Annotated in this window: 51 protein-coding genes and 1 pseudogene; 27 read left to right on the top strand and 25 right to left on the bottom strand. The window is 65.9% G+C overall.

Features of this window, described 5'->3' with window-relative positions:
* The 5 genes from BMI01S_RS04090 to BMI01S_RS04110 all read left to right on the top strand — a co-directional run.
* Window positions 1–943 (top strand): amidase family protein (locus BMI01S_RS04090; protein ID WP_042288415.1); only part of this gene is annotated, 943 nt, incomplete at its 5' end.
* 241 nt (window positions 944–1,184) lie between these two features.
* A complete protein-coding gene (locus BMI01S_RS04095) occupies window positions 1,185–1,445 on the top strand; it encodes a FeoA family protein (RefSeq protein WP_238327592.1) in 261 nt (86 codons plus the stop codon).
* A complete protein-coding gene (gene feoB, locus BMI01S_RS04100) occupies window positions 1,442–3,292 on the top strand; it encodes a ferrous iron transporter B (protein WP_028230675.1) in 1,851 nt (616 codons plus the stop codon). The genes BMI01S_RS04095 and feoB overlap by 4 nt, the downstream gene beginning before the upstream one ends.
* Window positions 3,289–3,591: a DUF6587 family protein gene (locus BMI01S_RS04105; protein WP_028230676.1), complete on the top strand. Its 303-nt coding sequence runs from the start codon at window positions 3,289–3,291 to the stop codon at window positions 3,589–3,591. The genes feoB and BMI01S_RS04105 overlap by 4 nt, the downstream gene beginning before the upstream one ends.
* 163 nt (window positions 3,592–3,754) lie before the next feature.
* Entirely contained in the window at window positions 3,755–4,516 is a 762-nt protein-coding gene (locus BMI01S_RS04110) for a CDP-diacylglycerol diphosphatase (protein WP_244884645.1), read from the top strand.
* A 48-nt stretch (window positions 4,517–4,564) separates the two neighbouring features.
* Here BMI01S_RS04110 and BMI01S_RS44005 read toward each other — a convergent pair whose 3' ends face one another.
* Complete coding sequence (locus tag BMI01S_RS44005) at window positions 4,565–4,687, bottom strand: hypothetical protein (protein ID WP_407668978.1); 123 nt, start codon at window positions 4,685–4,687, stop codon at window positions 4,565–4,567.
* Between the two features lie 13 nt (window positions 4,688–4,700).
* On the opposite strand from BMI01S_RS44005, the gene BMI01S_RS44010 reads away from it, so the two are divergent.
* The 3 genes from BMI01S_RS44010 to BMI01S_RS04125 all read left to right on the top strand — a co-directional run bounded on the left by BMI01S_RS44010 (window position 4,701) and on the right by BMI01S_RS04125 (window position 6,587).
* On the top strand, window positions 4,701–4,883 hold the full coding sequence (locus BMI01S_RS44010; protein WP_028230678.1) for a hypothetical protein: 183 nt from the start codon (window positions 4,701–4,703) through the stop codon (window positions 4,881–4,883).
* A gap of 263 nt (window positions 4,884–5,146) precedes the next feature.
* Window positions 5,147–5,704, top strand: a complete 558-nt coding sequence (locus BMI01S_RS04120; RefSeq protein WP_028209677.1) for a carboxymuconolactone decarboxylase family protein — start codon at window positions 5,147–5,149, stop codon at window positions 5,702–5,704.
* A 37-nt stretch (window positions 5,705–5,741) separates the two neighbouring features.
* On the top strand, window positions 5,742–6,587 hold the full coding sequence (locus tag BMI01S_RS04125; RefSeq protein ID WP_028230679.1) for a helix-turn-helix domain-containing protein: 846 nt from the start codon (window positions 5,742–5,744) through the stop codon (window positions 6,585–6,587).
* A gap of 147 nt (window positions 6,588–6,734) precedes the next feature.
* On the opposite strand, the gene BMI01S_RS04130 is transcribed toward BMI01S_RS04125, so the two are convergent.
* From BMI01S_RS04130 to BMI01S_RS04145, 4 genes are read right to left on the bottom strand one after another with little or no spacing between them, the layout of a single operon-like run.
* On the bottom strand, window positions 6,735–8,744 hold the full coding sequence (locus tag BMI01S_RS04130; RefSeq protein WP_028230680.1) for an acetyl/propionyl/methylcrotonyl-CoA carboxylase subunit alpha: 2,010 nt from the start codon (window positions 8,742–8,744) through the stop codon (window positions 6,735–6,737).
* A gap of 30 nt (window positions 8,745–8,774) precedes the next feature.
* On the bottom strand, window positions 8,775–9,563 hold the full coding sequence (locus BMI01S_RS04135) for an enoyl-CoA hydratase/isomerase family protein (RefSeq protein WP_028230681.1): 789 nt from the start codon (window positions 9,561–9,563) through the stop codon (window positions 8,775–8,777).
* 25 nt (window positions 9,564–9,588) lie between these two features.
* Window positions 9,589–11,196, bottom strand: a complete 1,608-nt coding sequence (locus BMI01S_RS04140; RefSeq protein ID WP_028230682.1) for a carboxyl transferase domain-containing protein — start codon at window positions 11,194–11,196, stop codon at window positions 9,589–9,591.
* A 35-nt stretch (window positions 11,197–11,231) separates the two neighbouring features.
* Window positions 11,232–12,413: an isovaleryl-CoA dehydrogenase gene (locus BMI01S_RS04145; RefSeq protein WP_028209682.1), complete on the bottom strand. Its 1,182-nt coding sequence runs from the start codon at window positions 12,411–12,413 to the stop codon at window positions 11,232–11,234.
* 195 nt (window positions 12,414–12,608) lie between these two features.
* On the opposite strand from BMI01S_RS04145, the gene BMI01S_RS04150 reads away from it, so the two are divergent.
* The 3 genes from BMI01S_RS04150 to BMI01S_RS04160 all read left to right on the top strand — a co-directional run bounded on the left by BMI01S_RS04150 (window position 12,609) and on the right by BMI01S_RS04160 (window position 14,789).
* On the top strand, window positions 12,609–13,334 hold the full coding sequence (locus BMI01S_RS04150) for a TetR/AcrR family transcriptional regulator (RefSeq protein ID WP_028230683.1): 726 nt from the start codon (window positions 12,609–12,611) through the stop codon (window positions 13,332–13,334).
* A gap of 498 nt (window positions 13,335–13,832) precedes the next feature.
* A complete protein-coding gene (locus BMI01S_RS04155; protein WP_028230684.1) occupies window positions 13,833–14,219 on the top strand; it encodes a hypothetical protein in 387 nt (128 codons plus the stop codon).
* Window positions 14,220–14,243: 24 nt separating this feature from the next.
* The gene (locus BMI01S_RS04160) at window positions 14,244–14,789 is read left to right on the top strand and encodes a glycine zipper family protein (protein ID WP_028209685.1); all 546 of its coding nucleotides are present in this window, start codon (window positions 14,244–14,246) and stop codon (window positions 14,787–14,789) included.
* A gap of 74 nt (window positions 14,790–14,863) precedes the next feature.
* Here the strand turns inward: BMI01S_RS04160 and BMI01S_RS04165 are convergent, their stop codons facing one another.
* The gene (locus BMI01S_RS04165; RefSeq protein WP_081723383.1) at window positions 14,864–18,037 is read right to left on the bottom strand and encodes a transglycosylase domain-containing protein; all 3,174 of its coding nucleotides are present in this window, start codon (window positions 18,035–18,037) and stop codon (window positions 14,864–14,866) included.
* A gap of 225 nt (window positions 18,038–18,262) precedes the next feature.
* On the opposite strand from BMI01S_RS04165, the gene BMI01S_RS04170 reads away from it, so the two are divergent.
* Window positions 18,263–18,595: a hypothetical protein gene (locus BMI01S_RS04170; RefSeq protein ID WP_028209686.1), complete on the top strand. Its 333-nt coding sequence runs from the start codon at window positions 18,263–18,265 to the stop codon at window positions 18,593–18,595.
* 342 nt (window positions 18,596–18,937) lie between these two features.
* Window positions 18,938–19,144: a hypothetical protein gene (locus BMI01S_RS04175; RefSeq protein WP_042288491.1), complete on the top strand. Its 207-nt coding sequence runs from the start codon at window positions 18,938–18,940 to the stop codon at window positions 19,142–19,144.
* A 115-nt stretch (window positions 19,145–19,259) separates the two neighbouring features.
* Here BMI01S_RS04175 and BMI01S_RS04180 read toward each other — a convergent pair whose 3' ends face one another.
* A complete protein-coding gene (locus tag BMI01S_RS04180; protein WP_028209688.1) occupies window positions 19,260–19,994 on the bottom strand; it encodes a response regulator transcription factor in 735 nt (244 codons plus the stop codon).
* 411 nt (window positions 19,995–20,405) lie between these two features.
* Between BMI01S_RS04180 and BMI01S_RS04185 the strand changes: the two genes are divergently transcribed.
* Together BMI01S_RS04185 and BMI01S_RS04190 are read left to right on the top strand one after the other, a co-directional pair.
* Window positions 20,406–21,707: an MFS transporter gene (locus BMI01S_RS04185; protein ID WP_028209689.1), complete on the top strand. Its 1,302-nt coding sequence runs from the start codon at window positions 20,406–20,408 to the stop codon at window positions 21,705–21,707.
* 137 nt (window positions 21,708–21,844) lie between these two features.
* Window positions 21,845–23,317, top strand: a complete 1,473-nt coding sequence (locus BMI01S_RS04190; RefSeq protein WP_028230685.1) for an MFS transporter — start codon at window positions 21,845–21,847, stop codon at window positions 23,315–23,317.
* Between the two features lie 66 nt (window positions 23,318–23,383).
* Here BMI01S_RS04190 and BMI01S_RS04195 read toward each other — a convergent pair whose 3' ends face one another.
* The 3 genes from BMI01S_RS04195 to BMI01S_RS41850 form a co-directional block, all read right to left on the bottom strand.
* Window positions 23,384–23,653: a hypothetical protein gene (locus BMI01S_RS04195; protein WP_028209691.1), complete on the bottom strand. Its 270-nt coding sequence runs from the start codon at window positions 23,651–23,653 to the stop codon at window positions 23,384–23,386.
* 87 nt (window positions 23,654–23,740) lie between these two features.
* A complete protein-coding gene (locus tag BMI01S_RS04200) occupies window positions 23,741–24,175 on the bottom strand; it encodes a DoxX family protein (protein ID WP_028209692.1) in 435 nt (144 codons plus the stop codon).
* 266 nt (window positions 24,176–24,441) lie between these two features.
* A complete protein-coding gene (locus BMI01S_RS41850) occupies window positions 24,442–24,603 on the bottom strand; it encodes a hypothetical protein (protein WP_167334414.1) in 162 nt (53 codons plus the stop codon).
* Window positions 24,604–24,801: 198 nt separating this feature from the next.
* On the opposite strand from BMI01S_RS41850, the gene BMI01S_RS04205 reads away from it, so the two are divergent.
* Window positions 24,802–25,632: a helix-turn-helix domain-containing protein gene (locus BMI01S_RS04205; RefSeq protein WP_042288420.1), complete on the top strand. Its 831-nt coding sequence runs from the start codon at window positions 24,802–24,804 to the stop codon at window positions 25,630–25,632.
* A 240-nt stretch (window positions 25,633–25,872) separates the two neighbouring features.
* On the opposite strand, the gene BMI01S_RS04210 is transcribed toward BMI01S_RS04205, so the two are convergent.
* A complete protein-coding gene (locus tag BMI01S_RS04210; protein ID WP_028230686.1) occupies window positions 25,873–26,337 on the bottom strand; it encodes a universal stress protein in 465 nt (154 codons plus the stop codon).
* An 848-nt stretch (window positions 26,338–27,185) separates the two neighbouring features.
* On the opposite strand from BMI01S_RS04210, the gene flhD reads away from it, so the two are divergent.
* Together flhD and flhC are read left to right on the top strand one after the other, a co-directional pair.
* Window positions 27,186–27,506, top strand: coding sequence for a flagellar transcriptional regulator FlhD (flhD, locus tag BMI01S_RS04215; RefSeq protein ID WP_028209695.1), 321 nt, complete (start codon window positions 27,186–27,188; stop codon window positions 27,504–27,506).
* 11 nt (window positions 27,507–27,517) lie between these two features.
* Window positions 27,518–28,120, top strand: coding sequence for a flagellar transcriptional regulator FlhC (gene flhC, locus BMI01S_RS04220; RefSeq protein ID WP_036017677.1), 603 nt, complete (start codon window positions 27,518–27,520; stop codon window positions 28,118–28,120).
* Window positions 28,121–28,239: 119 nt separating this feature from the next.
* Here flhC and BMI01S_RS04225 read toward each other — a convergent pair whose 3' ends face one another.
* The 9 genes from BMI01S_RS04225 to BMI01S_RS04265 all read right to left on the bottom strand — a co-directional run bounded on the left by BMI01S_RS04225 (window position 28,240) and on the right by BMI01S_RS04265 (window position 40,840).
* Window positions 28,240–29,565, bottom strand: a complete 1,326-nt coding sequence (locus BMI01S_RS04225; RefSeq protein ID WP_028230687.1) for an Nramp family divalent metal transporter — start codon at window positions 29,563–29,565, stop codon at window positions 28,240–28,242.
* Window positions 29,566–29,617: 52 nt separating this feature from the next.
* The gene (locus tag BMI01S_RS04230; protein WP_028230688.1) at window positions 29,618–30,811 is read right to left on the bottom strand and encodes an acyl-CoA dehydrogenase family protein; all 1,194 of its coding nucleotides are present in this window, start codon (window positions 30,809–30,811) and stop codon (window positions 29,618–29,620) included.
* Window positions 30,812–30,896: 85 nt separating this feature from the next.
* On the bottom strand, window positions 30,897–31,553 hold the full coding sequence (locus BMI01S_RS04235; protein ID WP_028209699.1) for a methionine ABC transporter permease: 657 nt from the start codon (window positions 31,551–31,553) through the stop codon (window positions 30,897–30,899).
* A complete protein-coding gene (locus BMI01S_RS04240) occupies window positions 31,546–32,658 on the bottom strand; it encodes a methionine ABC transporter ATP-binding protein (protein ID WP_028230689.1) in 1,113 nt (370 codons plus the stop codon). Before BMI01S_RS04240 ends, BMI01S_RS04235 begins: the two co-directional genes overlap by 8 nt.
* Before the next feature lie 32 nt (window positions 32,659–32,690).
* Window positions 32,691–33,539, bottom strand: coding sequence for a MetQ/NlpA family ABC transporter substrate-binding protein (locus BMI01S_RS04245; protein WP_028209701.1), 849 nt, complete (start codon window positions 33,537–33,539; stop codon window positions 32,691–32,693).
* 236 nt (window positions 33,540–33,775) lie between these two features.
* Entirely contained in the window at window positions 33,776–35,332 is a 1,557-nt protein-coding gene (locus BMI01S_RS04250) for an efflux transporter outer membrane subunit (protein WP_042288425.1), read from the bottom strand.
* 23 nt (window positions 35,333–35,355) lie between these two features.
* Window positions 35,356–38,541, bottom strand: coding sequence for an efflux RND transporter permease subunit (locus BMI01S_RS04255; protein ID WP_028209703.1), 3,186 nt, complete (start codon window positions 38,539–38,541; stop codon window positions 35,356–35,358).
* Window positions 38,542–38,662: 121 nt separating this feature from the next.
* Window positions 38,663–39,877, bottom strand: coding sequence for an efflux RND transporter periplasmic adaptor subunit (locus tag BMI01S_RS04260; RefSeq protein ID WP_028230691.1), 1,215 nt, complete (start codon window positions 39,875–39,877; stop codon window positions 38,663–38,665).
* Between the two features lie 69 nt (window positions 39,878–39,946).
* Window positions 39,947–40,840 carry an alpha/beta hydrolase gene (locus BMI01S_RS04265; protein ID WP_028209705.1) on the bottom strand — a complete coding sequence of 298 codons (894 nt, stop codon included), beginning with the start codon at window positions 40,838–40,840 and terminating at the stop codon, window positions 39,947–39,949.
* A 187-nt stretch (window positions 40,841–41,027) separates the two neighbouring features.
* Between BMI01S_RS04265 and BMI01S_RS04270 the strand changes: the two genes are divergently transcribed.
* Window positions 41,028–42,032: a LysR family transcriptional regulator gene (locus BMI01S_RS04270; RefSeq protein ID WP_028209706.1), complete on the top strand. Its 1,005-nt coding sequence runs from the start codon at window positions 41,028–41,030 to the stop codon at window positions 42,030–42,032.
* A 202-nt stretch (window positions 42,033–42,234) separates the two neighbouring features.
* Window positions 42,235–42,507, top strand: a complete 273-nt coding sequence (locus tag BMI01S_RS04275; protein WP_028209707.1) for a DUF4148 domain-containing protein — start codon at window positions 42,235–42,237, stop codon at window positions 42,505–42,507.
* 186 nt (window positions 42,508–42,693) lie between these two features.
* On the opposite strand, the gene BMI01S_RS04280 is transcribed toward BMI01S_RS04275, so the two are convergent.
* The 4 genes from BMI01S_RS04280 to BMI01S_RS04295 form a co-directional block, all read right to left on the bottom strand.
* Complete coding sequence (locus BMI01S_RS04280) at window positions 42,694–43,599, bottom strand: cation diffusion facilitator family transporter (protein ID WP_028209708.1); 906 nt, start codon at window positions 43,597–43,599, stop codon at window positions 42,694–42,696.
* A gap of 7 nt (window positions 43,600–43,606) precedes the next feature.
* Complete coding sequence (selD, locus tag BMI01S_RS04285; protein ID WP_028209709.1) at window positions 43,607–44,674, bottom strand: selenide, water dikinase SelD; 1,068 nt, start codon at window positions 44,672–44,674, stop codon at window positions 43,607–43,609.
* 112 nt (window positions 44,675–44,786) lie between these two features.
* On the bottom strand, window positions 44,787–45,560 hold the full coding sequence (locus BMI01S_RS04290; RefSeq protein ID WP_036044731.1) for an alpha/beta fold hydrolase: 774 nt from the start codon (window positions 45,558–45,560) through the stop codon (window positions 44,787–44,789).
* Entirely contained in the window at window positions 45,557–46,591 is a 1,035-nt protein-coding gene (locus BMI01S_RS04295) for a M14 family zinc carboxypeptidase (RefSeq protein WP_028209710.1), read from the bottom strand. The genes BMI01S_RS04290 and BMI01S_RS04295 overlap by 4 nt, the downstream gene beginning before the upstream one ends.
* Window positions 46,592–46,932: 341 nt before the next feature.
* On the opposite strand from BMI01S_RS04295, the gene phnC reads away from it, so the two are divergent.
* From phnC to BMI01S_RS04315, 4 genes and pseudogenes are all read left to right on the top strand, one after another.
* On the top strand, window positions 46,933–47,760 hold the full coding sequence (gene phnC, locus BMI01S_RS04300; protein ID WP_042288429.1) for a phosphonate ABC transporter ATP-binding protein: 828 nt from the start codon (window positions 46,933–46,935) through the stop codon (window positions 47,758–47,760).
* Between the two features lie 69 nt (window positions 47,761–47,829).
* Window positions 47,830–48,780, top strand: a pseudogene (gene phnD, locus BMI01S_RS04305) (phosphonate ABC transporter substrate-binding protein); the annotation flags it as partial.
* An 8-nt stretch (window positions 48,781–48,788) separates the two neighbouring features.
* The gene (gene phnE / locus BMI01S_RS04310; RefSeq protein WP_081715817.1) at window positions 48,789–49,676 is read left to right on the top strand and encodes a phosphonate ABC transporter, permease protein PhnE; all 888 of its coding nucleotides are present in this window, start codon (window positions 48,789–48,791) and stop codon (window positions 49,674–49,676) included.
* A gap of 166 nt (window positions 49,677–49,842) precedes the next feature.
* On the top strand, window positions 49,843–50,679 hold the full coding sequence (locus BMI01S_RS04315) for an EamA family transporter (RefSeq protein WP_028209713.1): 837 nt from the start codon (window positions 49,843–49,845) through the stop codon (window positions 50,677–50,679).
* A gap of 4 nt (window positions 50,680–50,683) precedes the next feature.
* On the opposite strand, the gene pdxR is transcribed toward BMI01S_RS04315, so the two are convergent.
* Window positions 50,684–52,321, bottom strand: coding sequence for a MocR-like pyridoxine biosynthesis transcription factor PdxR (gene pdxR / locus BMI01S_RS04320; protein WP_028209714.1), 1,638 nt, complete (start codon window positions 52,319–52,321; stop codon window positions 50,684–50,686).
* Window positions 52,322–52,448: 127 nt separating this feature from the next.
* Here pdxR and gabT point away from each other — a divergent pair, with 127 nt between their 5' ends.
* The 3 genes from gabT (at window position 52,449) to BMI01S_RS40645 (ending at window position 56,012) form a co-directional block, all read left to right on the top strand.
* Window positions 52,449–53,741: a 4-aminobutyrate--2-oxoglutarate transaminase gene (gene gabT, locus BMI01S_RS04325; RefSeq protein WP_028209715.1), complete on the top strand. Its 1,293-nt coding sequence runs from the start codon at window positions 52,449–52,451 to the stop codon at window positions 53,739–53,741.
* A 139-nt stretch (window positions 53,742–53,880) separates the two neighbouring features.
* Complete coding sequence (gene gabD / locus BMI01S_RS04330) at window positions 53,881–55,332, top strand: NADP-dependent succinate-semialdehyde dehydrogenase (RefSeq protein WP_036044734.1); 1,452 nt, start codon at window positions 53,881–53,883, stop codon at window positions 55,330–55,332.
* Window positions 55,333–55,538: 206 nt separating this feature from the next.
* Window positions 55,539–56,012, top strand: coding sequence for a hypothetical protein (locus BMI01S_RS40645; protein WP_154671207.1), 474 nt, complete (start codon window positions 55,539–55,541; stop codon window positions 56,010–56,012).
* Window positions 56,013–56,054: the final 42 nt, after the last annotated feature.

A 56,054-nucleotide genomic window follows, 5' to 3' on the forward strand; every position in this document is an offset into this window, starting at 1 on the left:
CATCGTCCCCGCCGGGCTCGGCACCGACACCGGGGGCTCCACGCGCATTCCCGCCGCGCTGTGCGGCATTGTCGGCTTGCGCCCGAGCGTCGGCGACGGCGGCACGCAGCGCCGCTATCACGACCCGCAGGCCGTCGTGCCGATCAGCCACACGCGCGACACGGTCGGGCCGATGGCGCGAACCGTAGCCGATGTGGCGCTGCTCGACGCGGTGATCACGGGGCACGGGCCGCTCGCGCAAGCCCCCGTGGCGAATCTGCGCATTGGATTGCCCGCGCCCTTGTGGGAAGGTCTCGAAGCCGCGCTCGAAGAGGTGGCGCGCGCCGCGCTCGCGAAACTCGCAGCCGCGGGCGTCACGCTCGTGCCGGTCGAGATGAGCGAACTGCTCGCGCTCAATGAGCGCGTAAGCTACGCGCTCGCGCTGCATGAGCCGATAGACGATCTCGAAGCGTGGCTCGTTGCCAACAACGCGCCGGTGCGAACCGTGGCCGACGTTGCTGCGCGCATTGCCAGCCCTGACGTGCGCGCCGCCTACGACGCCGTGCTCGCGGATGCGCGCGGCGGCGACTATCACGCCGCGATGACGGTATGGCGGCCGCGACTCCAGCAGTGCTATGCGCAGACGTTCGCGGCCAGCGGTCTCGACGCCCTGCTCTTTCCCACCACGCGGCTCGCCGCCGTGCCGATCGACGAGCTGAACGGCTCGTCGCGCGTATCGATCGACGGCGCGGCTCCCATCGACGAGATGCAAGCGTATCTGCGCAACACCGACCCCGCGAGCAACGCCGGCATTCCGGGCCTCGCGCTGCCGGCGGGTCTCGTCCATGGGCGGCTGCCGGTCGGGCTCGAACTCGACGGGCCGTCCGGCGGCGATCGCAGGCTGCTCGCGATCGGCCTCGCGTTCGAAGCGATACTGGGGTCGCTGCCTGCGCCGGAGATTTGAGCGAAATCGCGGCGCCATCGTCTCCTCGTCGGGTCGATACCCGATGCATAGCGCTCCTCACTAACGCCCATCGCAGGGGTCTCATCCTGCGACATATGCGCGCACTGCGCCACGCATTCCCGCGCCGGCTGCCTGTTCTTGTCCCGCATCAGTGGGCCGTTGGCGCATTTGCCGCCACCGGCGTCGTCCTGTCGGTACAATGAGAACGGTTCTCATTCGTTCGTAGCCACTCCAAATCAAGATGATGCGCCTGACCGATCTGTCCAAAGGAGCGACCGCCCTCGTGGAGCGAGTCGAGGATATCCATGCGCCCGACCCGATCGCGCAGCGGCTGCGCGATCTGGGCTTCGTTCCCGGTGAGCCTCTGCGCGTGGTTGCGCTCGCACCGTGGGGCGCGGATCCGTTGCTCGTGCAAATCGGCTCGACCCGCTTTGCGTTGCGCCGCGCGGAAGCGCAACGCGTGAGCGTGTCGATCCAGCCAGGCGCGGAGTCCGCGCAATGAGCCATTCCGTCGCTCCGCTTCGCGTGGCCCTCGTCGGCAATCCCAACTGCGGCAAGACCGCGCTCTTCAACCTGCTGACCGGCGCGCGCCAGAAGGTCGCGAACTATGCGGGTGTGACCGTCGAGCGCAAGGAAGGCCGCTTCGCCACGCCCTCGGGCCGCCGCGTGCGATTGCTCGATCTGCCCGGCGCCTACAGCCTCGAATCGACCAGTCCGGACGAGCGCGTCACGCGCGACGTGCTGCTCGGCCGCTATCCGGGCGAAGCCGCGCCGGACCTGATCGTCTGCGTGGCCGACGCGACGAATCTGCGCCTGCACCTGCGCTTTGTCCTGGAAGTGCGGCGCATGGGCCGCCCCATCGTCCTCGCGCTGAACATGATGGACGCCGCGAAACGCCGCGGCATCGAAGTGGATGTGGCCGAGCTTGCGCGCCAACTCGGCATGCCCGTTGTAGAAACGGTGGCCGTGCGGCGCGGCGGCGCACAGGCGCTCATCGAACTGATCGATCGCACGACCATGGATGTGCCGCGAACGCCTCCGCTGCGCGCGGTGCCGGGCGACGATCTGCATGGCACGGTGCGCGAAATTCTCGCGGGCGCGGTGACGATGCCGCGCGCCACCGACGCCCGCGACGACGCCATCGACCGCTTCGCGCTGCACCCCGTGCTCGGCCCGCTGATTCTCGCGTTCGTGATGTTTCTGGTGTTTCAGGCCGTGTACCTGGTCGGCAAGCCGCTCACCGACGCCATCGGCAACGGTTTCGCCTGGCTCGGCGCGTTGGCCGGCGCGGCGCTGCCCGATGGCCCGCTGCGCAGCCTCGTCACCGACGCGCTGTTCGGCGGCGTAGGCACCGTGCTCGGCTTTCTGCCCGAGATTCTCGTGCTGTTCTTCTTCATTCTCGTGCTGGAGGAATCGGGCTATCTGCCGCGCGCGGCCTTCCTGCTGGACCGCATGATGGTGGCCGTCGGCCTCACGGGGCGCTCGTTCATTCCACTGCTCTCCAGCTTCGCGTGCGCGATTCCGGGCGTGATGGGCACGCGCAGCATCTCCGACCCGCGCGACCGGCTTGCCACGATCCTCGTCGCGCCGCTCATGACCTGTTCGGCGCGGCTGCCGGTTTATGCACTGCTGATCGGCGCGTTCATTCCGCACCGCGTGATCTTCGGCGTGTTCAACCTGCAAGGGCTCGTGCTTTTCGCGCTCTACGCCGCCGGCATTGCGGGCGCGATGGCCGTCGGCTGGGTCATGAAGAAACTGCGCCGCGACAGGCGCGAGCACGCGCTGCTCATGGAGCTGCCTTCGTACCGGCTGCCGCGCGCACGCGACGTCGCCATCGGCCTGTGGGAGCGCGGCGCGATCTTTCTCAAGCGCCTCACCGGCATCATCCTCGCGCTCACGGTGCTGATGTGGTTCATCTCCACGTTTCCATCGCCGCCCGAAGGCGCGACGCTGCCCGCCATCGATTACTCCATCGCCGGCTATCTGGGCCGCGCGCTGCAATGGCCGTTCGCGCCGCTCGGCTTCAACTGGCAGATGAGCCTTTCGCTGATCCCCGCTTTCGCCGCGCGCGAAACGGCCGTGGCCGCCCTCGCCACCGTCTACTCGGTGGCGGGCGGCGACGCCGACATCACCGCGCTCGGTCACACGCTCGCGCAGAACTTCTCGCTCGCGAGCGCGCTCTCGCTGATGGTGTGGTTCGCGTTCGCGCCGCAATGCATGTCCACTCTCGCTGTCATTCGCCGCGAAACGCGCTCGTGGCGCGCGGTCACCCTTTCTTTCGGCTACATGTTCGTCGTGGCTTACGCTGCGTCCTTCGTCACGTATCAGATCGCAAGGCACTTCGTATGAACGCCGGACTCGTTGCGCAATATGCGGTGATTGGGCTCCTCGTAGCCGCGAGCTTGGTCCATACGCTGCGCAAGATCGCCCCAGCAACGGCAACGCGCGCCCAGGCCGCGCTGTCCGCCGCGCTGCTGCGCCCGCAGCGCGGCGCGTTCGCGCAGCGGCTCGGCCGCTTCGTGCAGCCGAGGAGCGCGACCGGCGATTGCGGCGACGGCTGCGGCACGTGCACGACATGCAGCCCGGCGCCAGCTGCCGCCGACGCATCGAACGCGCAGCCGGTCACGTTTCATCCGCGCCGAAAGTAAATCAGCAGCCGCATCGCTCGGGAAACCGTCACGGCCGGTGCGCTACACTGCGCTACTCCACCCAGCCGCGACGCGTGCAGGCTTCGCACGTAGGCGCGTTCGAAGGAACGAACCCCGACACCTTGCACCGATGCGATCGTTGCCCTTTGCCCCTTTCACGCGGATGTCCAGGCTCGCCGTAGCCACGGCGGCGATCGTTGCGCTCGCCACGACCGGTGCCTGCGTGCGCCTCTCTGCGGTCGATTCCAACGGCCTCTGGAAAGTCGTGGGCGGGCAGTGCGTGCCGAACATGCGAGACAAGGGAAAGCCCGGGCCCTGCACGACCGTCGATTTCCAGAAACGCTACGCAGTGCTCAAGGATATCGCCGGACGCGCGCAGTACCTCGTGATTCCGACCGACCGCGTGGCCGGTATCGAGAGCCCCGACATTCTCTACGGCGGCGCGCCCGAGTACTGGGTCGGCGCGTGGGCGGCAGGACGCCACGTGGAAGCGAAGCTCGGCAGGCCGCTCGCAGGCAACCAGTTGGGCCTCGAGATCAATTCCTCGCTGCGGCGCACGCAAAATCAGTTGCACATCCACGTCGACTGCATGCGCCCCGACATCACCAAAGCGCTCGCGTCGTACAGCGACATCGCGCCGGGAACGTGGCGATGGACGACGCTCGACGGCTCGCGCTACCGCGTGACGCGCGTGACGAGCCTTGCGGACCGCGACAATCCGTTTCGCGTGGTCGCACGCGACCTCGGCGCGCAGCAGACCATGGGCCAGCAAACGATACTCGTGACAGGCGCTGGCCCCGATGCGCAGCGCGACGGCTGGCTCGTCGTCAATAGCGGGCTCGACGTGGACGATGGCACCGGCACCGCTGAAGGATTGCTCGACCATTCATGCAGCCTCGCGCAAACGCGGGGCGAATCGCAGTAGCCGTCAAGACGCCGGCCTGGCCCCCACTGTCCTCTTCGTTCGCGACGCTCACGAGCCAGCGGAGCGGATCACCTGCTCCTCTGCGGGCGTGAAGCCTGCGGCCATGCGCGCCTCCAGTTTCTTCACGCGTGCACGGCACTGCTTGAGCAGCGCCCGACCCTCTTCCGTCACGTCGATCTGCTGAATGCGCCCGTGCACCGCGTGCGCGACGCCGCCCGATCGCGCCGCTGCGCTCGAGATTCGCGACGATCACGCTCACGGTCTGCGGCGTGAGCACCGCGAGCCGCGCGAGATCCGCGCCCGAAATGCCGAGATCGGCGAGCACGCGCTCCATGCGCAAACGATGCGCCGCGCCCGCCTGGCGTAGCAGGTAGCCGAAATGTCCCCCTTCGCCGCGCTTGCCCTCGCCTACGTCCGGAACCATGGGGAGCGCGGAGGCCGCAAACTTGCACCATTTCTTGCCGTTCCTTTCCCGCACCGGCTTTGTAAGGGCGCAATCGTGGCATCAATGCGTGAACCCCAGTGAATGCGTCGCCGCGATTACATGTCATGTAATTGGCGGCGAGCGCCGCTGCTTCTACTCTTCGGCTGTCGCGCTGCCAAACCGGTAGCGTTAACCCAGGAGCCAGCATGTCCGTCTATCCCCTGCACACCATCGAATCCGCACCCGTGCAATCGCAGCCCGTGCTTCAGGAACTGCAGCGATCGTTCGGCATGGTCCCGAACATCGCGGCGAAAATGTCGAACTCACCCGTGCTGATCAACGCCTTCATCGGCGTGTTCCAGCGGGTACACGCAAGCAGCCTCACCGAGCCGCAGATCCAGACAGTGCTTTTGACCAACGCGGTCACGAACGCATCGGAGTGGCCCGTCGCGTTTCATACAGCGCTCGCGTTGAAGGAAGGCGTGAGCCACGGCGATGTCGATGCGATCCGCCACGCTCGCCTGCCCGAAGACACCGCGCTGGCCGCCTTGTCCGCACTGGCGCGCACCTTGATCGAAAAGCGCGGCCGCCTTTCCGGCCCGGACCAGCAGCGTTTTCTCGAAGCGGGGTTCAGCGCCGAGCAGCTTCTCGAGGTCATCGCGGTGGTTGCCGCGTCGACCATCACGAACTACGCGGCAAGCGTGACACACCCTGCGCTCGAAGCGCAGTTCGAGAAATTCGTCTGGCGTGCGCACGCAGCCTGAATCGGCTACCGTTGTTCATTTCAAGCGGGGAAAACCGATGAACGTCACGCATCGCGAAGCCAAAGCGCCGCAGCATGAGCTTGGCACCTTGCTGCGCTATTGGCGGGACTTGCGTGGCGTGAGTCAGCTGCATCTGTCGCTCGAAGCGGGAGTCTCGCAGCGACAGATCAGCTTCATAGAGAGCGGGCGCAGCGTACCCGGCCGTGACACGCTGCTCACCCTGGCACAGACGCTCGACGTACCGCTGCGCGAGCGCAACGCCCTGCTGCTCGCGGCGGGATACGCTCCCGTGTATTCGGAGGGGCCGTGGAACGCGCAGGACATGCAGCACGTGGTCCGTGCGCTCGAGCGAGTCATCCGCCAGAACGAACCGTTTCCGGCTATCGTCATGGACCGCCACTGGAACGTGCTGATGACCAACGACGCAGCGCGACGCTTCTTCGGCCATTTCATCGACATGGGTGCGCGCGAAGGCCGGCGCAACCTGCTGCATTTGATGTTCGATCCAAAGGGCATGCGTCCATTCCTCGCCGATTGGGAGAATGTCTCGCGCAGCCTGCTGCAGCGCGTGCATCGCGAGGCGGTTGGCCGCGTGATCGACGACGAAACGAGAACGCTGCTCGACGAATTGCTCGCCTGGCCCGACGTGCCGTCCGACTGGAAGGCACATCACGGATCGGCCAGCACGCCGACGATGCCGGTCATTCCACTGAGCTTCGTCTACGAAAGCACCGTGCTTCGCTATTTTTCGATGGTGACGACAGTGGGTACGCCGCAAAACATCGCCGCGCAGGAATTGCGCCTCGAATGCATGTTCCCCGCCGACGATGCTACGGAAGCGCGGCATGGGCAACTGCTCGCGGCGCAAACGAAAGCACGTTGAACGCCGCGACTTTCCCCGCAGGCCTGTCAAGCACGCAAAAAGAAGGCGCTCCATCAAAGCTGGAGCGCCCCAGGGCACAACTGTCACGTCGTTCTTCGGCCGCAGGGAGGCCAACGAGAACTCCCCAAGGCTGCGCTCAAGCCAGCTTCAGGCGGCTTCGAGCACCAGCAGTTGCGCGCCGTCGGTCACCTGGTCGCCCACGCCATACAATACTTCGGTAACCTTACCAGCCGTCGGCGCGCCAATGGTGTGCTCCATCTTCATCGCCTCCATGACGATGAGCGGCGCGCCTTTCTCGACCACGGCACCAGGCTCTACCAGCACCGCGATCACCTTGCCCGGCATGGGCGCGGTCAGGCGGCCTTCGCCGTGCTCCGCATCGGCGGCGTGCGCGAGCAGGTTCTGCCACTCGAACGCCATTGCCGTGCCGAGGCAAAACACATGGAACACGTCGCCGTCGACGAACACGCGCCCGGTCACGCGACGCTCGCCGATCGTCACGCCGTATTCGTCCGGGCTTTCGCCGCGCCACCACGTATAACGCGCTTCGTGTCCCGCATAACCGAGTGACTGCTCTGCGCCGTCATGCGTATGCGCCACCGTGAACGCGGTGTCACCATCGAAATCGCGCCACGTGAGCGATTGTGCGAAGCCGCTGTTCAAGCGCCAATGCGAAAGCGACTGCCACGGCGACGCGCTACTTGCGGCCGCGCCTTCGCGGCCGAGCAACGCCGCGCACGCCAGCGCGAGCGCTTCACGCACCGGCTTCTGGCGCGGGGCGAACAGCGCGTCGTGGTTCCGCTCGATCATGCCCGTATCGAGATCGGCGTTCGCGAACGGCTCGCAGGCCACGAGCCGGTGCAGGAATTCGACGTTCGTATGCGGCCCCACTACTTCGCAGGCTTCGAGCGCGCGCTTCATGCGCGCGAGCGCGTCCTCGCGCGTCGCGCCGTGCACGATCAGCTTGGCGATCATTGGATCGTAAAACGGCGTGATCGTGTCGCCTTCGCGCACGCCGCTGTCGACGCGCACATGCGCGCGCTGGCCCGCCTCGCCGATCCGGAACTCGACGCCTTCAGGCATGCGCAGATGCTTGAGCGTGCCGGTGGAGGGCAGGAAGCCGCGCGCCGGGTTTTCCGCGTAGATACGCGCTTCCAGCGCATGGCCTGTGATGGCCAGCTGCGATTGTTCGAGCGGCAGCGGTTCGCCCGCGGCCACGCGCAACTGCCATTCGACGAGATCGAGGCCCGTGACCATTTCCGTCACGGGGTGCTCGACCTGCAAGCGCGTGTTCATCTCCATGAAGTAGAAGTCCGCGCCCGTCATGATGAACTCGACGGTGCCCGCGCCGACGTAGCGCACCGCGCGCGCCGCGGCCACGGCTGCTTCGCCCATCGCGCGGCGCACCTTGTCTTCCAGGCCCGGTGCGGGCGCCTCTTCGAGCACTTTCTGGTGACGGCGCTGGACCGAGCAGTCGCGGTCGAACAGGTAGACCGCCCCGCCATGCTGGTCGGCAAACACCTGGACCTCCACGTGGCGCGGCCGCGTGAGGTACTTTTCGATCAGCACGCGGTCGTTGCCGAAGCTGCTCGCCGCCTCGCGCTTGCACGAGGCGAGCGCCGCCGCAAAGTCCTCGCTGCGCTCGACCACGCGCATGCCCTTGCCGCCGCCGCCCGCGCTCGCCTTGAGCAGCACGGGGTAGCCCATCGCATCGGCTTCGCGCTGCAGGAGCGCCGCGTTCTGCTCGTCGCCGTGATAGCCCGGCACGAGCGGTACTGCCGCCGCGTGCATGAGCGCCTTCGCGGCCGCCTTCGAACCCATGGCGGCAATTGCCTCGACCGGCGGTCCGATGAACACGATGCCCGCCGCTTCGCACGCGTGGGCAAAGTCTTCGTTCTCCGAAAGAAAACCGTAGCCCGGGTGAATGGCCTGCGCACCCGTGGCGCGCGCAGCCTCGATGATGCGCTCGATGCGCAGGTAGCTTTGCGCGGCGGCCGCTTCGCCGATATGCACGGCTTCGTCACAGGCCGCGACGTGCTTCGCGTTCGCGTCTGCGTCCGAATACACGGCCACGCTCTTCACGCCGAGCCGCCGGCAGGTCGCCGCAACCCGGCATGCAATTTCGCCCCGGTTGGCGATCAGGATCTTGTTGAACATAGGCTGTCCTCGCTATATCGCTGGGTGGCGTTATTCGGCGCGCCAGCGCGGCGTGCGCTTTTCAAGGAACGACGACACACCGTCGCGCCCTTCCTCGCTCGCGCGAATGCGCGCGATGCGAACGGCGGTGTCCTCGATCAGGGCGTTGTCGATCGTTTGGCCCGCGACGTCCTGCACGAGTTGCTTGCACTCGCGCACGGCATTCGGGCTGTTCGCGCAGAGCGTTTCGGTGATGCGCTGCACGGTTGCGTCGAGTTCCTCCGCGCCAACGGCTTCACTGACGAGGCCGAGCCGAAGTGCGGTCGCACAGTCGAACGCTTCGGCCGTGACGAAGTAACGGCGCGACGCCTGCTCACCGAGCGCGCGGATCACGTACGGTGCGATCGTGGCGGGCATGAGCCCGAGGCGCGCCTCGGAAAGGCAGAAGTGCGCGTTTTCCACGGCCACCACGATGTCCGCGGCACACACGAGCCCCATGCCGCCCGCGTAGACGTCGCCATGCACGCGCGCGACGACAGGCTTCGGGCAGCGATAGACGGCCGAGAGCATCTGCGCGAGACGCAATGCGTCCGCGCGATTTTCCTCATCGGAGTAACCGGCCATTTTGCGCATCCAGTTCAGGTCTGCGCCCGCACAAAAGGCCTTGCCGTTGCCGGCGAGCACGATCGCACGCACGTCGTCGCGCGCGCCGAGCGCCGTGAACGCAGCCCTGATGTCCGCGATCATCGCTTCATTGAACGCGTTGCGCACTTCTGGCCGATTGAGCGTGACCGTCGCCACATGGCCGACGATGTCTACCGCAAGCGTTTCGTATTCCATACGTGTATCTCCTCGCGATCCGGCGTCACATGCGGAACACGCCGAAGCGCGTATCGTCGATCGGCGCGTTCATCGTCGCCGAAAGACCCAGGCCAAGCACGTCGCGCGTTTGCGCCGGGTCGATCACGCCGTCGTCCCACAGGCGCGCGCTAGCGTAGTACGGATGGCCCTGACGCTCGTATTGATCGCGAATCGGCTGCTTGAACGCGTCTTCTTCTTCGGCGCTCCAGCTGCCGCCCTTCGCCTCGATCCCATCGCGGCGCACCGTGGCGAGCACGGACGCGGCCTGCTCGCCGCCCATCACCGAAATGCGCGCGTTCGGCCACATCCAGAGAAAGCGCGGCGAATACGCGCGACCGCACATGCCGTAATTGCCGGCGCCAAACGAGCCGCCGATGATGACCGTGAACTTCGGCACCTTCGCCGTCGCCACCGCCGTGACCATCTTCGCTCCGTTGCGCGCAATGCCTTCGTTCTCGTACTTTCGGCCCACCATGAAGCCCGTGATGTTCTGCAGGAACACGAGCGGGATCTTGCGCTGGCAGCACAGCTCGATGAAGTGTGCGCCCTTCAGGGCCGATTCGGAGAACAGAATACCGTTGTTCGCAACGATGCCGACCGGGTGGCCCCAGATGTGCGCGAAGCCCGTCACGAGCGTGGTGCCATAGCGTGCCTTGAATTCGTCGAAAGCCGAGTCGTCGACGATTCGGGCGATCACCTCGCGCACGTCGAAGGGCTTGCGCGTATCCACGGGAATCACGCCGTACAGGCTCTTCGCGTCGTAGCGCGGCGGCAGCGGTTCGCGCAGCGCAACCGGAGGCGTCTTCGTGCGATTGAGGTTGCCGACGATCGAGCGCGCAATGGCCAGCGCGTGCGCATCGTTCTGCGCGAGATGGTCTGCCACGCCCGAAAGGCGCGTATGCACGTCGCCGCCGCCGAGATCTTCGGCGCTCACTTCTTCGCCAGTCGCGGCCTTCACGAGCGGGGGGCCGCCGAGAAAAATCGTGCCCTGGTTCTTCACGATGATCGACTCGTCGCTCATGGCCGGCACGTACGCGCCGCCGGCCGTGCAGGAGCCCATCACCACGGCGATTTGCGGAATACCTTGCGAAGAGAGATTCGCCTGGTTATAGAAGATGCGGCCGAAATGGTCGCGGTCCGGAAACACCTCGTCCTGGTTCGGCAGATTCGCGCCGCCCGAATCGACGAGATACACGCAAGGCAGGTTGTTTTCCTGCGCGATTTCCTGCGCGCGCACGTGCTTCTTCACGGTGACCGGGTAGTACGTGCCACCCTTCACCGTGGCGTCGTTGCAGACGATCACGCACTCCTGGCCCGCGATGCGGCCGATGCCCGTGATGATGCCCGCGCCCGGCGCGTCGTCGTTGTACATGCCATACGCCGCGAGCTGCGATAGCTCCAGAAACGGCGTACCCGGATCGAGCAGTTGCGCGATGCGATCGCGCGGCAGCAGCTTGCCGCGCGAGAGGTGCTTGTCGCGCGCGGCCTCGCCACCGCCCAGCGACAGCTTCTGGATCTTTTCGCGCAGGTCCGCGACGAGCGCTTCGAGCGCCGCGGCATTGGCCTTGAAGTCTTCGGAGCGCGGATTGAGCTTCGATTCGATGACGGGCATCCCGTCCTCCTCTGGCTACACTGAGTTGCTTGGGATTACATCGTTTCGGCGAACAGCTCGCGGCCGATCAGCATACGGCGAATCTCGCTCGTGCCCGCGCCGATTTCGTAGAGCTTCGCGTCACGCCAGAGACGCCCAACCGGATACTCGTTGATATAGCCATTGCCGCCCAGGATCTGAATGGCCTCGCCAGCCATCCACGTGGCCTTTTCGGCGGTGTAGAGAATCACGCCCGCGCAGTCCTTGCGCACCTGGCGCACGTGGTCCTTGCCAAGCGTATCGAGCTGGCGGCCCACAGCGTAGAGATACGCGCGGCACGCCTGGAAGGTCGTGTAGAGGTCGGCCACCTTGCCCTGAATGAGCTGGAACTCGCCGATGGCCTGGCCGAACTGCTTGCGGTCGTGGATATACGGCACGACGGCGTCCATGACCGCGGCCATGATGCCGGTGGGCCCGCCCGCCAGCACGGCGCGCTCGTAGTCGAGCCCGCTCATCAGCACCTTCACGCCGCCGTTGAGCTGGCCGAGGATGTTCTCTTCGGGCACCTCGACATCCTGAAACACCAGCTCGCCCGTATGCGAGCCGCGCATGCCGAGCTTGTCGAGCTTCTGCGCAACCGAAAAGCCCTTCATGCCCTTCTCGACGATGAACGCCGTAATGCCGCGCGGGCCCGCTTCGGGATCGGTCTTCGCGTACACGACCAGCGTGTCGCAGTCAGGGCCGTTGGTGATCCACATCTTCGTGCCGTTGAGCACATAGCGCTCGCCCTTCTTCTCGGCGCGCAGCTTCATGCTCACGACATCGGAGCCTGCGTTCGGCTCGCTCATGGCGAGCGCGCCGATGTGCTCGCCGGAAACGAGCTTCGGCAGGTACTTGCGCTTCTGCGCCTCGGTGCCGTTGCGGTGGATCTGGTTCACGCACAGGTTCGAATGCGCGCCGTAGGAGAGCCCCACCGAGGCGGAAGCACGCGAAATCTCCTCCATCGCGACCATATGCGCCGTGTAGCCCATGTTCGCGCCGCCGTACTCCTCCGAGACCGTCATGCCGAGCACGCCCAGGTCGCCGAACTTGCGCCACAGGTCCATCGGGAACTGGTCGGTGCGGTCGATCTCGCCCGCGCGCGGCGCGATTTCCTTCGCCGCGAAGCTGGCGATGCTGTCGCGCAGCATTTCGACCTCTTCGCCGAGCGGGAACTGCAAACCAGGTACGTTGCTCATGTTTGTCTCCAGGATTTCGTCGAACCGGGCCGTGCTTCGCCCCATGGACGCCCATTTCACGCCAGATTTACGTTAACGTCAATAGGTATTTCTGAGTGACACTCAACTTGTCACATGGATGAAATCTCCTTGTCCGGCGTTGGTTCTTTCGCAGATAATCGAGTTCAATCCGACGTAAACTGAATAACCCTCAACATGCAAGCCCCCGCCCCGAAAAGTGCCCTGCCCGCGTCGCGCCGCCAGCCGGCGGGCCGCAAGTCGCAGCAGCGCGTGCGTGAGATCCTGCAGGCGGGGCGCGAAGTGTTCTCGGAAAAGGGATACGCGCGCGCCACCACGGCCGAGATCGCCCAGCGTCTTGGCGTGTCCGAGGCGACGGTGTTCAGCTACTTTCGCGGCAAGCGGGAGTTGTGCGCGCGGGTGATCGGCGACTGGTATGACGAATCCATCGCCGCAATCGAAGGCGGCTTGCCGCGCGACGGCACGGTACGCCAGCAGTTCGCCTTCATCGTGCGCATGCATCTGCAGTTGATGCTGGAGAGCGGCACCGGGATCTGCGAACTGGTGCTCTCGGAAGGCCGCACGCGCCACCACGATCTGAGCGAAGCGCTCATGGAAATGCAGCGCCGCTACACCGCGCCGCTCATGCGCGTGCTCGCGCGCGGCCAGGAAAGCGGGCAGATCCGCAACGACCTGCCGCTGCGCCTGCTGCGTTCGCTGGTGTTCGGGCCGATGGAGCACGTGCTGTGGGATGCGACGCTCGCCAACCGCCGCACCGACATCGACGCCACGGCGGAGCGCCTCGTGGACGCGCTGTGGTCGGCACTGCAGCCGCCCAACCTCGAACTCGCGGCGCTCGCGCAGTTCAGCCAGGACGTGGGCGAAGCGATGCGCCGGCTCGAGCGCGAACGCTCGGCGCGCTAGCGGCCGGAGCGGGCGATCGGTCCGCCGCTTGCTCCGCCGCGCGTGAAGACCTGCGGCAATTCGAGCGGAACCGCGTCATCGATCATTACGGTCATAACGACCAGGTCAACCATCGACGATGGGCAAGGAACCGGTGTTTTTCGCGCGCTGCCGCCTAATAATTAGACATCCGAATCTAACTGCCGCCCTGTGGTTCGAACGGCGCAACCTCCAGTCTTGCCGCCGATGTCCAATTATTACGGCGCGCACCGCCGGCGCAGGCAGGCAATGAAGCGGGGTTTTTCGTCGTTTGCGCCCCAGTTCGATCCCAAAGCAAGCCGTTGCCGCAGGTACGCACGCCGGCCGGCTTTTCGCGTCCGCGCAGCTCCGCGCGGTCCTGTAACAACTGGAAAAATCAGCGCGATCTGCGTAATTGCATTGGCGGCAACGATGTCTTAGCGTTCAATAACAGGCTGGCGTGCGCCGTTGCCCCAGCACGCTCATTTCTGGAGATCGTGTGTGAGCAGGTCTAAAGTGTTACTCGGGGTCGCCGTGGCCGCGCTCCTCGGCGTGGGTGGCGTCGCGCATGCAGGGCACGTCGGCGTGTTCATCGGCGGCAGCGTGCCGTATTACTACCCAGTTGCGCCCGCGCCCTACTATTACGGCCCGGCGCCCGTCGTCGTCGCACCGGGTCCGTTCGAAGGGCCCGATTACATCGAGCAGGCTCAGCCGCAAGCCGGCGCGCCAACAACGAATCCGCAGGGGCCCGGCAACGAGATGGAGGCCCAGCAGCCAAACAGCGACACCTGGTATTACTGCGACGACTCGAAAACCTACTATCCGTATGTAAAGGAATGCTCGTCGGGCTGGCGCGCGGTTCCGGCCCAGCCGGCGCCTTCGAACTGACACCTTGATCAAATCGAGCCGCACATGAAATACACCTATTTCTCGCTACTCGCGACCGCGGGGCTGCTGAGTGCATGCGCCGTGACCCCCACGGGGCCGAGCGTCATGGCGCTGCCGGGCACCGGCAAGACCTTCGACCAGTTCCGCGCCGACGACGCCAACTGCCGCCAGTTCGCCTTCCAGCAGGTGGGCGGCGTCACATCGAACCAGGCGGCGACCGGCGCCGGCGTGGGCAGCGCCGTGCTCGGCACGGCCCTCGGCGCAGCCGCGGGCGCCGCGTTCGGCGGCAGCCATGGCGCGGCCATTGGCGCAGGCGCGGGCCTGCTCACGGGTAGCGCGGTAGGCATGGGCAGCTCACAGGGCTCCGCGTGGGAAGTGCAGCGCCGTTACGACTACGCCTATCTGCAGTGCATGTACGCAATGGGCAACCGCATTCCGGCACCGGGCAACATGACGATGTCGCAACCCCAGCAGTTCCAGGCGCCGCAGCAGCAGTTCCAGACAGCGCCACAGCAGCACTACCTGCCGCCGCCGCCCCCTGGATCGCCGCCTCCGCCCAACGCATACTGAAGGGCAGAAAAAGCTAACGCGCGCTTCGCCTTTTGGCGAGCGCGCGTTTTTCTTTGCATTCCCGATTATTTTGCTCAGCGAGCCTCGTTCAATTCGAGCGTACTACCGTTCCACACCACGCGGCGAGTTTCACCCGTTTGCGGATCGATGAGCGTCATCTGCTGCGCCGCGTGCACGGGATCAGGCTTCGCATCGCCGTCCGCTCCGGACCTGGCTTCGAGCAGCGGCTGCAACACCGGCGCGAGCGACTTGAGCAGTTGCACGGACAACGCGCTCGTGAACGTATAGCGCGCCGCATACGGCTCATGCACCCATGCGGTGAGCGTGCCGTAGAAGCGATTGCCGATCACGAACACGAAGGTCGCGCTCCGGTTCACCTTGCGCGATTCGATCAAACGCGCACCCCGCGCATAGACGTTGAAGCGCTGATCGCCGGTGCCGGTCTTGCCGTAGACGGGCAGCGTCTTGCCATCCGGGAGCGTCATGCCCTCGGCGAGGCGCTTGGCCGTGCCGCCCTCCACCACCGAAGTCAGCAGCTCGCGCACCACTGTCGAGATCTCCGGCGAGACCAATGGCTGCGGCGCCGTGGACGCGTGGACGAAGTGCGTCTCGTAGGGCGTGCCGCGCGCGAAGTCGAGCGATTCGAAGCTGTGCGTCGGCAGCTTTTGGCCGTTGCTGGCGATGAGCCCGATGAGCTGCGCGAGCGCGGCGGGCCGGTCGCCCGATGCGCCGATCGCCGCGCCAAACGAAGGCGTGATGCTTTCGAACGGATAGCCGAGCGAGCGCCATGACCTGCCGATCGCGTCATACGCGCGCAGCTCGATCATGCGGCGGATGCGCCGGTTCTGCGTGCCGTAATACTTCGTCTTGAAGAGCCACTTGTAGGTGTAGAGGCGCGTGTCGCGGCTCTCTTGCTGAACCTGGGCAAGCGTCGCATCAGGGTGCGTGCGCAAGTAATTCAGCAGCCAAAGCTCCAACGGATGAATGCCCGCGATATAGCCGCGATCGTTGAGGTTGAATTTGTCGATCGCGTACTTCTCGTAGTAGCGCGCGAGGTCTTCGTCGTCGAGCCACTCGAACTTCGTATGCTTGAGTTGCGCGCGCATCTGTGCGTTGAACCAGGCCTGCGAGCCAGTGGGGTTCACGCTGCGCAGCACGGTGGCAATGCGCGCCGGGCCCTTGCGCGTACGCTGGACCAGGAGCGCGAGCGCTTCGTCGTTGCTCTGGCCCGCGTAGCGCGTGTAGAAGCGCTTCATGTAGACCTGGCTTTCGCCGTCCGCGAACTGCGTGAGAAAGCGGTTGCGCACTGCCGGATCGTCGAGCCATTGCGCGGGCGCCCCCGATGTCTGGATCATCTCGTAGTGGACGATATCGCGCATGAGCCGCACGAACACGAGATTGACCGAATGCTGGAACGCGCGGTGCACCGTGAGAATCTGCGAATTGTCGCTCGACTCGAAATTATTGAAGCTTTGCGCGCCGCCGCCCGTGTAGAACGTCTCGCCCGGGCTGGCCGAATATTTGCGCTCCACGGCCGCCTCGAGCATCGAATGGAGCGAGCGGTCGGAGGTCTTCGAAAGATAGTCGATCGCCCAGCGCGTGAGCGCGTCGCTCGGATCGACCTGCGGCAGCATCGCGCGCAGCGACTTCGCATCGTCGGCCGCGTACCGGTCGTGCAGCGCGCTCACGATCTGCAGATAGGTCACGAGCGTACGCAGCTTGGCAGTCGACCCCAGGTTCAGGCGGGCCCCCGAATTGATGTCGAACGGCTGGTTCACGCTGTCGGTTTGCACGCGAACGAGGTTCTCGCCGTGGCTGCGCTCGAACAGCGTGAAGCTATACGCGATCTTCGAAGGATCGTCGGACGGACGCAGCATCTCGAAGCCGACGAGTCCCGCCTGGCGCGCACCGTCTTTCGTCGCGGCATCGGCGAGACGTTCGCTGACGGCCTGCTGCACGCTGTCGACCAGCGTGGCCGTGGCGGTGAGATCGAGGCGGTCGAGGTCGTAGAGCGTCTTCAGCCCCAGTGCCTGCATCAACTGGGTGCGCAGCGTCAGCACGGCCTTGCGCTCGACGAAGGAAACCGGCGCGCGCTGCGACGGCTTGGAGCGGTCGAGCGTGAGCTGCGTGGCGAGCGCGGCGTCGCGCAGTGCCGGCGTGATCACGCCGCCAGCGCCGAGCAGGCGCAGATAGCTGTCGGTGAGCTTCGAGAGTGCGTCATTGTTCTTTTGCAGGAAATACGTAGGGGCCCGCTGCGCGATGAGGAGCGAGAGCACCTGGCGGAACGCCAGCCCCTGTTCGTCCAGCGCTTCGGGCGAAAGCGGCGCGCGCAGGATGCGATTGACCTCGCGGAAGTCGCGGCCGTACCAGGCGGCGAGCCCATCGCCGAGACCGTTGACTTCGCCCACGCCCGGCTTGGCGGCGAGCGGCACCGAGTTCAGGTAGTGCACGAGAATCTGCTGGCGCGCGGGCATGGTCTGCGGGCCATCGAGATAGGCGCGCAGCGAAGCCGAGGCGATCTGGCGCAGCTTCTCCGGCGGCGTGGCGGTGCGGCCGCCGGACGAGTGCCGGAACTTCTCGATTTGCGTGGCGAGCGTGCTGCCGCCGGGCGTCTGCTGATGTCGGTTCACGAGCCGCGCGCCCTGATCGACGAGCGCGCGGCTAAACCGTCCCCAGTCGATGGCCGGGTTTCGGTTGGGCTGGTCCTGGGCCAGCAGGTATTTGTCTTCGATGAAGAGCAGCGAATCGCGCACGACAGGCGGCACGGCGTCGAAATTCTCGTAGACGCGCTGCGGATAACGCGTATGGAAAAGCGTCGCGCCGGATGCGTCGTGCAGCACGATTCCGGCCTGATCCTTTTCCCCGAAGGGCAGGAAAAGTCCCTGGTCGGCGACCGCGATCATGCGATCGGAATCGCGCGCCTGCGCGGAGATCGCAAAGCCGCGTTGCGCGAGCCGATTTTCGAAAGTAGGCAATTGCGCATAGCCGAGCCGCACGTCGTACGGCCCGTTCGTGGTCGGAAAGCGGATGCTGTGGCTCGGTCCGTTTTCCACGGTAAAGCCAATGTCACGCGTGAGTTCGGATAAATAGCGTGCTTGCAGGCGCGAAGTCTCGATTTCGATCTGGACTACGCGCGCGATGATGACGAGGGCGGCCAGCAACGCGACGACGAATCCCCACTTGACCCACCGGAAAAATGAGCCGGCGCCTGCGGCGCGAACGGGAAAGCGTACCGATGGGCGATTCATACGTATTCTCCTGACGTCAACGTCAGATTTGCAGACGGCACCCTTCAGATAGTCTATCTCGCTCCGTACGTTCTTGCGTGCCACTATTTAGCGCTACGCCCGCGCGTCGCACTGCCGCAACAGGCATGCCCAGTGCGTGACAGTTTTGCGGCATTTTTCATCCTCGCGGTTTGATGGCCGATGCGGCCGATATAATGATTGGCTGTTTCGTCGATAGTGAGAAATATGAAGAAGCTCGCCGTGCCCCTTGCCCTCTCGCTCACGCTCGGCGCGTGCGCATGGTTTCAGAGCAATCCCGATGCTGGCCAGCCCGTCATCGATTCCACAACTAACCGGTCAGTCCAGGACGTGATCGCGTGCCTGACGGTTGAAGCGTCTCGTCACGGCGCAAGCTTCACCACGTCGCCGCTGCCGCAAGGCCAGATGCTCGAGTTCGGCGACTCGAACGTCATCAAGATCCGCAGCGACAATGGCGCCACGACCTACCGCTATTACGCCGGCAAGCGCCACGTCTCCAACCTGTGGATCGAGGGCGCGAGCAAGACTTGCGCGCCTTGATGCCCTGACGGTTCGCTTTCGCCGCCGTCGCGGGCGTCAGTTTCCAATTTCTACTCCGCGGCGCCCCGTTTTTTCCGCCTTTCGCCCCCGCTTTTCCGCCGCTTTCCGCGTTCGATTACATCCTCTTACGCGGCGTTACGCGCTGTAGCGCGGTGACACATTTTCGCCGGCCGCTTTAAGAATCGCTTAAGTCTTCGTCCGCATCATCGCTCCACCCAGCAGAAAACGAACGCCGCAGGAGGTCCCGTGAACCAGCAAGACCCGCAGAACCCGCCGGCCAGCGCCGCCACGAGCACCGCGACGAGCACCGCTGCGGCCGCCGCGAAACCCGCGCGCCGCACCCTGCTGCGCCGCCTGTTGAGCCACCATGAGCTGGCGACGCTCCTGTTGCTGCTGCACGCGCCGATCGATGCGCGCGCCAAACCCGAGATTCCCATCCTTCAGGAAGCGGGACTCGTCGAGCAGGTGCGGGACGACGCCGGCGCGACGCGCATCCGTCTAACGAGCGAAGGCAGCGCGGTACTCCAGGGGCTCGGCCTCGCGCGTTGAGGTGCGCCAAACCCGCGCCGCACGGCAAGGAAGATTCAAGCAGGAAAGGCGGCGGCACGCATGGCGTGCCGCCGCCTTTTTGTATCCCGCTGCCGGCGCGTGCCGGCGGTTCGCCTCAGGCAGGCTCGAGCGCTTCGTCTTCGTCGGCTAGCGCCGTATCCTCATCGCGAAGTTGCAGCAACCGGTAGCCGCTCTTGTAAACCGGTTGCAGCCGGAAGCCGTTTCGCGCATCGATGTCCAGCAACAGGCGCAGGCGCGACACATGACTGTCGATCGTGCGCGTGTGCGTCTGCAGTTCGCGCCCCCACACCATCGCGTAGATGTGATCGCGAGAGAGCACGCGCCCGATGTTCGAGAAAAAGAGCGATGCGAGCCGGTATTGCGTGGTCGAGAGCAGCACCGGCTTGCCGTGCACGCTGACCCCCTGGCGCCGCACGTCGAAGTGATAGGGGCCGGCGTCGATCGTCATGTCGTCGTAACGGTCGTGGAAGGCCCGGCGCAGGAGCGCGTTCACGCGCGCACGCAATACCGCCGGGCACACCGGCAGCCCCACGCAGTCGTCCGCGCCTATGGAAAATGCCCGCACCACGCTCTCGTCCGACGCATCCTCCGAAACGAACAGCACCGGAATCTCGCTGCCGTTGACCGCGCGCAACGTTTTCAGCAACTCGGAGCCCGCCAGCAGCGAGCCCTGCCAGTCGAACACGAGCATATCGACGGTCGATGCGGTCAGCGTCCTGGCAAGCGCCGGCGAGTCGCTGAACGGGATGCACACGTGGCCGGACTGCGTCAGCACGCGCTCGATCAACTGCCGATGGACAGCGTTGGGCTGATAAATCGCAATGCGCATGGGTGCTCCTCTCGTGGATCGAAATTCAGGCCGCGCAATTTTGTGGATTTGTGCAAAGACTGCCCATCGGACGAGTCCGAAATGCGGTCCGCCGCGCCGTCTTGCCACAAGGCGATGGGCGCATCGGGCCGAGGACGACGCTGCGCTCGCTCATCCAGCGCGCATGGGCACGCGTCAGGCGCCCTGCGCGCATCCTGTAGAATCGCGGGCTGGCCTGAACTCGTCGGCGCGTCCGCCCACCCATACGGACGCGCGGCTGCCGTGCCCCACCCTCGCGCCTGCTTTCCGACGACCGCCGCCCCCCGCGCCACGCGCGCACCAGGCAAATTCGGCCATCACGGACGCCCACACGCGTTTCGCCCATGCGTTTTGCAAAAAATCGCACATAACAACATCCCAGGTTTACCGGAAATGCAAGCAACAGAAATTGGCGTGCGCGCGCCTGCCGCTGCGCGCGCGCTCACACGCAGCGACTACAAGACGCTCGGCCTCGCCGCACTCGGCGGCGCGCTCGAGTTCTACGACTTCATCATCTTCGTGTTCTTCGCGCCGGCCATCGGCCAGTTGTTCTTCCCCGCAACGATTCCCGACTGGCTGCGTCAACTCCAGACCTTCGGCATCTTCGCGGCGGGCTACCTCGCGCGGCCGCTCGGCGGCATCGTCATGGCGCACTTCGGCGACCTGCTCGGCCGCAAGCGCATGTTCACGCTCTCCGTGCTGCTCATGGCGCTGCCCACGCTCGCGATGGGCTGTCTGCCCACCTACGCGACCATCGGCGCGCTCGCGCCGCTGCTGCTGCTCACGCTGCGCGTGCTGCAAGGCGCTGCCGTGGGCGGCGAGGTGCCGGGCGCATGGGTGTTCGTCTCCGAGCACGTGCCGCGCCGCCATATTGGCTACGCCTGCGGCACGCTCACGGCGGGCCTCACGTTCGGCATCCTGCTCGGCTCGCTGATTGCCGCGGCGATCAATCACCACTACGCGCCAGGCGACATCGCCGCCTATGCGTGGCGCATTCCGTTCCTGATCGGCGGCCTGTTCGGCATGTTCTCGGTGTACCTGCGCCAGTGGCTGCACGAAACGCCCGTGTTCGCGGAGATGCAGGCGCGCAAGGCGCTCGCCGGCGAAATTCCGCTCAAGGCCGTGCTGCGCGACCACGGCCGCGCCGTGGTGGTCTCGATGCTGCTCACGTGGATGCTGTCGGCGGCCATCGTCGTCGTGATCCTGATGACGCCGCCGCTGCTGCAGAAGCAGTTCCATCTCGACGCCACCACCTCGCTCCTCGCGAACTGTGTCGCGACGCTATTCCTCACGGTGGGCTGCGTGAGCGCGGGCGCGCTCGCCGACCGCTTCGGCGCGCGCCGCGTGCTGGCGATCGGCGGCATCGCGCTCGCCATCTCCTATTACGTGTTGTTCCGCCAGATGGCCGTGGACAGCTCGATGCTCATGCCGCTCTACGCGCTCTGCGGGTTGCTGGTGGGCACGATCGGCGCAGTGCCTTATGTGATGGTGAATGCGTTCCCGCCCGTGGTGCGATTCTCGGGCATCTCGTTCTCGTACAACGTGGCGTACGCCGTATTCGGCGGCCTCACGCCGATCGTCGTCGCGCTACTGATGAAATCGGAACCGCTCGCGCCTGCGTGGTATGTGGCCGCGATCTGCGTACTCGGCGCGATCACGACGCTGTTCTTCAAGGACCCGCATCGCGAGCAGTGAGGGCGCGCCGGGTGCGCACGGAACGCACACCAGGCGAGCACCGCTGATCCGGCACCTTTGATGCCGATTCGCCGGCGGCTTCGACGCTTCACCTCGCGCTGAAACGTCGAAGCCGGCACCCGCCCTAACATGGGCGCATGAATACCTCACACCCCACCCCAGTCCGCCACCTCCGGTTCACGCCCGCGCTTGCGCGCATCGTCGCGACCGTCAGCGTGGGATTCGTCGTCACGCAGCTCGACGTCACCATCGTCAACATCGCGCTCGCGCGCATCGCGACCGACCTCCATGCGAGCGTTGCGGGCCTGCAGTGGATCGTCGATGCCTACACGCTCGCCTTCGCGGTGCTGATGCTTTCGGGCGGCGTCCTCGGCGACCGCTATGGCGCGCGCCGCCTCTACGCTGCCGGCCTCGTGGTGTTCGCGCTCGCTTCGCTGGCCTGCGGGCTCGCCGCCAATGCAGCCGTGCTGATCGCCGCCCGCGCGCTGCAGGGCGCGGGCGCGGCGGCCATGCTGCCCAACTCGCTCGCGCTGCTCAACGAGGCCTGCCGACACGATCGCGCGCTGCGGGCGCGCGCCGTGGGCTTGTGGACCGCCGCCGGCGCCATCTCGATCGCTGCCGGCCCGGTGGCGGGCGGCCTGCTGATCGCGGCGTTCGGCTGGCGCAGCATCTTCCTCGTCAACCTGCCGCTGTGCGCGGCCGGTTTTTGGGCCGCGCTCGCGTGGATTCCCGCACCGCGCCGCGAAGCGCACGCGCGCAAGGCCGCCGGTGCGCCCGCCGCGCGCAGCCTCGACGTGCGCGGCCAGTTGCTCGCCATCGTCGCGCTCACGGCGTTCACGGGCGCTGTGATCGAATGGCGTCCGCTCGGCTTCGCGCACTGGGCCGTGGCGGGCGGCTTTGCGCTCGCGCTCGCCGCGGGTTTCGCGTTCGTATCGCTCGAAGCCCGCGTACGCGACCCCATGCTGCCGCTCGCCATGCTGCGCAACCGCGCGTTCAGCGCGGCGGTGCTGTTCGGCATCTGCGTGAATCTCACCTATTACGGCACCGTGTTCGTGCTCGCGCTGTATCTGCAGCATGCGCGCGGCGAAACGCCGTTGCAGGCAGGCCTCGCGTTCATTCCTCTCACCGGCGGCTTCCTGCTATCGAACATCGTGAGCGGCCATGTGGTGGCGCACTATGGCACGCGCCGGCCGATGGTCATCGGCGCGCTGATCGCGGGCGCGGGCTACGCGCTCCTCACGGCCGTGGACGCCGCGACGCCGCTCGCCTTCGTGCTGCTCGCCTTTTTACTGATCCCCTCGGGAATGGGTCTCGCCGTGCCGGCGATGACGACCGCCGTGCTCTCCTCGGTCGACCCGGCACGCGCGGGCACGGCCTCGGCGCTGCTCAATACGGCGCGTCAGGCAGGCGGTGCGGTGGGGGTGGCGGCGTTCGGCGCGCTCGCAGGCGGCGCGCTCGCGGCGCAGGTGGTGGCCGGTTTGCGCGCGGAGGCCGCCGTTTCTACGGCGATCCTGCTCACGGCAGCGGGTCTTGCGTGGTTCGTGAAGACGGATCCGGCGCATGCGGGGGCGCGCCAGGCCGCCCAGGCGCGCGTGAAGGCGTCGCGCTGATTCTGCGCCGCATCGCGGCCTCCGCTATCGACGGCCGATCGTTCCGGCTGCGATGCTCTCGGCGCGCTACAGCGATGCTTCCTGGATGGCGCCCGAGTCGATCGCCCGGCTGATCAAGCCTTCGCTTTGCGCCTTGCGGATGGCATGCTCGATCAGCTGGTCCGGCTCTTCGAGTTCCGCCTTGAGGGCGCCGAGGAGTCCGGACGCGTCGAGGATCACCAGCGTCTTCGCGGTATCCGCGTAGCTGATGAAGACGCGCCGCGTGCCGTCTTCCGCAAGACTCGCGCAGAAGTGCTCGGTCTTGCCTGCCACGTTGAAGTCGAAGTTCTGTATCAAGGCCCGCTCCTTCCTCACCCGGTCGCCCGGTGGTTTCGTTCGATTGTCCGATACGCGCGCCGGGCTGCGTCAATCGCGACAGCCTCACTAGCCTCGCAGGCCGCCGCCGCGCGGTGCGCGCAAGCCATCAATGGAAGCACGTCCCGCTCCCGTCACGGTCAGCAGCAGGAAACCGCCCGCGATGGCGACGTTCTTCCAGAAGTGGATGACCGCCTCCTGCTGCGCCGCCGCCTGTGTCATGTTCCAGAAGTCGTGGCCGAACACCGCCGTGACGATGGCGTACCCGGCCAGCAGGAACCCGACGGCACGCGCGCGCACGCCCAACACGAGCGCCAGGCCGCCAAGCAGCTCGATGACCGTGGCGAGTATGGCGGCATACGAGGCATAAGGCACCCCCTTCGCGTTCAGGTAGCCGACGAACCCCGCGTATCCCAGCAGCTTCATGGCACCGCCCCAAAGAAACAGGATGGCTAGAGCGAGACGGGCAATGAAGATGATGAAGGAATCGGCGGGACGGGTCATGGAGGGCTCCGGTATGCAGTAACGGAATGACCATGACGCGCGCGCGCAGTTCCCCTTACGCGACGCGGAATGGCGCGCAAGGCTGCACGCAGAACCACGGGCTATGAGCCGGTCCGCAGGCCAAAGCAGCACCGTCCGAGGGAGACGCGGGAAAAACTACCCCGGAAATTGATTCGGAATGCTATCAAACATGCATAGGGTGCCGGGCGGCGAACGCGTGGCGAAACGTCTGCGCAATGGCGCAAGCCGCCGCGGCGTTGGCACACTCAATGCTTATGATGCATGCCGCGCGGCCGATGCGCGTCGAGCCAACGGGTCAGGCGCGCTTCGAGCGTGCCCCTGCTGCGTCGCGACACGGCCCACATGACCGCGCACACCAGCAGCATGACGCCGGGTCCGAGCAGATAAGCAACGACAGTTTCCCTCATGGCAGTCTCCTCAACGCGACGCCACAGAACAGATTTTTTTCATTTTAGGCGATAGCGTCGCCCACGGTAAACGCCGACGAAAACACGCGGCGGCTGCCCATTCCCAGGGTTTTCATGTATGCGATATCGGCAGCGCACAGCCGGTGCATTACCTCAGACGTAATCGTCTGATGCACGTCTTTGTCTAGAATCGACGTCATGGACACGCTCGCTTCCCCTGTTACCGCGGTGCCGATCGGCACCGGGCGCCGCAGCGTCGGCGAGATGCTGCGCGACTGGCGCATGCGCCGGCGCATGAGTCAGTTGCTGCTCGCGACAGAGGCCGAGATTTCGACGCGCCATCTGAGCTTCGTCGAGTCGGGCCGCGCGCTGCCGAGCCGCGAGATGGTCATGCATCTCGCGGAGCAGCTCGATGTGCCGCTACGCGAACGCAATGCACTGCTCGTGGCTGCCGGATACGCGCCGCTCTATCGCGAGCGCGCCCTCGACGACCCACAGCTCGCCGCCGCGCGCGAGGCGGTCGATCTCGTGTTGCGCGGGCACGAACCCTATCCCGCAGTGGCGGTGGACCGCCACTGGAATATCGTCGCCGCGAACGGCGCGCTCGCGCCGCTCATCGGCGACGCCTCGCCCGCTTTGCTCGCCGCGCCCATCAACGCGCTGCGGCTTTCGCTGCACCCCGAGGGCATCGCGCCGCGCATCGTCAACTGGCACGCATGGCGCGCGCATCTGCTCACGCGCCTGCAACGCCAGATCGAGGCGAGCGGCGATCCCGTGCTCGCCGCACTCCATGAAGAGCTCGCAGCGTATCCCACGCCGGCCGGCGTGGCGAACGCGAGCGCCGAGCCGATCGCACATCACATCGCCGTGCCGCTGCGCGTGCGCACCGCGCTTGGCGAGCTGGCGTTCTACAGCACGACGACCGTGTTCGGCACGCCGGTCGACATCACGCTTTCCGAGCTGGCGATCGAAGCGTTCTTTCCCGCCGATCCGCAAACGTCGAAGGCGTTGCGCCAGAACGCGGCGTGACGAGCGGGCCTTCAGGCACACGGCGCGTTTGGATTTTGTCGGGCTTGTGCGAAACGAACTAAAAAAAATTGAAGACCGTGCGCATGCGACAAGCATTTCGTTCCGCCACTCAGCAAGCCACTTGCGCACCGTGGCAATCGACCTATTGACGCAAGAAGGCGTGTTCCTGGCACGTCAATACGTTTATTTCGGTGTACGAATTTATGTGACCTTAAGTGAATGCGCTTCGCGTCGCGCCGCTCAGGCAGCCGCCGCTGTCGCCTGCTCCGCCTCGGGCGCGGTGACGACCAGCACGCTGCACGACACGCGGTCGAGCAACCGGCGATCGTCGCGACCTTCCCACCACCGCTTGAGCGGCCCCCGCCGATGGTGGCCCAGCACGATGAGATCGGGATGCAGTTCCTCGCAATAGCTCGCAATCACGTCGATCGGCCTTCCTACGACGAAATGCCCTGTCGCCGCGAGCCCCTTTTCCTGCAGACAGGCCACCCCGTCACGCAAGATTTCGCGCGCCGCCTCCTCGGCGGCTTCGAATGGGACGGCCGACGCGATGTCCGTGCCCCATTGCAGCGGCGCCTGATCCAGCACCGCCAGCAAATGCGTCTGCGCGCGGCACTCGCGGGCGAGGTCGGCGCCCTCGCGCAGCGCCCGGCGTCCTTCGCGCGTTGCGTCATAGCACAGCAGAATCCTGTTGAACGCGGTCATGATCTGTCTCCCCCCGAATTTCCGGTACTGCCGGTGGTGAGATTCCGAACACGCGCGGGCCGCGCCGTATCCGGGACGTTGCCTTCATTATGGCCTTTACGTCACGTCTTGATATAAATAAGGCAGAAACGGCGCCTCTGCACGCACCCGAGTCGCTCGGGGCAAGATCGGCGTCACTTCAGCCTGTGCCGAATCGGGCCGCCGCCGGAGCCGCCACAAACGAACGCCGATGCTGCCTGCAAATCACAACAGCCAAACGTTCCACACGCGCATAGTGGACCTGATATGCACCGAGCATCCGTCTCCCCATCCAACGCGGCCTGCACGGCCCGAACTCGTAACATCTCAGTTACACAATTCACTGGTATAAGGGCGCCCAGCCTGAAACATTCGTTACATTTGTATCGTCATACCGTTTAATCGCAGGCCTCGCATTTTTTACCTGTCAGCAAGATTCCTTTCGAAACCTTTATCCAGGCTTACGACGTTTTTCATGTTCGCTTTATGTGTTTCGCATTCCCTGCGACTTTGCTGGAAAACCCTTATAGGCAAGGCCCTGCGGCTATTCCGTCGGGGAAACTCAATGCGCGACGCATTGTCGCAAGGCCCCTCGCGAATAGCAGAAAAAATTACCGAAAATAAATTACAACAGTCGGATTATTTTTGATCCGAGGGATTGATTTCTGAGATTAGCCCTCATACAATTCCCTCAAGGTTGTTACGAGATGTAACAACCTGTATCAAAGAGTCGTGTCGAGCCACAGAGCGAAGATCGACCACAAGACCAGAAAAGATACAACGGCGAAAAAAGCCGGGGGGTTAAATTCGGGGCTTCGGAAACTACAGAAATGGACCGCAGCAGCGAGACGCTGGAATCTATCCGCGAAATTAATTTGTCGTATCTGATGCTCGCGCAGCGCATGCTGCGCGAGGACAAGCCGGTCGGCATGTTCCGACTGGGACTGTCGTCGGAACTGGCCGATTTGCTTGGCGGTCTGTCGCTCGCGCAGATCGTCAGGCTGGCCTCTTCCGACCAGCTTCTCTGTTTCTTCCGCTTCGACGATCATGCGATGTTGTCCGCGCTCACGCAGACCAGCAAGCATGCCGACGTGGCGGCTACCCATGCGGCCATCCTGCTTGCGGGACAGCCGGCCGGCCAATTCGCCTGAGGGTGACGTCCATGACCACGCGACGCAGCCTCACCGAAGACGCCCAGGAAGTGTTTCGTGCGATCGCGCTGATCGAACTGGGTGCGCGCATGCAGGTGCTCGAAAGCGAACTCTCGCTCTCGCGCGACCGCATGATCCGCCTGTATCGCGAGATCCGCGGCGTGTCGCCGCCCAAAGGTATGCTGCCGTTCTCGGCGGACTGGTACATGACGTGGCTGGCCAACATCCACGCCTCGCTGTTCTATAACACCTACCTGTTCCTCAAGAACGAAGCGCGTTGCTCGCATCTCGACGCGCTCACCAAGGGGTTCCGGCTGTATCTGGAACACTGCCGCCACAGCGGGGCCGAGCCGGTGCTCGACCTCACGCGTGCGTGGACCCTGGTGCGGTTTTTCGATGCCGATATTCTGCAGATGACGCCTTGCTGCCGTTGCGGCGGTAAATTCGTCGCGCATCGCCACGACCTTCAGCACAACGTCGTGTGTGGCGCGTGCCAGCCCCCATCGCGGGCCGGCAAGACGAAGAAGGCGGCTGCAGCGCGACGGGGCGCCGAGCAGACCGAGAGCGACCTTCCGGCAGAAGTCATGTCGGATGGCATTGCCGAGGCTGCATAAGCGTAGGAGAACAGATCCGGGTCAACCGGACGTGAGACCAAGACGCGAAACCGTCCGGTGCCTGCGCGCATCGGACGGCGAAGCGCTTTTTTTTTCCCCGCAGCGCCCTTCCCCCTCTTTCAATTCCCGCTGAAGGTCTGCCAAACGAGCCACAGGTTCGCCGCCGAAATCGCGACGAACAGGAACCACGCGATCAGGCGCGTGTGTAGCCGGTTCACGAACTCGCCCATCAGCGCACGGTCGTTCGTCATGCGGATGAGCGGCCAGAGCGCGAACGGCAGCTGCAGACTCAGCACCACCTGGCTCGCCACCAGTAGTTTGCTCACCGCGCCGTTGCCAAGCAGCGCCACGCCCGCAAAGGCGGGGATCAGCGCGAGCACGCGCGTGATCAGCCTGCGCTGGTAGCACGGAATCTTCATCTGCAGGAAGCCTTCCATGATGACCTGGCCAGCCACGGTGCCCGTGAACGTCGAGCTTTGACCGGAAGCGAGCAGCGTGATCGCGAACAGCACCGCCGCCGCGCCCGTGCCGACGATCGGCGCAAGCAGCCTGTAGGCCTCTTCGATATCGGTGACCTCGGTGTGTCCGTTGGCATGGAACGCCGCCGCGGCCAGGATCAGGATCGCCGCGTTGATGAGCAACGCGAGCAAGAGCGAGACGATCGTGTCGAGACGCGACAGGCCGATGGCTTGCGCGAGACTCTTGCGGTCGCGCTTGACGGCGCGCGTCTGCACGATCGACGAATGCAGATAGAGGTTGTGCGGCATGACGGTCGCGCCGAGAATGCGGATCGCCAGATAAAGCGGCTCCGCCGACGATATGGCGTGCCACGACGGCACCGCGCCCGCGAAAACGGAGGCCCAGTGCGGTTTCACGAGCGCGAGCTGAATGACATAGCCGAGGCCGATCGTGGCGATGAGCCCGGCCATGATCGCCTCGAGCGAGCGGAAGTTCTTGCCCTTCAGGCCGAGCACGATGAGCGTGTCGAACGCGGTGAGCACCACGCCCACCATCAGCGAACAGCCCAGCAACAAGTGGAACGCCAGCGCGCCGCCCAGCACCTCGGCGAGATCGCAGGCGATGATCGACAACTCGGCGAGCAGCCACTGCCCGAGCGCCACGGGCCTCGAATAGCGCTCGCGCGAAAGCGCCGCGAGATCGCGTTGCGTGACGATGCCAAGGCGCATGGAGAGGCATTGGAGCACGATTGCCGCGAGGCTCGACAGCACGACCACGAACAGCAGGCTGTAGCCGTAGCGCGAGCCCGCCTCGATGTCGGTGGCCCAGTTGCCGGGGTCCATGTAGCCGATCGACACCAGCAGGCCGGGGCCCGCGAACTGCCAGAACTTCTTCCAGAACGGCGCGCCCGGCGAAACCTCGATGCTGCCCTGCACTTCCGAAGGGCAAAACGGCGCCGTCGCCGTGGTCGGTAGGCGGAACTCCAACGGTTCGATCCTCAAGGGTTGACGCGTCGCGGCGCATGCCGCGATCGGGCCCTCAAGTGTACAGCGTCGGCTGCGGCAGCTCTCTCAAGAGCGTGAAGCGGCCCACGTCGCGCAGTCGATAGTCGAGCGGATCGTGCAGCGTATGCACGCGCGCGTTGCGCCAGAAGCGGTCGAGCGCGAGCGCCGCGCCCGTGGCGCGCGCGCCGCACGCCTCGAAAAGCTGCTCGCCGGCTGCGAGCGCGGCGCGGTGCGCGACGATCTTCGCCTCCGAAATCGCGAGCGAGACTTCGGCGCGCGTGGCCGCGACGAGCGCCTCGCCTTCGTCCCAGGCCGAGTCGAGCAGCGCGCCCACGCGATCCGCCAGCACGGCTGCCGCCAGCGACTGCACGCGCATCTCGCCAAAGCGCTGCTGCAAATAGGGATCGTCGGCCACCTGCTGCACGCCCGAATTCACCCACGGCCGGCCATTTGCGAGCACGTAGGCGCGCGCTTCCTCCAGCGCGCCCTCAGCGAGGCCCACGAAGAGATTCGTAAGCACACCTTGAGAAACCAGCGTGCGCAGCGTGGCGCGCGGCGTATCGGGGCGCTGCAGCACTTCCCCTGCGCGGACTTCCACGTTTTCGAACGACACGGTGCCGCTATCGGTCTGACGCTGCCCGATCGGATCCCAGTCGTCGTGCACCGTGATCCCGGCACGCGTGGTGGGCAGCACGGCAAACATCGGGTTGCCGCTGACGGGATCATGGGCGCTCACGGTCATCATCTGCGAACCGTAGGTGCCCGAACAAAATCCCTTCTTGCCGTGCAGGCGCCAGCCGCCCGCGCCATCGGGCTGCGCGACGAGCCGCGTATCGATGGGATTCACGGCATTGCCCCACCACCAGCGGTGCTCGACGGTGCCTTGCAGCCAGTTCGCGCGCTGCGTGGCGCTGCCCCACAAGTCGACGCTCGCCACCTGGAGGCACTGGAAGCCCAGCAGATGCGCGAGCGCACTGTCGACGCGCGCCAGTGCGCGAATCGTTGCGTAGATATCGCTCCAGCGCATGCCGCCCTCGCCGAAGCGGCCGCCGAATTCGCGCGGCACCGCGAGCGTGAGCAGCCCGGCGTCGGCGATGCGTTGCTTTTCGGCCGCGGCGTGGCCGCCCGCGAGATCGCGTTGCGCGGCGTTCGCGCGCAGCGCTTCGAGCAGCGCGGCGAAGCGCGCGTCCTCCTGTTCCTGCCCGCGAGGGCGCAGTGCATTGTTCATACCGATATTCCCCGAATGAGAGGCTCAAAACAGGCAAAGCGCCCGGCAAGGGCGCTTTGCGCGTCAGGACGAACGGCTGCGTCGCTCAGGTTCGCCGCAAGAGGCGCCGCACCAGCACGTCGCCCGTGAACTGCACGGCCGCGACGATCGCGATCAGCAGCACGATCACAGTGACCATGACCGTGGTGTCGAAGCGTTGATACCCGTAGCGTATCGCGAGATCGCCAAGCCCGCCCGCGCCGACGGCGCCCGCCATCGCCGAAGAGCCGATCATGGCCACCACGGTGATCGTGAATCCGCCCAACATGCCGGGCAGCGCCTCGGGCAGCAGCACATGCCACACGATATGGCGGCGTTGCGCGCCCATGGCCAGGGCGGCCTCGATCAGGCCGCGATCGACTTCACGCAGGCTCACTTCGGCCACGCGCGCGAAGAACGGAATCGCCGCGATGGAGAGCGGCACCACGGCGGCCCACACGCCGATGGTCGTACCGACGACAAGACGCGTGAACGGAAGCAGGGCGACGAGCAGGATGATGAACGGCGTCGAGCGGAACGCGTTGACGAGCGCGCCCAGCGTGGTGTTGAGCGCGGGCCGCTCGAAGATGCCGCCGCGCGCGGTCGTGACCAGCAGCAGCGCGATCGGAACACCGATCAGGAGTGCGAATATTGCCGATACGCCGACCATCAACAAGGTGTCGCGGATGCCTTCGAGAAGTTCCGTGATCCAGATTTCAGACATAGCCGAGCACCTCCACACGGCTAGCGTAGCGCCGCGCCTGCGCGGCCAGCGTGGCCGCTTCGTCGGCGGTGCGCGCAGGCGCCGACACGACGATCCGACCTTGCGCGCGGCCTTGAATCCGCTCGATGCCGCCGTGTACGAATTGCACGCCCTGCGCGCCGAACGCCTGTGCAAGCGCGGCAAGTTCGGGCTCTTCTGCCGCCTCGCCAGTGAAGCGCACGTCGAACAGCGCGTGGGCGCCCGCTTGCGGCGAAACTTGAATGCGCGCGGCGATGTCGTCGGGCAGTTCGTGACGAGGCGAGTGCAGAAGCGCGCGCGTCGCCTCGTGTTGCGGATCGCCAAACACGCGCCAAACGGGACCGTGCTCGACCACCTCGCCGCGCTCGACGACCGCAACCGTATCGCAAACGTCGCGAATCACTTCCATTTCGTGCGTGATCAGCACGATGGTGACGCCAAGGCGCCGATTGATGTCGCGCAGCAGCGCGAGAATGGCGCGCGTGGTTTCCGGATCGAGCGCCGACGTCGCCTCATCGCACAGCAAGATATCGGGCTCGTGCACGAGCGCACGCGCAATGCCGACGCGTTGCTTCTGCCCGCCCGACAAGCGCGCGGGCCACGCGTCGCGGCGCTCGCTCAGGCCCACGAGGTCGAGCAGCGCGTTCACGCGCGCCTCGATGGTGGCTTTCGGGACGCCTGCGATTTTCAGCGGCAGCGCGATATTGTCATGCACCGTCTTCGCCGAAAGCAGATTGAAGTGCTGGAAAATCATGCCGATGCGCCGGCGCAGTGCGACCAGCCCGCGCTCGTCGAGTGCGCCCACGTCGACGCCATTCACGCACACGCTCCCGCTGGTGGGCTTTTCGAGCCCGTTCACGAGCCGCAGCAGCGTGGATTTGCCCGCGCCGCTGCGCCCGATGATGCCGAACACCTCGCCGCGCGCCACCTGCAAGTCGACACCTGCGAGCGCCGCTTGCGCGCTGCCTGCATAGGTCTTGCCGACTTTCTCGAACACCACCGCGGGTTGCGACGCGTCGGCACGAGGCACCGCCTCGCCCGCCGCCGGCCCCGCCTCGATAAAGCGCGCCGTCCCGAACCATTTCATCTTCGCTCTCTCCTCTTCGTGGGTCGCGCGCACTACCAGGCGACCGCGTACAGGCTGCCGAAGGCCTTGTCGAGTTCCTTGCGCACGGCCGGCGAATGCTGATAGATGTCGATGAACTTGCGGATGCGCGGATCGTTCACGCTTTCGGGGCGCACGACGAACTGAAGCGCGAACGCCTTGTTTTCGACGCCGTCGAAAAGCAGCGCGCTATTCGGATCGATCGTGCCCGCGAGCTTGATGAAACTCGGGTAGCCCTGCGCGAGATCGACGTCGTCGAGCGAACGCGCGAGTTGCGACGCTTCGAGCTGAACGATCTTGATGTGCTTGGGATTAAAGATGATGTCGAGCGTCGTGGCGCGATAGTCCACTCCCGGCTTGAGCTGGATGAGCCCCGCGCGCTGCAGCAGCAAGAGGCCGCGCCCGCCGTTCACGGGATCGTTCGCGATGGCCACGGTCGCACCATCCTTCAGGTCTTCGAAGCGTTTCACCTTCTTCGAATAGAGGCCGATCTTCATGATCGTTCCTGGCGCGATGGCGACGAATTTATAGCCGCCCTGCTTTTCGGCGTTCTCCAGAAACGGCGTGTGCTGGAAGTAATTGACGTCGATGTCCTTGTTCGCGAGCGCGGCGTTGGGCGTATTCCAGTCCGTGAACTCGATGATCTTCACGTCGACGCCCTGCGCCTTGGCCTCGCGCGCCGCTTCCTGGAGCGCGGGTGTTTGCGGCGTGGTGGCGATGCCGATCTTGAGCGTGGGCGTGTCCGCATGCGCAGTCGCCATCGCCGCCGAGAGCGACAAGGCCAGGGCCGTCAGCAAAGCCGAACGCTGGAAAACACGCTGAAAAAAGGAAGGGCGCCATACGGCGCGCACGGCTCGGCTCATCGCAGTCCTCGAAGAGAAGTTGTTCGTTCAGTGAGGAGCGACGCGACGGGGTCAGCGGGAAAATCGCCTGCGCGCGGGAGGCGCGCCGCCCATCGCATCGGCTCCAGATGCGTTCAGGCGATGATAGGGGCGCGGTGCGGCGGGGTCTACGAAGCGATTTCGCAAAGGAAATCGCAGTCTGCGATATGCGCGCCGGCGGCGGACCGGCGCGCGCCTTTGAGCTTCTCCCGCAGGACTCAGCGCGAAGCCAGTGGGGCGGGCGGCGGCGCGCCATCGCCGGGCTTGGCATCCCCCCAGCCGCCGCCCAGCGCGCGGATCAGGTTCACGGTCGCCACCGCCTGCGAGCCCTGGAGATGGCTGGCCTGCAATTGCGAAACGAGCACCGACCGTTCGCTGTCGATCACGTTCAGATAGCTCACCTCGCCTTCCTCGTATTGCGTGCGCGAAAGATGCGCGGACTGCTGCGAGGCGCTCACCGCGTCGTTCTGCTGGCGAATCTGGTCGTCGAGCAAACGCAGGTCGGAGAGATTGTCCTCCACATCGCGGAAGGCCACGAGCACCTGCTGGCGGTACTGCGCGACATCTTCCTCATACTTCGCGCGCGACTGTGCGAGATTCGCCTTGCGTCTGCCGCCGTCGAAGAGCGGCAGCGTGAGCGCCGTCCCCGCGAGCGGCCCGAGCAGGAACGCGCGGCTCGACCACATAAACAGGTCGCCGAGCGTGGCCGACTCGAAGCCAGCCGCACCCGTGATGTTGAGCTGCGGGAAGAACGCTGATTTGGCGAGACCCACGCGCGCGTTCGCGGCCGCCATCGCGCGCTCGGCCGCGGCGACGTCGGGCCGGCGCTCCAGCAGTGCGGAAGGCAGACCGGGCGGCACTTGCACGACCACGGGCGCGAGCGGCGTTTCGGGGAACGTGAAGTCCGCCGGCGCCTTGCCCAGCAGGATCGCCAGGCTGTGCTCCGAGGCCGCGCGCTGGCGCGCCACGCCCACCGCATCGGCGCGCGCGCTCGCAAGCTCGTTGCGCGCCTGCGCCACGTCGAGCGCGCTGATGTCGCCTTCCTTGAAGCGCCGCTCGACGAGCTTGAGCGCGTCTTCGCGCAGCGCCACCGTGCGGCGGTACAGGTCGACGTCGGAGTCGAACTGGCGCAGCTGGAAGTAGTTTTGCGCGACGTCGGCCTGCAACGCGAGCTGGACCGAGCGGAACAAGGCTTCGCTCTGCTCGGCGTCCGCCTGCGCGGCGTGGACGTTCGAACTCACGCGGCCGAACAGGTCGACCTCGTAGCTCGCCGTGGCCTGCGCGCGCCACAGCGTTTGCGCGGGCACGTTGGCGTTCTGCGGCAGATAGAGCGAAGCCGGCGAGACACGCTCGCGCGTCGGGCCGAAGCCCGCATCGATCGACGGGAACCACGAGGCGCGCGCGGCCTGCGTGACGGCGCGCGCCTGCTGCACGCGCGCGGCCGCCGCCTTCAGGTCCTGGTTCGCTTCGAGCGCCTGCTGTTCGAGCTTGTCGAGCGTCGGGTCGCCGAATACGGTCCACCAATCGCCGCGGTGCGCGGCGTCGGCGGGCTGCGCGGGCTTCCACGTACCCACGTCGTGCGGATCGGCGGGCTGCGTCTGCTGCGGCGCTTCCTTGTACGCTGCGGGCACAGCCGCGTCGGGCACCGTGTAGGTCGGCTCGACCGAGCATGCCGCGAGCCAGGCAAAGAGCGCAACGCTCGCCGCGATTCGCGCGAGGCGCCAGCCTCCCGGCACAACGTTGCCGCTATAGCGCAAGTTCGATTCGTTAGTCATGTTGATTATTCTCCCTTGGCGCCTCAAGCGTCGACCATCGACTGGGGCTTACGCGCGTTGTCCTTCTGCGCGACGTGAATCTTGCCGCCCGCGAGCGTACGCAGCACCACGTAGAACACCGGCGTGAGCAGCAGACCGAAAGCCGTCACGCCCAGCATGCCGAAGAACACCGCCACGCCCATCGCATGACGCATCTCCGAACCCGCGCCGCTGGAGAGCACGAGCGGCACCACGCCCATGATGAACGCGATGGACGTCATCAGGATCGGGCGCAGGCGCAGGCGGCTCGCCTCGATGGCGGCGGTGAGCGGCGTGTGTCCGTCGTGCTCCAGTTCGCGCGCAAATTCCACGATCAGGATGGCGTTCTTCGACGCGAGGCCGACGAGCACCATCAAGCCGATCTGCGTGAAGATGTTGTTGTCGCCCTGCGTGAGCCACACGCCGGTCAGCGCGCACAGCACGCTCATCGGCACGATCAGGATCACCGCGAGCGGCAGGGTGAGGCTTTCATACAGCGCGGCCAGCACGAGGAACACGAGCAGCACGCTGATCGGGAACACCCAGATGCCCGCATTCCCCGCCAGCACCTGCTGATACGTGAGATCGGTCCATTCGAACTTCACGCCATGCGGCAGCACCTCGGCAGCGATGCGTTCCGCCGCCGCCTGCGCCTGGCCCGACGAGTAACCGGGCGCGGGGCCGCCGTTGATGTCGGCGGCGGTGTAGCCGTTGTAGCGCACCACCATTTCGGGGCCGTACGTGGGCGTGACCGTGATGAGCGACGAGAGCGGCACCATCTCGCCAGCGGCATTGCGCGTTTTCAGCTGCAGGATGTCGTCGGCCTTCTGGCGGAACGGTGCATCGGCCTGCACCCGCACCTGGTACACGCGCCCGAAGCGGTTGAAGTCGTTCACGTAGAGCGAGCCGAGATAGATCTGCATCGTATCGAACACGTCCGTGACCGGCACGCCAAGCTGCTTCGCCTTCGTGCGGTCGAGATCGACGTTCAGCTGCGGCACGTTGATCTGATAGTTCGAGAACGTCGGACCCAGTTCCTTCGTTTGCGACGCACGCTTGACGAAGTCCTGAGTGGCGCGATTGAGCGCCTCGTAACCCAGCGCACTGTGATCCTCCAGCTGCATCTTGAAGCCGCCCAGCGTGCCGAGGCCCAGCACCGGCGGCGGCGGGAACACGGCGACGAACGAATCCTTGATCGCCGCGTACTGCTGGTTCAGCGCGCCCGCGATCGCCCCTGCGGAAAGGGCCTTGCCCTTGCGGTCCTTGAACGGCTTGAGCGTGACGAACACGATGCCCGCGCTCGAGCTATTGGTAAAGCCGTTCACCGAAAGGCCCGGGAACGCCACCGCGCTTTCCACGCCGGGCTGCTTGAGCGCAATGGCGCTCATATCGCGAATCACGTTCTCCGTGCGGTCGAGCGACGCGCCGTTGGGCAGTTGCGCGAACGCGATCAGATACTCCTTGTCCTGCGCGGGCACGAAGCCGCCCGGCACGATACGCGCCATCAGCACGGTGGCGCCGAGCAACACCACGTAGATCGCGAGCATCGCGCCCTTGTGATGCAGCACGCCGTTCACGCCGCGCCCATAGCTTTCGGAGCCGCGCTGGAATACCTTGTTGAAGCGACGGAAGAAGCCGCCGAGCACGAGGTTCATCGCACGTGTGAGCCAGTCCTCCTTCTCGCCATGGCCACGCAGCAGGAGTGCCGAAAGCGCGGGCGAAAGCGTGAGCGAATTGAACGCCGAGATCACCGTGGAGATCGCGATGGTCATCGCGAACTGCTTGTAGAACTGGCCCGTGAGACCGCTCATGAAAGCGAGCGGCACGAACACGGCCACGAGCGTGAGGGCAATGGCGATGATCGGCCCGCTCACTTCCTGCATGGCCTTGTATGTCGCATCGCGTGCGGACAACCCGCTGGCGATGTTGCGCTCCACGTTTTCCACGACCACGATCGCGTCGTCAACGACGATACCGATGGCAAGCACCATGCCGAACAGTGACAGCGCGTTGATGGAGAACCCGAACGCAAGCAGCAGCGAGAATGTGCCGACGATCGACACGGGCACGGCGATGAGCGGAATGATCGAAGCGCGCCACGTTTGCAGGAACACGATCACGACGATCACCACGAGCGCGATCGCTTCGAGCAGCGTATGCACGACGGCTTCGATGCTCGAGCGCACGAACTGTGTGGGGTCGTAGACGATACGGTAGTCCACGCCCGCGGGCATGTCCTGCTTCAGATCCTTCATCGCCGCGCGCACCTGGTCGGAGATGGCGAGCGAGTTCGCGCCCGGCGCCTGGTTGATCGCGAGCGCGACGGCGGGCTTGTTGTCGAGCAGCGAACGCAGGCCGTATTCGGAGGCCGCCAGCTCGATGCGCGCGATATCGCGCAGATACGTCACGCCGCCATCGGGATTCGTCTTGACGATGATGTTGCCGAACTCGCTTTCCGTGCGCAACCTGCCGCGCGCATTCACGCTCAGCTGAAACGGCGTGCCGGGCACGCTGGGCGAGGCGCCGATCACGCCCGCCGCCACCTGCACGTTCTGCTCGCGAATCGCGTTCACGACGTCGTTGGCCGTGAGATTGCGCTGCGCGACCTTCTGCGGATCGAGCCAGATGCGCATGGCATAGTCGCCCGCACCCCACAGCTGCACTTCGCCCACGCCCTGGATATTCGAGAGCCGGTCCTTCACGTTGAGCAGCGCGTAGTTGCGCAGGTACGTCATGTCGTACTGATTGTTCGGCGAGATCAGGTGCACCACCATCGTGAGCGTGGGCGAGCTCTTGATGGTCGTGATACCGAGACGCTGCACATCCTCCGGCAGGCGCGGCAGCGCCTGGTTCACGCGGTTCTGCACGAGCTGCGTGGCCTTGTCCGGGTCGGTGCCGAGGCGGAACGTGACCGTGAGCGTGAGATTGCCGTCGCTATTGGCCTGCGACTGCATGTACAGCATGTTCTCCACGCCGTTGATCTGCTCTTCGAGCGGCGCCGCCACGGCTTCCGCAATCACCTTCGGGTTCGCGCCCGGATACTGCGCGTGGACGACCACCGAAGGCGGCACGACTTCCGGGTACTCGGAGATCGGCAACTGGAACAGCGCGATCACGCCGGCCAGCAGGATCAGCACGGACAGCACGCCCGCGAAGATCGGCCGGTCGATGAAGAATTTCGATATGTTCATGGGTTGCTCTTTTTCATGACGCTCATCTTTGAACGCGCAACGATACGCGCGCGTCTTCAGACGATTAGGGTTCCTGATTGGCTTCGAGGCGAATGCCGGGATCGCATACGCCCGCCGCTCGTCAGGACGTCTTTGCCGTCTTGCCGGCGTTCGCCGCGGTATGGGTCGAGTCGGCGTCGGGGTCGCCGTTCATCGGCACCATGTGCGAACGCACCGTCTCGCCGGGCCGCACGCGCTGCGTGCCGTTCACCACCACGTGGTCGCCGGCGTTCAGGCCGCTCACGATCACGCGCAGGTTGCCCTGCTGGCCGCCCGTCTGCACGTTGCGGTAGGCGATCTTGCCGCTGCCGTCCACGACGTAGACGAACTTCTTGTCCTGGTCCGTGCCGATGGCGGCATCGTCGACGAGCAGCGCCGGATGGGGCGCGCTGCCGCCCACCTTGATGCGTGCATAAAGCCCCGGGACGAGCGCGCCATCGGCGTTGTCGAAGCGCGCGCGCACGCGGATCGTGCCCGACGTGGTGTCGAGCCGGTTGTCCACCGACTCGATCGTGCCCTTGCGCGAATAGCCGGTTTCGTTCGCAAGACCCAGTTCGACAGGCACCTTCGAGCCGTCCTTCATGCGGCTGATGTAGTCGAGGTAGGTCTGCTCGTCGGCGTCGAACTCGGCGTAGATGGGCGATACGGAAACGAGCGTCGTGAGCGGCGCGGCGCTCGCCCCCGCCGAAACGACGTTGCCCACCGTGATCTCGGCGCGCGACACGCGCCCCGCAACGGGCGCGACGATGCGCGTATAGCCCAGATTGATCTGCGCGGCTTCGAGCGCGGCCTGCGCCGCCTTGAGATTGGCGCTCGCTTCGCGCGAGGCGTTCTGCTTCTCGTCGTAGTCGCGCTTCGCAATGGCGTTGTCGCCGATGAGTCGCTGCGCGCGCTCCCAGTCGCTTTGGGCGTAGCCCGTGCGCGCCTGCGCGGCCGCGAGCTGCGCCGCCGCTTGATCGACGGCCGCCTGGTACGGACGCGGATCGATCACGAAGAGCGTGTCGCCCTGCTTCACGAGCGCACCGTCGCGGAAGTTCACGGAGACGATCGTGCCCGACACCTGCGGACGGATCTCCACTTTTTCGACGGCGGCCATGCGGCCGGAGTAGGTCTGCCAGTCGGTGATCGTGCGGTTGACCACGGCCGCGACATCGACTTCGGGCGCGGGCGGCGCTTCGGCGGCCACGGCGGGATGGGAGTCGAGGCGCACGGCCCCGAGCGTGCCCAGCCCCGCGACCACGAGCACGCCAATGACCGCCAGCGCGATGCGGGTACGGGATTGCGAAAAGAGTGACATGTCGGACTCCAGAAATAATGGTTGATTGTTCTTGACTGGTTCGGCATCACCGCGGCGCCGGCGCTTCGCCTACGAGGCGCCTGCGTCGAAGCAACATTGGAAAAACCGCAGCGCTTCGCTGAGCGCGGCCGGATGCGCCGCGAGGTTCGCGTGCGAGACGCTCGGGTAACGCACCACCTGGGTGCGCACGCCGGCATCGATCAGGCGGCTCGCGTACTTCTCCGCTTCGATGTGCAGCACGTCGTTCTGTGCGGTCACGATGAGCGTGGGCGGCAACCCGCCGAGCCGCAGCGATTCGAGCGGCGCCGCGTACGGATGCATGCGCTGCGCGGCATCGGGCAGATAGGCCCGATAGCACGCCGCGCATTCGCTTGCGGTGATGTCCGAGCCGAGCCGCGCTTCGTCGCCGAGGCGCGTGAGGCTCGGGTCCAGCATCGGCGCGAACAGCGCCTGGGCCGCGAGCTTCACGTCGCCGCGATCTCGACCCATGAAGGCGAGCACATTGGCGATCTGGCCGCCCGCGTCGTGGCCCGCCGCAAGCACGCGCTTCGGGTTGCCGCCGAAGGCGCGGGCCCGCGTGAGCGCCCAGAGCGCCGCGCGATGCGCGTCTTCAGGCGCGGCGGGAAACGGGTGCTTCGGCGCAAGCGAGTAACCCACACTCACTACGAGCGCGGGTAAGCGTTCTGCGAGAAAACGCCCGACGGCGTCCGCTTCGTCGATCGACCCGCGCACGAAGCCGCCGCCGTGGAAATACAGCAGCACCGGCAGGCCGTTCGCGCCTTCGGGGCGATACAGGCGCAGCGGGATCTGCTGCGCATAACCTTCGATCGCCACGTCGGTCGTGAGCAGCGTGTGTGCCTTGCTGGGCCTGGCGGGCGCGGAAAGAGGCACAGCCGCCGGCACTTCGGCGAGCGATGCGTCTTCCGCGGGAATCCAGGACGCCGGGCGTTTAAAGACATCCATGTCGAATCGGCGCAATGCGCGAGAGTAGCTTCAGATGCAGCGAATTGTGGGTTCGGCAGACTTGCAAATAAATGCCTATAATCCGGCAACACAATTCGGCGCACCTGAACAATCTGTCTCTTCTTTTCGCGCGAGCGTTCATTCAAGCACCGCGCGGCGTGCGTCCGAACACTTTCGGAGAGTGGCAATGGACCGCCTTCAGGCCATGCAGGTGTTCACCCGCGTCGTCGATACCAACAGCTTCACGCGCGCAGCCGAGACGCTCGACATGCCGCGCGCATCGGTCACGACGATCATTCAGAACCTCGAAGCGTTTCTCGGCGTGCGCCTCATGCACCGCACGACGCGGCGCCTCTCGCTCACGCCCGACGGCGCCGCGTATTACGAGCGCTGCGTGCGCATTCTCGCCGACGTCGAGGAAACGGAAACCACATTCCAGGATCGCAACCGCAAGCCGCACGGCAAGCTGCGCATCGACATGCCCGGTTCGATCGGGCGGCTCATCGTGATTCCATCGCTGTGCGAATTCCACGGGCGCTATCCGGACATCGATCTGCAGCTCGGGCTCTCCGACCGCCCGGTCGACCTGCTTCAGGAAGGCGTGGATTGCGTGGTGCGCGTGGGCGCGCTCCAGGATTCGTCGCTGGTGGCCCGGCGCATCGGCATCTTCGAAGGCGTGTCGTGCGCGGCGCCCGCGTATCTCGAGCGCCACGGCACGCCGCAAACGCTCGAGGAACTGGCCGAGCATCGCGCCGTGAATTACTTTTCATCGCGCACGGGGCGCGTCATCGACTGGGCCTTCCTCGTCGACGGCAAGGAAGTGGAGGTCAAGCTCAAGAGCATGGTCTCGGTCAACGATGCGGACGCCTATGTGACCTGCGGCATCGAGGGTTTCGGCCTGATCCAGGCGCCGCGCTACATGGTGCTGCCGCATCTGAAGTCGGGGGCGCTCGTCGAAGTGCTGCCCGATTTCAAGCCGCTGCCCATGCCGATTTCGGCCGTGTATCCGCACAGCCGCCATCTGTCGCCGAAAGTGCGCGTGTTCGTGGACTGGATCGCCGAAGTGTTCGACCGTTGCCCGCTCCTGAGCGGCCGCGCCTCGCTCGACAAGGCCTGCACGATGCGCACGATCGAAGAGCGCGAAAACGCGCCGGCGCTCGAAACGCCGGTCGTTTCGGAATGGGCCGCGTAGTTGCCCGCGTAAGTTGGACGGCGTAGCGCTGCGCCCGCCGTCGAAGCCGCGTCCGCAAAGGCTTGCGCGGGCGCGGCGCAGCGATTGTTCCGGATTCTCGACAATTGCTTTCGCGTTCCGGCCGTTTATCGCGAACGGCCGCGCAACTACATTTGCTCCTGTCGCCGCAGCCCTCGCGGCATCGATATAACAGGAGCAGATCATGACACGCACTCTCGCTACCGCCATTGGCGCCACGCTCGCTCTCTCGCTCGCCGCGAGCGCTTCGGCCTTCGCCCAGGACAACAGCGCCCCGAAAACGCGCGCCGAAGTGAAAGCCGAAATCGTCGCCGCGTATCGCGACGGCACCCTGCCCTCGCTCAACAAGACGACCTACCCCGAGCAAAGCCTGATCGGCCGCACGCAAGCGCAACGCATCGCGCTGCAGGAAGGCCGCGCAAACGGCCCCGCTCGCGTCGCGCAGGCTGGCGAATAACGCCGCAAAGGGCATCGACATTCAATCGCAAGGCCAGGAATAGAGGAGTCCGATATGAATTCGACCGTACCGTCCGAACTCGAACAGTGGGACAACACGACGCCCGTGTGGATGCCGTTTCGCCACTAGTGCGCCACGTGTAGGTCTGAAAAGGCCCGCCGGTTCAGCGACCGGTGGGCCATGGCATTACCGCTGCACGAAATCCGGCTCGAAGAACACCCAGCGCACGACGGGAAAGCGCGCCTGCAAAGCGGCTTCGATTTCGTTGATCGCCTCGACCATGGTGCGGCTGTGCTCGTAGTCGAGCATTTCGCACTGCACGGCCACCATCACCTCCTTGCCCCATTGCAGGGTAATGAGGCTGATGATGCTGCGAATCTCGGGGCGCGAGCGCAGGAACGTTTCGATCTCCCGCCGCATTTCCGGACTCGCCGATTCGCCCACGATCATCGACTTCACCTCGCGCGCGATGAACCAGGCGATCAGCATGAGCAAAATGCCCACGCCGATCGAGCCGCACGCGTCCCATACGGGATTGCCTGTCACGACCGTGAGCAGCACCGCCGCGAACGCAATGGCGAGACCTGCCAGCGCGGCGATATCTTCGCCGGCCACGACGAGCAGGTCCGAGTCACGGGTTTCGCGCGCCCAGCGCCACAGCGATTTCGTGGGCGCGCCCTTGCGGATCTCGCGGATCGCGCCGTAAAGCGAAAACGCTTCGAGCACCACCGAAATGCCGAGCACGACGAGCGCCACGTACACGAAGCGCAACGGTTCGCGAAGGATCAGCCGGTGAACGCCCTCGTACACCGAGAACGCGCCACCCACGAAGAACAGCAGCAGCGCGACGAGCAGCGAGTAGAAGTTGATCGCGCGGCCCGTGCCCATCGGGTGCAGCGGCGTAGCCGGCTCGCGCGACTGGCGCAGGCCGAAGAGCAGCAGCAGCTGATTGCCGCAATCGGCCGTCGAGTGAATCGCTTCCGCGAACATCGATCCCGAACCCGTGAACGCCGCGGCGGCATACTTGCAGACGGCGATGCCGAAATTCGCAGCGAGCGCGTAGAAGATGGCTTTCGGCGATTCTCCGCTCATCGCGCCCTCATGCCGCTTCCACGCGGGCCGGGCCTTCGCGCATTTCCCCGATCACGCGCGCCTCGTCGAAGCCGTCTGCGCGGAAAATCGCCAGCACTTCGTCCACGCTTTCGGGCGCGCACGCCACGAGCAGGCCGCCCGAGGTTTGCGGGTCGGTGAGCAGCGTGCGCGCGCTTTCGGGCAGGCTGGGCGCGAGCGTGACGGCCTCGCCGTACGAGGCCCAGTTGCGCCCGGACGCGCCCGTGAATACGCCCTGATCCACGAACTTCTGCACGCCCGGCAGCCACGGCAGGTCGGCATAGCGCACGTGCGCCGTGAGGTTCGCGCCGCGCGCGATTTCGAGCGTGTGGCCAAGCAGCCCGAAGCCGGTCACATCGGTCATGGCGTGGACGCCGGGCAGTTCCGCCAGCGTCGCGCCGGGCTTGTTGAGCTGGGTCGCCGCGGCCACCATGGCCTCGTAGCCGGCGGCGTCGAGCAGCTCCTTCTTGAGCGCGGCCGACAGCACGCCCACGCCGAGCGGCTTGCCCAGCACGAGCACGTCGCCCGCGCGCGCCGATGCGTTGCGCTTCACGCGCTGGGGATGCACCACGCCGAGCGCCGCGAGCCCGTAGATGGGCTCGACGGAATCGATCGAATGGCCGCCCGCCACGGGAATGCCCGCTGCCGCGCAGACATCCTCGCCGCCGCGCAGCACCTGCGCGATCACGTCGTGCGGAAGCACGTTGATGGGCATGCCGACCAGCGCGAGCGCGAGAATCGGCTTGCCGCCCATCGCGTAGACGTCCGACAGCGCGTTGGTCGCGGCGATGCGGCCGAAGTCGTACGGGTCGTCGACAATCGGCATGAAGAAGTCCGTGGTCGCGACGATCGCCTGCTCGTCGTTGAGCTTGTAGACGGCGGCGTCGTCGGCGGTCTCGGTGCCGACCAGCAGGTTCGGAAACGCGGCGGTCAGCGGCGTGCTGCGGGCGAGCAGCGCGGAAAGCACGCCCGGTGCGATCTTGCAGCCGCAGCCGCCGCCGTGCGAAAGGCTCGTGAGGCGCGGCACGGCGGCGCCGATGGCGGGTTTCTCGTTCATGTCTGGAAATCGTCCTGAAAGTGCCGGATTGAGCTTCGTATTATGGGGCAATCGTCGGACGGACGATCCGTGCGGGCGCGCGGCGGCCCCGGCCTGGCTTGGCCTGGCCGGCTCAGGCCGGCCCGGCCGCGGCGGCGCCGGCGACGTCGACGGCATGGAGCGCGTCGGCGAGCCAGTGCGGGTCGTCGTGCGGCAGATCGTGCCCCGCCCACGGATGCTCGACGTGCGGCGCGCACCAGGCCCTCGCGAGGCGCTCCGAGCAAACCGGATTCACGAGCCTGTCACCGCGTGACGACACGACGAGCACCGCACAACGCGGCACGCCGCGCGCCTCGAAACGCGCGGCAGCGGCTAGCTGGCGCAGCGCGTTTGCACGGCTCACGCCCGCGCTGGCACGAATCGCACGCCATGCTTCGAGGTCGGCGGCGAGCGTGTCGCGGCGCGCGCAGGTCAGGCCGTGTATCAGCGTCTCGGCAATGCTCTCGCGGTCGCGGCCGCTCCAATGACGCGCCACGCGCACGAGCGCGGGCCATGCGGCGGGCCGCAAGCGCTCGTAAGGTCGGCTATATGGCCGCATGCTCGTGTTGACGAGCGCAAGCCTCGCGATCTCTTCGGGGTAGCGCAGCGCCCACGCCGTGGCCACCATGCCACCCAGCGACATCGCGAGCACGCGGTAGGGCGCGTGTGCGCCGCGCCGCCGCGCCTCGGCACGCAACGCGTCCACGTAGGCCTCGACCGCGAAGGGCGAGCGTTGGCTCGCCAGTGCGCCGTTGCCGGGCAGGTCGATGGGCAGCCCGCCGCCTTTCGCGGCGAGGAGCGTGGCGAACGCCCCCCAGTGGCGCGATTCGCGCGTGAGGCCGCGCAGCAGGATCCACGGTCCGCTCATGCGCCCGGCCTTTTGTACCAGTGCCCGATCGCGCTTTGCAGCACCTGGTCGCGCGTCACGCCCTCGGGCAGCCAGCGCGGCGCCGAATATGCCGCGCGCGTGAGGAACTCGAACAGGTTCGCGTGGCGGCGCAGCACGCGCGCCGTACGATGCGCCATGAGCGGATTGAACATGCCTTGCCGGGAGAAGATCTGGCGCGGGTTCTTCTTGATCCACAACCACGAGCCCAGTTCGAGCGTGAGCGGCAGGAAGACATTGCTCGCGGGCGCGCGGTCGTACGCGCAATCCCAGAGGTCGCCGTGCAGCAGATATTGATGGCTCTGCGGCTCGAAGGTGTAGCCGTGGTGCGGATGCGCGCGCTCGAACATCGTCTTGAGCACGTACATCTCGGGCAAGTGGCGCATGAGGCGGCGCGTGCGCGCGTACGGAAACCAGATACTGTCGCTCCAGCCGTAGCCCGAATGGCAGTCGAGCGCGAACGAAAGCGGCCGGCTCGTGAGCTCTTCGCCGACGATCTCGAGGAGCGCCGCCGCCTCCACCTCCATCGGCGCGCCGCGCCTGCCGCGATACCAGGGCAACCACGAGCCGACGCGCTGGCCGCCCGCTAGAAAGGGCACGCGTCCATCGGCGTCTTGCGGCCCGTTGCGCATGAGGTCCACGCCATTCGGGTTGGCGCGCGTGGCGAGCCACATGCCGCCGGGGTTGAAGATCGGGGCGAAGACGATGCGCACCGATTCGAGCTGCCGCGCGAGCAGGTCGTCCCACGCGAGACGCCCGACCAATGCCCGCATGTAATCGAGCACCAGTTGCGAGCCGATGCGCTCGAGACCATGAATGCCGCCGAAGAAGCCGATGGCGGGCGCAGCCGGATCGCGCGAGCCGATCGCCGCCACGTAGAGCGAAAAAGTGCGCCCCCGCACCTCGACTTCGCCCGCGCTGCGAATATCGAACCAGCGTGCGCCGGCATCGAGAATCTCCTTGAGTTCCTCGTATTCCGCGAAGCTGTCGGGTAGGAAGCTCAGTGCCTGCATGGCGCCGGTTTCGTCGCTCGTTCGGATCAGGGTCGGGATGCGCGGCCGCATTGTCTACAACTGCTTTGTGCTTGCGGTTCTTGTCGACGATGTGTCAATCATGAGTCAAAGACGAGTCGGCAAAACCAGGGACAGCATGTGCGTTGCCCAACAATATAGCCGCTTCCCTCGATGTTGAGCATGACAGATGTTTGGCGTCATGTGGCTGTCACATGGTGTCAAATTTATCGCTCCCTCAGAAGACCTCGATACGTATAGTCGTCTAGACGTCGCGACACCTTCACTCAACCGTCACAGTCGCTTCCTAGAATGAGCCCTCGACTACACAGTGATGGTTCGTTATGGACGCCATACGCATCGAACGCCTCTCGAAAAGCTTCGACAGTGGCCGCAAGGCGCTCGACGAAATCAACCTGCGCGTCGGCGAGGGCGAGATGGTCGCGTTGATCGGCGCGTCGGGTTCGGGTAAATCGACCTTGCTGCGTCATATTGCGGGCTTCACGGCTTCCGACCCGCAGCCTTCGCGCATCGAAATCCTTGGTCGTCCTATTCAGCAGGACGGACGGATCGTGCGGGAGGTGCGCCGCATTCGTCGGGACATCGGCTTCGTGTTCCAGCAGTTCAATCTCGTGCATCGCCTCACGGTCGAAACGAATGTGTTGGTCGGCGCGCTTGCGCGACTGCCGCTGTGGCGCCGCCTCACGGGCCGCTTTCCGCGCGCCGAGCGCGAGCTGATGCTTGCCGCGCTCGGCGAAGTGGGCATCGCGCACAAGGCCGCCGAACGCGCCGCGAATCTCTCGGGCGGGCAGGAGCAGCGCGCGGCGCTCGCACGCGCGCTCGTGCAGCGCGCGCGCCTCATCCTCGCCGACGAGCCGATCGCCTCGCTCGACCCCGAATCGTCGCGCCGCGTGATGGACATGCTGCGCATGCTGAACCGCGAACACGGCCTTACGGTGCTCGTCTCGCTGCATCAGGTGGATATCGCCATGGAGTACTGCGCGCGCACCGTGGCGCTGCGCGACGGACGCGTGGTGTACGACGGCGCTTCGGGCTCGCTCACGCCCGCCTTGCTGCAACAGCTTTATGGCAGCGCCGCGCGCGAACTGCTCGAACCGCATGCCGACCCTTCGGCTGCCCGGCGCTTCGGCGCGCAACCGCGCGCGGCCTGATAACACCACGCATTCTTCAACCCGTTACATTTTTCTCTCACCACTGACCGCTCCCATGACACTGCTCCGCTCGTCGCCGTCGCGTTCGCCTCACTCGGCAGCGCGGCCGCCCACGCGGAAGACCTCAACTTCGGCATCATCTCGACGGATTCTTCGGCGGTGCTCAAGCAACGCTGGCAACCGTTCATCGACGACCTGAACAAGCAGACGGGTTTGAGCGTGAAGGCGTTCTTCGCCACTGACTATTCGGGCATCATCGAGGCGATGCGCTTCAACAAGGTGCAGATCGGCTACTTCGGCAATGCTTCGGCCATGGAAGCCGTGGACCGCTCGAACGGCGAGATCTTCGCGAAGGTGCTCTACGCGAACGGCGACACGGGCTACAAGTCGGTGCTGATCACGAACGTGAACAGCCGCGTGAAGTCGATCGACGATGTGTTCAGGAATACAAAGGATCTCACGCTCGGCTGGGGCGATCCCAATTCGACGTCGGGCACGCTGATTCCGGGTTACTACCTGTTCGCAAAGCACGGCGTTTCGGTGAATGCGTCGAACTTCAAGACGGTCTTGCCGTCGAGCCACGAAGCGAACGTGCTCGCCGTGGTGAACAACAAGGTTGATATCGCCACCAACAACACCATCGAGCTCGCCACGCTCCAGAAGAAGAACCCGGACGGTTTCGCCCAGGTGCGCGTGCTGTGGACGTCGCCGCTCATCCCGTCCGATCCGCTCGTCTACCGCAAGGATCTGCCCGAAGCGACGAAGCAAAAGCTGCGCGACTTCTTCTACCACTACGCGAAGACGGATCCGCGCGAGAAGAAGATCATGGCTGATATCACGGGCTTCGCCGGCTTCGCGCCCTCCACCGACGCGCAGCTGCTGCCGATCCGCCAGGTCGCGCTGTTCCAGCAGAAGGAGAAGATCAACGCCGACACGCATCTCTCCGACGAAGACCGCAAGAGCCAGCTCGCGGCCATCGACGCGAAGATCGGCGCGCTCGCCGCATCTGCGAAGCAGTAATGGGCGCGATGGATTTCGACAGCTCACGCGTCGCGCCGCAGGGCGAAGCCACGGGGCACGCACCCGCGGCTTCGCCTGCCGCCGCATCACACGGGGAGGCGCAACGCCCCGCGCGGGCCGCAGCGACAACGGCGGCGGCCGGCAAGCGCAGCTGGTCCTCGCTCCTGCTCTGGGCCATCGTGTTCGTGCTGCTGGGCGTGACCTGGCGCGGTGCCGACATGCGCCCGCTCGACCTATTCTCCGATTCGGCGAACATGGGCACGTTCGCGCGCGGCTTCTTCCCGCCGAATTTCACGGAATGGCGCACCTATGTGGGCGAGATGTGGGTCACGCTCGCCGTCGCGCTGTGGGGCACGGCGCTCGCCATCGTCTGTGCGGTGCCGTTCGGGCTGATGTCGGCGCACAATCTCGCGCCCAACTGGGTGCTGCATCCCGTGCGCCGCCTGATGGACGCGTGCCGCGCCATCAACGAAATGGTGTTCGCCATGCTGTTCATCGTGGCCGTGGGGCTCGGGCCGTTCGCAGGCGTGCTCGCCTTGTGGGTCCACACCACGGGCGTGCTCGCGAAGCTCTTCGCCGAAGCCGTCGAAGCCATCGACCCGCGCCCGGTCGAAGGCGTGCGCGCCACGGGCGCCTCGCCGCTCGACGAGATCATCTATGGCGTGCTGCCCCAGGTCCTGCCGCTGTGGATCTCGTACGCGCTCTACCGGTTCGAGTCGAACGTGCGCTCGGCAATGGTGGTGGGCATGGTGGGCGCGGGCGGCATCGGCGTCGTGCTGTATGAGGAAATCCGCTCGTTCGACTATCAGCAGACCAGTGCCGTCCTCATCATGGTGATCGCCGTGGTCACGGCCATCGATCTCATCTCCGCGCGACTGCGCGCGCGCGTGATCTGACGCTACCCCTCACTGTGCATCCCCCGGGCGAGCCGCAACACGGCTCGCGCAACCCGTTTTCTGTCAATTTGTGGCGATTTGTGGCAATCGTCCGCATTCGGTGAAATAATCGTTTCCTTGCGGCCGCAACGGCCCGCCCGTCTTTCAACCGATACGCAAAACCCCGATGGCCAGTTTCGTCGTCCTGCTGGTCCTGCTCTCGGCGCTCATGCACGCGAGCTGGAACGCCTTCCTTCATCTTTCGGGCGACCGCCTCTGGCTGCTCGGCATGTTCTCGATCCCGTACATCGCCGTGAGCGCGGTCGCCGTGTGCGTGCTGCCGCTGCCCGCACAGGCGAGCTGGCCGTATATCGCGGCTTCGGTGGTGCTTGAGTTCGCGTACTGCTTCACGCTGATCCGCGCATATCGCAGCGGCGACTTCGGGCAGATCTACCCCATCGCGCGCGGGCTCTCGCCGCTGCTCGTGTTCGTGGGCGCGCTGGTATTCGCGCACGAGCAGCTGCACGCATTCGCCGCAACAGGCGTTGCGTTCGTCTCGCTCGGCATCATGTCGCTCGCGTTCCGGCGCGGCATGCGCTTTTCGGGCGAGAGCGTGCCCTATGCGCTGCTCACGGGCCTTTTCATCGCGATGTACTCGGTCATCGACGGACTCGGCGCCCGCCTCGCCGGCAATGCGCTCAGCTACATCATGTGGGTGTATCTGCTCTGGAACGTCCCGCAGTTTCTCCTGGTCTGCAAGCTGCGCGGCGGCGCGGCGCAGATGTTCACTTCGAAGTCCGCGGTCGCGCGCGGCATGCTCGCGGGCGTGCTCGCCCTGACGGCATACTGCCTCGTGATCGAGGCGTTCCGGTTTCTACCGATTGCGATGGTTTCCGCGCTGCGCGAACTCTCGTCGATCTTCGCCGTGCTGATCGGCTGGCTCTTCATGAACGAGAAGCTCACGGCGCGGCGCATGGTGGCGTGCGCGCTGGTGACCTGCGGGGCGGTGCTGATTCGCCTCTGACCGTTCACGCGAACGCGGGCAAGGTCGTGTCGATTGCCTCGGCGAGCGTCTCGAACGCCGGCGGGATCTCTTCGTCGGGCACGCACGCGTAGCCGATCAGCAATCCCGCGTTCGCACGCTCGCGCGACGAGTAATACCCGGAAAGCGGCCGCACCACGATATTGCGCGCGAGCGCGGCTTCGGCCACGGCGCGGTCGTCGCTGCCTTCGGGCAGCTGCAGGACGACGTGCAGGCCCGCGTCGCCGCCGATGGCGGGCAAAGCGTCGCCGTAGCGGCGCGTGAGCGCGTCGAGCAGCACCTGGCGACGCTGGCCATACAGTGCGCGCATCTTGCGGATGTGCGAGGTGAAGTGCCCCTCGGCGATGAATTCGGCCAGCACGGCCTGCTGCAGCAATTGCCCCTCGCGATACAGCTCGGCGCTCGCGGTCGCGAAGCTTTCCGCGAGCGCTTCCGGCGCGACGAGATAGCCGACGCGCAGCCCCGGAAACAGCGTCTTGCCGAAGCTCCCCACGTAAATCACCTGGCCTGCCGTATCGAGCCCCTGCAAGGAGGCGAGCGGGCGGCTGCCATAGCGGAACTCGCTGTCGTAATCGTCCTCGATGATCGAGCACTGATGCTGGCGCGCGTACTCGAGCAGCATGCGCCGGCGCGCGAGGCTCATCACCATGCCGAGCGGATATTGGTGGGAGGGCGTGACCAGCATGAGCCGCGGCGGGGGCGCCGCGAAATCGGCGGGCGAAGGATTGAGACCTTCGCTGTCCACGGCAATCGGCCGCGTATTGAGGCCCGAGACGTGCAGCACGCTGCGCACGCCCCAGTAGCAGGGATCTTCGGTCCAGATCGTGTCGCCGGGGTCGGAGAGCAGACGAACGGCCAGGTCGATCGACTGATGGATGCCCGTCGTGATGATGATCTGCTCCGGCGAGCAGCGCACCGAACGCGAGGTGCGCAGATAGTCGGCCAGCACATGGCGCAGCAGCGCGAGCCCGCCGCCGGGCGCGTAGGTCAGCAGGTCGGGGCGCAGGCTGCGCCAGTATTTGTTGTGCAGACGCGTCCAGATGCGCGCCGGGAAGCGCGAGACGTCGGGCACGCCCGGCATGAACGCGCCGCCCTGGCGTTTCGACACCCCCGCGCTCGCGATCAGGCGCGCGCCGCGTGCGGAGAGCGCGCGGGCCGTGGCCGCGGAGCGCTGCGGGTGGTCTGTCGCGAGCGCGCCCTGCCCGCTGCCCATCGTCGCGCCGGGCGCTGCCGTGCTGGGCAGGCGCGCGGGGCTGTTAGTTGCAACGCCGCTCGCCCGCGCCGCCGCGCCAAACATTCCGCTATTTCCTGACGCTTCGATGGAGCCAATTTCCGCCGACCCGACGATCTCGTCCGGCGACGTATCGGCCACGTAGGTGCCGCGCCCCGTCGCCGACGTCACATAGCCTTCGAGCACCAATTGCTCGTACACCTGCGTCACGGTATTGCGCGCAATGCCCAGCTCGGCCGCGAGCAGCCGCGACGACGGCACGCGCGCCCCCGCGGGCAGCTCGCGCGAAAGGATCGCCTGCTGCAGCAGCTTGTGGAGCTGCCTGTAGACGGGCTGGGCGCTCCCGCGATCGAGCCGTTGGGCCAGCCAGTCGGACAGGACACTTGCGCGCATCGAAATTGGCTCCTAAAGATTGCACCGAATGGCTCTGAATTTTAGAGCCAAACGTGAGTATAGTCGCGACATGGATTACCCGCTGGTCCGCCAGCCAACCAGAGAACCGACACTGATTCCGAAGGAGATGAACGTGAGCAAGAACGCCGACCTGCAGAGCCGCAAGAACGCTATCACCCCGCGTGGCGTGGGCGTGATGTGCGACTTCTACGCCGAGCGCGCCGAGAACGCCGAGCTGTGGGACGTCGAAGGCCGCCGCTTCATCGACTTTGCCGCGGGCATCGCCGTGTGCAACACGGGCCACCGCCATCCGAAGATCGTCGCCGCGATCAAGGCGCAGCTCGACCACTTCACGCACACCGCCTACCAGATCGTCCCCTACGAGTCGTATGTCTCGCTGGCCGAGAAGGTCGCACAGCGCGCGCCGGGCAGCTTCGCGAAGAAGGCCGCGTTCTTCACGACCGGCGCCGAAGCCGTCGAGAACGCCGTCAAGATCGCGCGCGCCCACACCGGCCGGCCGGGCGTGATCGCCTTCGCGGGCGGCTTTCACGGCCGCACGCTGATGGGCATGGCACTCACGGGCAAGGTCGCCCCGTACAAGCTCGCGTTCGGCCCGTTCCCGGCCGACGTCTACCACGCCCCGTACCCCAACTCGGTCCACGGCATCAGCACGGCTGATTCGCTCAAGCACATCGAGATGCTGTTCAAGGCCGACATCGATCCGAAGCGCGTGGCCGCGATCATCTTCGAACCGGTTCAGGGCGAAGGCGGCTTCTACCAGGCGCCCGCCGATTTCGTGCGCGGCCTGCGCAAGATCTGCGACACGCACGGCATCCTGCTGATCGCCGACGAAGTGCAAACGGGCTTCGCTCGCACCGGCAAGCTGTTCGCGATGGAACACTACGACGTCACGCCGGACCTCATGACGATCGCCAAGAGCCTGGCGGGCGGCATGCCGCTCTCGGGCGTGGTGGGCCGCGCCGACGTCATGGACGCGGCAGCGCCCGGCGGCCTCGGCGGCACCTATGCGGGCAATCCGCTGGCCGTGGCGTCGGCCCATGCGGTAATCGAGATCATCGAAGAAGAGAAGCTCTGCGAGCGTGGCACGAAGCTCGGCGACAAGCTCAAGGCGAAGCTCGAGGCGATGAAGGCCGACGTGCCGCAAATCGCCGACGTGCGCGGCCCGGGCGCGATGAACGCCGTGGAATTCTGCAAGCCGGGCACGAGCGAAGCCGACGCCGACTTCACGAAGCGCGTGCAAACCGCCGCGCTGAACCGCGGCCTGCTGCTGCTCGTGTGCGGCGTGTACTCGAACGTCGTGCGTTTCCTGTTCCCGCTCACGATCCAGGACAACGTGTTCGACGAAGCGCTCGCGATTCTCGAAGAGTCGATCAAGGAAGCGGTGGGCGTGCCGGCGTAAGCCTGCAGCGCGCCGCTTCACCGCAAAGCCCGCCTGGCCCGCCGCGAGCGGGCCACCCACGCAACGGCACACCGGCGATTGCCGCTGTGCCGTTCGTTGTTCTAACTGAATTGCATCCACGGCTATCGGGAGTAGAGACATGAACCTGAAAGACGCATCGCTGCTGCAACACAACGCCTTCATCAACGGCGAATGGCAAGGCGCTGAAGACGGCGCCACGCTCGAAGTGAGGAACCCCGCGACCGGCGCGCTGATCGGCACGGTGCCGCGCATGGGCGCTGCCGAAACGCGCCGCGCGATCGCCGCCGCGAACGCCGCATGGCCCGCATGGCGCGCGAAGACCGCGAAGGAGCGCAGCGGCATCCTGCGCAAGTGGCACGACCTGATGATGGAGAACGCCGACGACCTCGCGCTCATCCTCACCACGGAACAGGGCAAGCCGCTCGCCGAAGCGAAGGGCGAAATCGGCTATGCAGCTTCGTTCCTCGAATGGTTCGCGGAGGAAGGCAAGCGCATTTACGGCGATACGATTCCGACCGTCGCCAACGACAAGCGCATCGTCGTGACGAAGGAACCCGTGGGCGTTTGCGCCGCGATCACGCCGTGGAACTTCCCCGCCGCGATGATCACCCGCAAGGTCGGCCCGGCGCTGGCCGCGGGTTGCCCGATCGTGCTCAAGCCCGCCGAAGCGACGCCGTTCTCGGCGCTCGCGCTGGCCGTGCTGGCCGAACGTGCAGGCGTGCCGCGCGGCATCTTCAGCGTGGTGACGGGCGATCCGAAGGCGATTGGCGGCGAGCTCACGAGCAACCCGACGGTACGCAAGCTCTCGTTCACGGGCTCGACGCCCGTGGGCCGCCTGCTCATGAGCCAGTGCGCCTCGACGGTCAAGAAGGTCTCGCTCGAACTGGGCGGCAACGCGCCGTTCATCGTGTTCGAAGACGCCGATCTCGATGCGGCGGTGGCCGGCGCCATCGCCTCGAAATATCGCAATAGCGGGCAGACCTGCGTGTGCACGAACCGCTTCTATGTGCATGACGCCGTGTACGACGCGTTCGCCGCGAAGCTGCGCGACGCGGTGGAAAAGCTCAAGGTCGGCCTCGGCACCGAAGCGGGCGTGACGCAAGGCCCGCTCATCAACGAAGCGGCCGTGCTGAAGGTGGAATCGCACATCGAGGACGCGCTCGCGAAAGGCGCCCAGGTGATCGCGGGCGGCAAGCGCCATGCGCTCGGCCACGGCTTTTTCGAGCCGACCATCCTCACGGGTGTGACGCCCGCGATGAAGGTCGCGCGCGACGAAACCTTCGGCCCGCTCGCGCCGCTGTTCCGCTTCTCGTCCGATGAAGAAGTGATCAGGATGGCGAACGATACCGAGTTCGGCCTCGCCGCCTACTTCTACAGCCGCGACATCGGCCGCGTGTGGCGCGTGGCCGAAGCGCTCGAATACGGCATGGTGGGCATCAACACCGGCCTGATCTCGAACGAAGTCGCGCCGTTCGGCGGCGTGAAGCAGTCGGGCCTCGGCCGCGAAGGCTCGCACTACGGCGTGGACGACTACGTCGTCATCAAGTACATGTGCATGGCCGGTATGTAAGCGGCCGGGCAGGACCGCACAGGGCGGACGGACGACGGGCGCCTTCGCTGGCGCCCGTGCGACCCTCATACCTCCAAAGCCGCCTGGCCCGCTAAATCGTCATACCAAAAACCCGAAACAGCAATTACACACGATTACACATTGCGCGCCCCTTGCGATTTGGGCACCCCATACAATCGATGCACTGAAAAATGGGGGAAACGAAAGTGAGAAAGGCACGAACGATCATTGCAGCGGCGGCCTGTCTGCTGGCATGCGCATCTGCTTCGGTGTACGCACATGGCGGCGGCAATGGTGGCGGCGGGGGTGGCAGCGGTGGCGGGAACGGCGGCGGGTATGGCGGTGGTCACGCCGGCGCGACGGGCGCAAGCCTTGGCCACTCGAGCTTCGGCCACGCGGACGGCATGTCGCTCGGCCATATGAGCAAGGCGGGCTTCAGCAATACCAACAGCCACGTTTCAGCGGACCGCGACAAGGGACATGAGCGAGCCGCCGACCGTTCTGCGCTCCACGCGCAGGCGCATCACGCGCACACCGACGGCAGGTCGTCCGCGCACATGAGCCGCGTGGGCCTGAGCAACACCAACAGCCACGTTTCGGCAGACCGGGACCAGGGACTCGCCCGCGCAAGCGACCGTGCCGCGCTTCAGGCGCCATCGCATCTGGGCGACCCGAGCTAGGCCAACGCCAAAGCGTTCGACCATACAGAAAAGCCGCGAATC

Source organism: Paraburkholderia mimosarum LMG 23256 = NBRC 106338 (assembly GCF_000739815.1).
GTDB classification, from domain to species: Bacteria; Pseudomonadota; Gammaproteobacteria; order Burkholderiales; family Burkholderiaceae; genus Paraburkholderia; species Paraburkholderia mimosarum.

Bases quoted from the DNA above. Each gene is read 5' to 3' on its own strand.
- BMI01S_RS04095 (WP_238327592.1), top strand. From the start codon at position 1,185: ATGATGCGCCTGACCGATCTGTCCAAAGGAGCGACCGCCCTCGTGGAG.
- feoB (WP_028230675.1), top strand. From the start codon at position 1,442: ATGAGCCATTCCGTCGCTCCGCTTCGCGTGGCCCTCGTCGGCAATCCC.
- BMI01S_RS04105 (WP_028230676.1), top strand. From the start codon at position 3,289: ATGAACGCCGGACTCGTTGCGCAATATGCGGTGATTGGGCTCCTCGTA.
- BMI01S_RS04110 (WP_244884645.1), top strand. From the start codon at position 3,755: ATGTCCAGGCTCGCCGTAGCCACGGCGGCGATCGTTGCGCTCGCCACG.
- BMI01S_RS44010 (WP_028230678.1), top strand. From the start codon at position 4,701: ATGCGCCCGTGCACCGCGTGCGCGACGCCGCCCGATCGCGCCGCTGCG.
- BMI01S_RS04120 (WP_028209677.1), top strand. From the start codon at position 5,147: ATGTCCGTCTATCCCCTGCACACCATCGAATCCGCACCCGTGCAATCG.
- BMI01S_RS04125 (WP_028230679.1), top strand. From the start codon at position 5,742: ATGAACGTCACGCATCGCGAAGCCAAAGCGCCGCAGCATGAGCTTGGC.
- BMI01S_RS04130 (WP_028230680.1), bottom strand. From the start codon at position 8,744: ATGTTCAACAAGATCCTGATCGCCAACCGGGGCGAAATTGCATGCCGG.
- BMI01S_RS04135 (WP_028230681.1), bottom strand. From the start codon at position 9,563: ATGGAATACGAAACGCTTGCGGTAGACATCGTCGGCCATGTGGCGACG.
- BMI01S_RS04140 (WP_028230682.1), bottom strand. From the start codon at position 11,196: ATGCCCGTCATCGAATCGAAGCTCAATCCGCGCTCCGAAGACTTCAAG.
- BMI01S_RS04145 (WP_028209682.1), bottom strand. From the start codon at position 12,413: ATGAGCAACGTACCTGGTTTGCAGTTCCCGCTCGGCGAAGAGGTCGAA.
- BMI01S_RS04150 (WP_028230683.1), top strand. From the start codon at position 12,609: ATGCAAGCCCCCGCCCCGAAAAGTGCCCTGCCCGCGTCGCGCCGCCAG.
- BMI01S_RS04160 (WP_028209685.1), top strand. From the start codon at position 14,244: ATGAAATACACCTATTTCTCGCTACTCGCGACCGCGGGGCTGCTGAGT.
- BMI01S_RS04165 (WP_081723383.1), bottom strand. From the start codon at position 18,037: ATGAATCGCCCATCGGTACGCTTTCCCGTTCGCGCCGCAGGCGCCGGC.
- BMI01S_RS04170 (WP_028209686.1), top strand. From the start codon at position 18,263: ATGAAGAAGCTCGCCGTGCCCCTTGCCCTCTCGCTCACGCTCGGCGCG.
- BMI01S_RS04180 (WP_028209688.1), bottom strand. From the start codon at position 19,994: ATGCGCATTGCGATTTATCAGCCCAACGCTGTCCATCGGCAGTTGATC.
- BMI01S_RS04185 (WP_028209689.1), top strand. From the start codon at position 20,406: ATGCAAGCAACAGAAATTGGCGTGCGCGCGCCTGCCGCTGCGCGCGCG.
- BMI01S_RS04190 (WP_028230685.1), top strand. From the start codon at position 21,845: ATGAATACCTCACACCCCACCCCAGTCCGCCACCTCCGGTTCACGCCC.
- BMI01S_RS04200 (WP_028209692.1), bottom strand. From the start codon at position 24,175: ATGACCCGTCCCGCCGATTCCTTCATCATCTTCATTGCCCGTCTCGCT.
- BMI01S_RS41850 (WP_167334414.1), bottom strand. From the start codon at position 24,603: ATGAGGGAAACTGTCGTTGCTTATCTGCTCGGACCCGGCGTCATGCTG.
- BMI01S_RS04205 (WP_042288420.1), top strand. From the start codon at position 24,802: ATGGACACGCTCGCTTCCCCTGTTACCGCGGTGCCGATCGGCACCGGG.
- BMI01S_RS04210 (WP_028230686.1), bottom strand. From the start codon at position 26,337: ATGACCGCGTTCAACAGGATTCTGCTGTGCTATGACGCAACGCGCGAA.
- flhD (WP_028209695.1), top strand. From the start codon at position 27,186: ATGGACCGCAGCAGCGAGACGCTGGAATCTATCCGCGAAATTAATTTG.
- flhC (WP_036017677.1), top strand. From the start codon at position 27,518: ATGACCACGCGACGCAGCCTCACCGAAGACGCCCAGGAAGTGTTTCGT.
- BMI01S_RS04230 (WP_028230688.1), bottom strand. From the start codon at position 30,811: ATGAACAATGCACTGCGCCCTCGCGGGCAGGAACAGGAGGACGCGCGC.
- BMI01S_RS04235 (WP_028209699.1), bottom strand. From the start codon at position 31,553: ATGTCTGAAATCTGGATCACGGAACTTCTCGAAGGCATCCGCGACACC.
- BMI01S_RS04240 (WP_028230689.1), bottom strand. From the start codon at position 32,658: ATGAAATGGTTCGGGACGGCGCGCTTTATCGAGGCGGGGCCGGCGGCG.
- BMI01S_RS04245 (WP_028209701.1), bottom strand. From the start codon at position 33,539: ATGAGCCGAGCCGTGCGCGCCGTATGGCGCCCTTCCTTTTTTCAGCGT.
- BMI01S_RS04250 (WP_042288425.1), bottom strand. From the start codon at position 35,332: ATGACTAACGAATCGAACTTGCGCTATAGCGGCAACGTTGTGCCGGGA.
- BMI01S_RS04255 (WP_028209703.1), bottom strand. From the start codon at position 38,541: ATGAACATATCGAAATTCTTCATCGACCGGCCGATCTTCGCGGGCGTG.
- BMI01S_RS04260 (WP_028230691.1), bottom strand. From the start codon at position 39,877: ATGTCACTCTTTTCGCAATCCCGTACCCGCATCGCGCTGGCGGTCATT.
- BMI01S_RS04265 (WP_028209705.1), bottom strand. From the start codon at position 40,840: ATGGATGTCTTTAAACGCCCGGCGTCCTGGATTCCCGCGGAAGACGCA.
- BMI01S_RS04270 (WP_028209706.1), top strand. From the start codon at position 41,028: ATGGACCGCCTTCAGGCCATGCAGGTGTTCACCCGCGTCGTCGATACC.
- BMI01S_RS04275 (WP_028209707.1), top strand. From the start codon at position 42,235: ATGACACGCACTCTCGCTACCGCCATTGGCGCCACGCTCGCTCTCTCG.
- BMI01S_RS04280 (WP_028209708.1), bottom strand. From the start codon at position 43,599: ATGAGCGGAGAATCGCCGAAAGCCATCTTCTACGCGCTCGCTGCGAAT.
- selD (WP_028209709.1), bottom strand. From the start codon at position 44,674: ATGAACGAGAAACCCGCCATCGGCGCCGCCGTGCCGCGCCTCACGAGC.
- BMI01S_RS04290 (WP_036044731.1), bottom strand. From the start codon at position 45,560: ATGAGCGGACCGTGGATCCTGCTGCGCGGCCTCACGCGCGAATCGCGC.
- BMI01S_RS04295 (WP_028209710.1), bottom strand. From the start codon at position 46,591: ATGCAGGCACTGAGCTTCCTACCCGACAGCTTCGCGGAATACGAGGAA.
- phnC (WP_042288429.1), top strand. From the start codon at position 46,933: ATGGACGCCATACGCATCGAACGCCTCTCGAAAAGCTTCGACAGTGGC.
- phnE (WP_081715817.1), top strand. From the start codon at position 48,789: ATGGATTTCGACAGCTCACGCGTCGCGCCGCAGGGCGAAGCCACGGGG.
- BMI01S_RS04315 (WP_028209713.1), top strand. From the start codon at position 49,843: ATGGCCAGTTTCGTCGTCCTGCTGGTCCTGCTCTCGGCGCTCATGCAC.
- pdxR (WP_028209714.1), bottom strand. From the start codon at position 52,321: ATGCGCGCAAGTGTCCTGTCCGACTGGCTGGCCCAACGGCTCGATCGC.
- gabT (WP_028209715.1), top strand. From the start codon at position 52,449: ATGAACGTGAGCAAGAACGCCGACCTGCAGAGCCGCAAGAACGCTATC.
- gabD (WP_036044734.1), top strand. From the start codon at position 53,881: ATGAACCTGAAAGACGCATCGCTGCTGCAACACAACGCCTTCATCAAC.